This is a genomic window from Psychromonas sp. SA13A (assembly GCF_011378715.1).
Lineage (GTDB): Bacteria > Pseudomonadota > Gammaproteobacteria > Enterobacterales > Psychromonadaceae > Psychromonas.
This window is the reverse complement of sequence record NZ_WTKU01000027.1, coordinates 1-52,330: the sequence shown is the minus strand read 5'-3', so window position 1 is coordinate 52,330 and position 52,330 is coordinate 1. Positions and strand designations below refer to the sequence as shown.

Annotated in this window: 42 protein-coding genes and 1 pseudogene; 29 read left to right on the top strand and 14 right to left on the bottom strand. The window is 37.2% G+C overall.

From position 1 onward, the window contains the following. Window positions 1-74: 74 nt before the first annotated feature. Window positions 75-680, bottom strand: coding sequence for a short chain dehydrogenase (locus GQR44_RS17670; RefSeq protein ID WP_166371663.1), 606 nt, complete (start codon window positions 678-680; stop codon window positions 75-77). 140 nt (window positions 681-820) lie between these two features. Here GQR44_RS17670 and GQR44_RS17665 point away from each other — a divergent pair, with 140 nt between their 5' ends. Next, on the top strand, window positions 821-1,708 hold the full coding sequence (locus tag GQR44_RS17665; RefSeq protein ID WP_166373006.1) for a LysR family transcriptional regulator: 888 nt from the start codon (window positions 821-823) through the stop codon (window positions 1,706-1,708). Between the two features lie 666 nt (window positions 1,709-2,374). Here GQR44_RS17665 and GQR44_RS17660 read toward each other — a convergent pair. Beyond that, a complete protein-coding gene (locus GQR44_RS17660) occupies window positions 2,375-2,620 on the bottom strand; it encodes a hypothetical protein (protein WP_166373005.1) in 246 nt (81 codons plus the stop codon). A gap of 1,221 nt (window positions 2,621-3,841) precedes the next feature. Here GQR44_RS17660 and GQR44_RS17655 point away from each other — a divergent pair. Then, window positions 3,842-8,629: an NAD-glutamate dehydrogenase gene (locus GQR44_RS17655; protein WP_166373004.1), complete on the top strand. Its 4,788-nt coding sequence runs from the start codon at window positions 3,842-3,844 to the stop codon at window positions 8,627-8,629. A 916-nt stretch (window positions 8,630-9,545) separates the two neighbouring features. Here the strand turns inward: GQR44_RS17655 and tcdA are convergent. Further along, window positions 9,546-10,337: a tRNA cyclic N6-threonylcarbamoyladenosine(37) synthase TcdA gene (gene tcdA / locus GQR44_RS17650; protein WP_166373003.1), complete on the bottom strand. Its 792-nt coding sequence runs from the start codon at window positions 10,335-10,337 to the stop codon at window positions 9,546-9,548. A 280-nt stretch (window positions 10,338-10,617) separates the two neighbouring features. On the opposite strand from tcdA, the gene GQR44_RS17645 reads away from it, so the two are divergent. The 6 genes from GQR44_RS17645 (at window position 10,618) to GQR44_RS17620 (ending at window position 16,442) form a co-directional block, all read left to right on the top strand. After that, the gene (locus GQR44_RS17645) at window positions 10,618-11,289 is read left to right on the top strand and encodes a spondin domain-containing protein (protein ID WP_166373002.1); all 672 of its coding nucleotides are present in this window, start codon (window positions 10,618-10,620) and stop codon (window positions 11,287-11,289) included. A 10-nt stretch (window positions 11,290-11,299) separates the two neighbouring features. Next, window positions 11,300-11,989 (top strand): spondin domain-containing protein, encoded by a 690-nt coding sequence (locus GQR44_RS17640; protein ID WP_166373001.1) that lies wholly within the window; start codon window positions 11,300-11,302, stop codon window positions 11,987-11,989. Between the two features lie 72 nt (window positions 11,990-12,061). After that, the gene (locus GQR44_RS17635) at window positions 12,062-12,814 is read left to right on the top strand and encodes a response regulator transcription factor (RefSeq protein WP_166373000.1); all 753 of its coding nucleotides are present in this window, start codon (window positions 12,062-12,064) and stop codon (window positions 12,812-12,814) included. Then, the gene (locus GQR44_RS17630) at window positions 12,814-14,310 is read left to right on the top strand and encodes a HAMP domain-containing sensor histidine kinase (protein WP_166372999.1); all 1,497 of its coding nucleotides are present in this window, start codon (window positions 12,814-12,816) and stop codon (window positions 14,308-14,310) included. Before GQR44_RS17635 ends, GQR44_RS17630 begins: the two co-directional genes overlap by 1 nt. Before the next feature lie 174 nt (window positions 14,311-14,484). Next, entirely contained in the window at window positions 14,485-15,363 is an 879-nt protein-coding gene (locus tag GQR44_RS17625; protein ID WP_166372998.1) for a helix-turn-helix transcriptional regulator, read from the top strand. A 191-nt stretch (window positions 15,364-15,554) separates the two neighbouring features. Then, entirely contained in the window at window positions 15,555-16,442 is an 888-nt protein-coding gene (locus GQR44_RS17620; RefSeq protein ID WP_166372997.1) for a hypothetical protein, read from the top strand. Window positions 16,443-16,596: 154 nt separating this feature from the next. Here the strand turns inward: GQR44_RS17620 and GQR44_RS17615 are convergent, their stop codons facing one another. Beyond that, window positions 16,597-16,854 (bottom strand): DUF2999 family protein, encoded by a 258-nt coding sequence (locus GQR44_RS17615; protein ID WP_166372996.1) that lies wholly within the window; start codon window positions 16,852-16,854, stop codon window positions 16,597-16,599. Between the two features lie 233 nt (window positions 16,855-17,087). On the opposite strand from GQR44_RS17615, the gene GQR44_RS17610 reads away from it, so the two are divergent. Continuing rightward, window positions 17,088-17,699 carry a YhgN family NAAT transporter gene (locus GQR44_RS17610; protein ID WP_166372995.1) on the top strand — a complete coding sequence of 204 codons (612 nt, stop codon included), beginning with the start codon at window positions 17,088-17,090 and terminating at the stop codon, window positions 17,697-17,699. Between the two features lie 498 nt (window positions 17,700-18,197). Here GQR44_RS17610 and ilvC read toward each other — a convergent pair whose 3' ends face one another. Beyond that, window positions 18,198-19,679, bottom strand: coding sequence for a ketol-acid reductoisomerase (ilvC, locus tag GQR44_RS17605; protein WP_028868380.1), 1,482 nt, complete (start codon window positions 19,677-19,679; stop codon window positions 18,198-18,200). Between the two features lie 384 nt (window positions 19,680-20,063). On the opposite strand from ilvC, the gene GQR44_RS17600 reads away from it, so the two are divergent. From GQR44_RS17600 to GQR44_RS17585, 4 genes and pseudogenes are all read left to right on the top strand, one after another. Next, window positions 20,064-20,933, top strand: a complete 870-nt coding sequence (locus GQR44_RS17600; RefSeq protein ID WP_166372994.1) for a sulfurtransferase — start codon at window positions 20,064-20,066, stop codon at window positions 20,931-20,933. Window positions 20,934-21,042: 109 nt separating this feature from the next. Further along, window positions 21,043-21,924 (top strand): HTH-type transcriptional activator IlvY, encoded by an 882-nt coding sequence (gene ilvY / locus GQR44_RS17595; protein WP_166372993.1) that lies wholly within the window; start codon window positions 21,043-21,045, stop codon window positions 21,922-21,924. A gap of 139 nt (window positions 21,925-22,063) precedes the next feature. Next, window positions 22,064-22,309, top strand: a pseudogene (locus GQR44_RS19920) (accessory factor UbiK family protein); the annotation flags it as partial. A 125-nt stretch (window positions 22,310-22,434) separates the two neighbouring features. Further along, on the top strand, window positions 22,435-22,842 hold the full coding sequence (locus tag GQR44_RS17585) for a DUF2750 domain-containing protein (protein WP_166372991.1): 408 nt from the start codon (window positions 22,435-22,437) through the stop codon (window positions 22,840-22,842). Window positions 22,843-22,976: 134 nt separating this feature from the next. Here the strand turns inward: GQR44_RS17585 and rraB are convergent, their stop codons facing one another. The 4 genes from rraB to hemL form a co-directional block, all read right to left on the bottom strand. Next, window positions 22,977-23,342, bottom strand: coding sequence for a ribonuclease E inhibitor RraB (gene rraB / locus GQR44_RS17580; protein WP_166372990.1), 366 nt, complete (start codon window positions 23,340-23,342; stop codon window positions 22,977-22,979). A 70-nt stretch (window positions 23,343-23,412) separates the two neighbouring features. After that, window positions 23,413-24,156, bottom strand: a complete 744-nt coding sequence (locus tag GQR44_RS17575; RefSeq protein ID WP_166372989.1) for a 1-acylglycerol-3-phosphate O-acyltransferase — start codon at window positions 24,154-24,156, stop codon at window positions 23,413-23,415. Between the two features lie 3 nt (window positions 24,157-24,159). Then, complete coding sequence (parC, locus tag GQR44_RS17570) at window positions 24,160-26,439, bottom strand: DNA topoisomerase IV subunit A (protein WP_166372988.1); 2,280 nt, start codon at window positions 26,437-26,439, stop codon at window positions 24,160-24,162. Window positions 26,440-26,835: 396 nt separating this feature from the next. After that, window positions 26,836-28,113, bottom strand: coding sequence for a glutamate-1-semialdehyde 2,1-aminomutase (gene hemL / locus GQR44_RS17565; RefSeq protein WP_166372987.1), 1,278 nt, complete (start codon window positions 28,111-28,113; stop codon window positions 26,836-26,838). A gap of 212 nt (window positions 28,114-28,325) precedes the next feature. Between hemL and clcA the strand changes: the two genes are divergently transcribed. The 8 genes from clcA to GQR44_RS17525 all read left to right on the top strand — a co-directional run bounded on the left by clcA (window position 28,326) and on the right by GQR44_RS17525 (window position 39,285). Beyond that, window positions 28,326-29,738 carry a H(+)/Cl(-) exchange transporter ClcA gene (gene clcA, locus GQR44_RS17560; protein ID WP_166372986.1) on the top strand — a complete coding sequence of 471 codons (1,413 nt, stop codon included), beginning with the start codon at window positions 28,326-28,328 and terminating at the stop codon, window positions 29,736-29,738. 11 nt (window positions 29,739-29,749) lie between these two features. Beyond that, window positions 29,750-30,478, top strand: coding sequence for a DUF6776 family protein (locus GQR44_RS17555; protein WP_166372985.1), 729 nt, complete (start codon window positions 29,750-29,752; stop codon window positions 30,476-30,478). A gap of 79 nt (window positions 30,479-30,557) precedes the next feature. Continuing rightward, complete coding sequence (erpA, locus tag GQR44_RS17550) at window positions 30,558-30,908, top strand: iron-sulfur cluster insertion protein ErpA (protein ID WP_028868371.1); 351 nt, start codon at window positions 30,558-30,560, stop codon at window positions 30,906-30,908. A 353-nt stretch (window positions 30,909-31,261) separates the two neighbouring features. Beyond that, window positions 31,262-32,431: an efflux RND transporter periplasmic adaptor subunit gene (locus tag GQR44_RS17545; protein WP_166372984.1), complete on the top strand. Its 1,170-nt coding sequence runs from the start codon at window positions 31,262-31,264 to the stop codon at window positions 32,429-32,431. A 5-nt stretch (window positions 32,432-32,436) separates the two neighbouring features. Next, a complete protein-coding gene (locus tag GQR44_RS17540) occupies window positions 32,437-35,589 on the top strand; it encodes an efflux RND transporter permease subunit (RefSeq protein ID WP_166372983.1) in 3,153 nt (1,050 codons plus the stop codon). 318 nt (window positions 35,590-35,907) lie between these two features. Beyond that, window positions 35,908-36,534 (top strand): trimeric intracellular cation channel family protein, encoded by a 627-nt coding sequence (locus GQR44_RS17535; RefSeq protein ID WP_166372982.1) that lies wholly within the window; start codon window positions 35,908-35,910, stop codon window positions 36,532-36,534. Window positions 36,535-36,880: 346 nt separating this feature from the next. Further along, entirely contained in the window at window positions 36,881-38,212 is a 1,332-nt protein-coding gene (gene argA / locus GQR44_RS17530) for an amino-acid N-acetyltransferase (RefSeq protein ID WP_166372981.1), read from the top strand. Then, the gene (locus GQR44_RS17525; RefSeq protein ID WP_240923731.1) at window positions 38,209-39,285 is read left to right on the top strand and encodes a TAXI family TRAP transporter solute-binding subunit; all 1,077 of its coding nucleotides are present in this window, start codon (window positions 38,209-38,211) and stop codon (window positions 39,283-39,285) included. Before argA ends, GQR44_RS17525 begins: the two co-directional genes overlap by 4 nt. A 247-nt stretch (window positions 39,286-39,532) precedes the next feature. On the opposite strand, the gene fur is transcribed toward GQR44_RS17525, so the two are convergent. The 5 genes from fur to GQR44_RS17500 all read right to left on the bottom strand — a co-directional run bounded on the left by fur (window position 39,533) and on the right by GQR44_RS17500 (window position 42,195). Beyond that, window positions 39,533-39,961, bottom strand: coding sequence for a ferric iron uptake transcriptional regulator (gene fur, locus GQR44_RS17520; RefSeq protein WP_166372980.1), 429 nt, complete (start codon window positions 39,959-39,961; stop codon window positions 39,533-39,535). A 27-nt stretch (window positions 39,962-39,988) separates the two neighbouring features. Then, window positions 39,989-40,516 carry a flavodoxin FldA gene (gene fldA / locus GQR44_RS17515; RefSeq protein ID WP_166372979.1) on the bottom strand — a complete coding sequence of 176 codons (528 nt, stop codon included), beginning with the start codon at window positions 40,514-40,516 and terminating at the stop codon, window positions 39,989-39,991. Window positions 40,517-40,526: 10 nt separating this feature from the next. Then, window positions 40,527-40,805: a LexA regulated protein gene (gene ybfE / locus GQR44_RS17510; protein ID WP_166372978.1), complete on the bottom strand. Its 279-nt coding sequence runs from the start codon at window positions 40,803-40,805 to the stop codon at window positions 40,527-40,529. 88 nt (window positions 40,806-40,893) lie between these two features. Then, the gene (locus GQR44_RS17505; protein ID WP_166372977.1) at window positions 40,894-41,115 is read right to left on the bottom strand and encodes a DUF2788 domain-containing protein; all 222 of its coding nucleotides are present in this window, start codon (window positions 41,113-41,115) and stop codon (window positions 40,894-40,896) included. A 297-nt stretch (window positions 41,116-41,412) separates the two neighbouring features. Next, window positions 41,413-42,195, bottom strand: a complete 783-nt coding sequence (locus GQR44_RS17500; RefSeq protein ID WP_166372976.1) for an alpha/beta fold hydrolase — start codon at window positions 42,193-42,195, stop codon at window positions 41,413-41,415. A 151-nt stretch (window positions 42,196-42,346) separates the two neighbouring features. Between GQR44_RS17500 and GQR44_RS17495 the strand changes: the two genes are divergently transcribed. The 8 genes from GQR44_RS17495 (at window position 42,347) to GQR44_RS17460 (ending at window position 52,307) form a co-directional block, all read left to right on the top strand. Next, window positions 42,347-42,997, top strand: coding sequence for a replication initiation regulator SeqA (locus tag GQR44_RS17495; protein ID WP_166372975.1), 651 nt, complete (start codon window positions 42,347-42,349; stop codon window positions 42,995-42,997). 33 nt (window positions 42,998-43,030) lie between these two features. Continuing rightward, complete coding sequence (gene pgm, locus GQR44_RS17490; protein WP_166372974.1) at window positions 43,031-44,683, top strand: phosphoglucomutase (alpha-D-glucose-1,6-bisphosphate-dependent); 1,653 nt, start codon at window positions 43,031-43,033, stop codon at window positions 44,681-44,683. A gap of 508 nt (window positions 44,684-45,191) precedes the next feature. Beyond that, window positions 45,192-47,684 (top strand): glycogen/starch/alpha-glucan phosphorylase, encoded by a 2,493-nt coding sequence (locus tag GQR44_RS17485; RefSeq protein WP_166372973.1) that lies wholly within the window; start codon window positions 45,192-45,194, stop codon window positions 47,682-47,684. Between the two features lie 104 nt (window positions 47,685-47,788). Beyond that, window positions 47,789-48,091 (top strand): DUF406 family protein, encoded by a 303-nt coding sequence (locus GQR44_RS17480; protein ID WP_166372972.1) that lies wholly within the window; start codon window positions 47,789-47,791, stop codon window positions 48,089-48,091. 267 nt (window positions 48,092-48,358) lie between these two features. Further along, complete coding sequence (locus tag GQR44_RS17475; RefSeq protein WP_166372971.1) at window positions 48,359-49,693, top strand: DEAD/DEAH box helicase; 1,335 nt, start codon at window positions 48,359-48,361, stop codon at window positions 49,691-49,693. A gap of 315 nt (window positions 49,694-50,008) precedes the next feature. Beyond that, the gene (locus tag GQR44_RS17470; protein ID WP_166372970.1) at window positions 50,009-50,278 is read left to right on the top strand and encodes a DUF3081 family protein; all 270 of its coding nucleotides are present in this window, start codon (window positions 50,009-50,011) and stop codon (window positions 50,276-50,278) included. Window positions 50,279-50,431: 153 nt separating this feature from the next. Further along, window positions 50,432-51,181 (top strand): bifunctional 2-polyprenyl-6-hydroxyphenol methylase/3-demethylubiquinol 3-O-methyltransferase UbiG, encoded by a 750-nt coding sequence (ubiG, locus tag GQR44_RS17465; protein WP_166372969.1) that lies wholly within the window; start codon window positions 50,432-50,434, stop codon window positions 51,179-51,181. A gap of 175 nt (window positions 51,182-51,356) precedes the next feature. Next, entirely contained in the window at window positions 51,357-52,307 is a 951-nt protein-coding gene (locus GQR44_RS17460) for an IS1595 family transposase (protein WP_166372148.1), read from the top strand. The last annotated feature ends 23 nt before the right edge of the window (window positions 52,308-52,330 follow it).

Sequence of the window (52,330 nt, the reverse complement as noted above, 5' to 3'; positions counted from 1 at the left end):
GATAACATAAAAAGCTGAGGATAACGTGATGATTTATAATAAAAAGCGACCCAAATGGATCGCTTTTAACTTATTTAAGCATCAACAACAATGACTTCACCATTAATGAAACCATCAACTGATCGCTCAAACGCTTTACCAACTAACTTCCCTGGTACGGGTTCAAAGCCAGGCATCATTTCTCCGTAGACATCCCATGCTTCAACTAACACAGTTGGATTGACTACATTGATACGTATATTTCTTGGCATTTCTAAAGAAACAATTTTAACGAAAGTATCGATTGCACCACTCGTTGTAGCATCTGCAATAGCGTAAGGGATAGGTTTTTTATTTAAAATACCACTAATTAAAGTAAATGAGCCTGCATCTGAGATGTATTCTTGTCCAATACGTACTAAGTTAATTTGGCCCATCATTTTACTCATCACGGTGGTCATCCATTGTGCCTCAGTCATCTCTGTGAAATTAGCATATTCACAAAAGCCAACAGTATTAACAACCGCGTCAAAAGCACCTACTTTTTCATAAAGCGCTCTAATTGATTGTTCATTCGTTATATCTACAATGTGGTCAACATCGCCAGAGCGACCTGCTGTAATCACATTATGATTGCCTAAACCAGTTAACGCGGCTTGACCCATTTTACCTAGTGCACCAATTAAAATTACTGTTTTCATTTTCTTCTCCGTTGATTTATTTTGATGGGATGATATTAAACAAAAAATTAAACAATTAAAAACAAACCTTTTTTGTTAGTGTTACAGGTATTAATGGTTAAGTGTTATCTTATAAATAACATAACAAGAGAGAGATAAATTTGAGTAAATTAGATAGATTAGATATTAAGCAGCTACGTGTGTTTCAAGCGATAATTCGTGAGCAAAGCGCATCGAAAGCAGCAGCTCAATTGGGGCTTACACAGCAAGCTGTGAGCGAGCACTTAAAAAAATTACGTGATGTTTTTGAAGATAGGTTGTTTCTTCGAAAAACCAGTGGATTTATTGCTACCCCCTTTGCACAAACGCTATCGTTTAGTGTTGATAAACTCCTTAATGATTTTAATGCTTTATTATCACCTACCCACTTTGACCCTAATACTGTAGAAGGGTCATTTGTTATTGCTGCAACCGATTATGCACAGCAAATAGTATTGCCTGCGTTGATTTCAATAATAAGGATACAAGCGCCTAATTTAAAATTGATAGTTAGAGATTTTGAAATTGATAAGCTCAATGAATTGATGGAAAGTGGCAACGTTAACTTAGCGATTGCCTTTCCGGATTATATTCCAGATAGTTATCCTATTTTAAAATTATTTGAAGAACACCATGTTTGTGTCGCTTCACAGGGCGCTTCTATTTTACAAAGTCAGCCCTCGTTAGCTGAGGTTGCTCAATATCCAAGCATTATCGCATCTCCTTCAAGGCCTAACTTTAAAGGCTCTATTGATGATTGGTTCAAAACATTTGGTTTTAAAAGAAATGTAGTGGTTTCTGCACCTTGTTTTTCAATAGTGCCAATGTACCTTGAAACAACGGACTCTATTGCTTTTTTGCCCTCGCGTGCAATTAAAGGATTGGATTTAATTGAAATAAAACTTGAAGAGTCTCCCGATAAATTCGATGTTATCGCTGCTTGGCATCCGCGCTACAGTGAAGATGCGTTGCAACGTTGGGTGATATCAATGCTTCAAGCTGAGCCATAGATATTAATCTTCGTGTGAGCGCTTCAGTGGCAAAGTTGACTCTTTATTTGGAAAAATATAGTTAGGAATTAGGACTTTTTTGAAAAACTGATAAACAGTTATTCATATTAAATTCACTAGTCAATTTATTAAAATTCAATTGGTTAGATTTAGTCGTGAGTTGGTGGGGTATTTAATGCCCCCCATGTGATTAATATAATAAAAACAAGTTGATAAGTTATATATGGGCGGTCAGAATGTAAATTCTGACTGCATAAAAAGTCTACTTCGTCGTTGCTTAATCATTTGTTTAAGAAACACTAAACGTCGCAATCAAGCGCCTTGAATTAAATAATTTCTGCTATCCAGAATGGTTACTGCAAAAAAGCTCATTTCGGTGAGTTTTTTGTGTCTAAATAAGAACTAATTTAGTTGTTTTTCTTTATCTGAATAACAACTAGAGAAACAGAAGGCCATTATTAGCATTACGATAAAAAGTGGTTAAATCGATTTGGACATTATAATTTACAGAGAATTAATCTGCAGACAATTAGGTGTGAAAATAGGTTGATAGTTTCATTGCTCGTTAAAAATTACTTAGGTTTTCTCAAGAATAGTAGTTTTTACAGGAAGGATAAATATAAAACCCGCGTATGGCATACACGGATTATTAAACATTAACTACTTTTACAGTGCATCAAAGGCTTCATCGAAATCTTTTGCTGCTGCGTTGGTAAATTCAAAGTTAGCACGTATATATACTAACGTTGCTTTTTCAGTATCAGTGACACCAGTGCCATCTTTAGCAGAAGTAAAAAGATCAACAACTTCATCTTTTGATAATTTACCTTCACCTTTGCCTGTGGTGTGCTCTTTTGCTAAGTCTAGTAACTCTTTCTCATACTTTTGACCATCAATATTTACGTACGCCATGTTGATTCCTTATTTATAGTTTTTAATTAGTTAATTTAAAACAAGAGAAATTCAATATATGAAAATATCTTGAACAAACATTAACTAGAATTTAATAATTTACAACCTTTAGGTGTATTTTATGATGAGCCTTCGTTGATTTTATAAAAATAATAAATTTTTTCTGTCTTCATGCGTTATTTATCTTTTTTTAAATTTTTAATTAGTTATGTATAACTACCCTCAGTTCAAGATTAAAATCGTAATCTAAGTGAACTAAAAAGACACTGTATAGATTAGAGCTATGTGACCATTATTCCTGAGGTGTTGGTTATGAATAATTTATAGCCTATTTTTTGCCATGTAGATGCTTTCTGCAATAAAGTTAAACCTATTTTTGAATAGCAGTTAATAACTGATGGCATTCGAAAACGTAGAAGAAGCCCTAGAATAAAGGTGATTGGATGCATAACATTCGTTATCGCCTTTCACTAGTCGAACTATAGGGGGCAATAACTTTTACTTAGGATATATCTCAATGTATTAAAAAATATTTTATTAATTGCTTATCTACACATGATTTTTAGAGCTAATAATATGGCATAAAGTATTTGCAGATACAGCAAGCGAGGTAAAAGGGAAATGGTTGTGGGGGACGGCTTTAAGATATATTTATTGGTTAATCATTTGGGTGGAATAATATAGGTAATTATTATACCAAGTAATACAAATGATAGAACGTTAGTCCCCCAGCTTATATAAAATTCTAACGAGGAAAGTTTTGCATATAAAGACTAGACAGGAAATAAGTTAGCTGAAAAAGATATTGTTCTCTTCACTTCGACGGGCTTTTTTAGCTTTGTATTCCATATTAGTTTATGCAGATTTTATTAACGATGAAGTTATTATTGGTAAAACTTTAAAATAGCCAATATAAAATAAAAAGAATCATGAGATTGGAACAATTTATGAGGTCATCACTTAACTACATCATCAATCTTTTCAAGTGTTGATTTTTAGTTTTACACCTCTCAAAGCCTTGCTACTAGTGTGGTTATGATGTTCTTCGATATTTTAAGTTACGGAAAGTGACAAAAGTTTTTTTTGTAAAGGTCTAATGAAGGATTTTTTCATGTTTTTTGTGCTCTGATAAACGCTTATTAACTTATTGTATTGTGTATTTATTTATTTGACATAGCCTTAGCCCTGCAAGCTACTTCACGTCATTAGACAGGTTATATTATGAATATAAAATTGAATCAAAAATCAGATATCCTAGAACAAATATTCTCGCGATTAAAAGCACATTTCCCAACACGCGAACAATCTCTCCTACAAAGTTTTATTAATGCTATTTATCGTGATGTTAGCATTGTTGATTTAGCCACTATCAGCCCAGATGATTTATCTGGCTTAACGGTTTCATTGTGGCGAGAAGTGCATCAATGGAAAGGTGAAACAGCCAAAGTAAAAGTATTCAACCCTGATGTTGAGCAGGACGAGTGGCAATCTAGCCATACCGTTATCAGTGTATTAAGCCGTAATATTCCGTTTGTTATTGATACGGTAAAAATAACATTAAACAAACAGAACACTAAATTACATCGTATTTTTTATAGTGAAATACACAGTGAGCGTGGTGCTTCTGGCAAGTTGAAAAAATTAAATACAGACAATGATACTGAGCTGTTGTTATATATTGAAATTGACCAAACAACGTCATCGACAGAGCGCGCTAAAATTCAAAAAAGCTTGGAGAAGGCATTAGCGAATGTATCGCAAGTGGTTGATGATTATCATCAGATGATCGACAAAGTAAAAGGGGCTATTGCAACCAGTAAAAAAGCTGTCAGCGCTATCGCATCAAAATCTGACTTTACTGAGCAACAAACTTATTTGGATTGGATGGCTGACGACCACTTTACTTTCCTCGCTTGTGATCAATTTACAGTTAAAGATAATGTAATTTCTATTGTTAAAGATAGCCAGTTAGGTTTATTAAAACACAAAGATTTTATGCAAGATAAAGCACAGTTTGACTGTGTACAAGAGTTACAAGATCCTTCTTTATTGCACTTTAGTAAAGCGTCACAACGTGCCATGGTGCATCGTATTGCTTACCCTGATGTTGTATATGTGAAACAGTTTAATAAACAAGGGGTATTAATTGGCGGACTTCGTTTTATAGGCCTTTATACTTCATCTGTTTATAGTGGTAGCCCGTTAGGTATTCCTGTTATACGTCAAAAAATCAGTAATATATTAGCGCAATCGGGATTAAGTCTCGGTGGGCATTATTACAAAGAGTTAACGCAAATATTATCGACCTATGCGGTTGAAGATTTATTGTTATGTGATGAAAAAACGTTACTTCATAATGTTATCGAAGTTTTACATGCGCAGGAAAGAAAACAGCTTAAATTGTTCTTAAGAACTGACGGTAATAAACGCTTTGTTACTGCTTTATTGTATGTTCCTCGTGATGTTTACAATACTGAAGTTAGACTTAAATTTGTCGAGTTATTATCACGTACTATGCCAATCGCTGACAGTGACTTCCAAACCTATTTAAGTGAATCAAACCTTGCACGTTTACGTTTAGTGATCCACTTGGATAAAGCCTATGAAGGTGAGTTAGAAGTTGATGCTATCCAGTTGCGTATGCAACAAATCACTAAAGCGTGGCATGAAGAGTTACAAGATTCATTGTTTGAACAGTATGGTGAAGAAACAGCAGTAAAACTGACTCGTAAATATCAATCTGCTTTCCCAAGTAGTTACCAAGAAAGCTTTAGCTCTCGTGTTGCAGTAGCAGATATTGACCGTATTGAATCGTTATATTTATCACCAGAACGTTCAATGGCTTTGCGTTTCTATCGCTCAATTGAAGCGAATAACAGTGGTCTAAAATTAAAACTTTTCCATCAAGATGGCGCATTATTATTATCGGATCTTATCCCTATTTTAGAAAACTTAGGGTTACAAGTTGCGCAAGAGTACCCTTATCAAGTATGCCCAGTGGGTGAGAATACCTTCTGGTTATATGATTTCACTTTATTGTATGTTGGCGATAATGGTTTTGACCCTGAAAACTTCCGTCATCTATTTTCCGATGCTTTTTTAGCTGTTTGGTATTCAAAAGCAGATAACGACCCATTTAATAAATTGATTTTAGGTGCCGGTATTGATTGGCGTGATATCGCTATGTTACGTGCCTATGCAAAATACTTAAAACAAATTCGTTTCGGTTTTAGTCATTTTGCAATGGCAAAAACATTGCTTGAACATAGCGGTTATGTAAAACAAATCGTGAGCTTATTTCATGCTCGTTTTAATCCTGAGCTTAAAGTTAGCATCGAAAAACAAGCACAATTAGAAAACGATATTTTAGAATCTTTAAACGAGGTTAGTAACCTTAATGATGACAGGGTACTTCGTAAGTTTGTTGAGTTGATTATGGCGACCATTCGTAGTAATTATTTTCAACAAGAAGGTGGGCAATTTAAAGATTACATCAGCTTTAAATTCGACCATAAAAAAATCAGTGAAATTCCATTACCACGCTTAAGTTATGAAGTGTTTGTCTATTCACCTCGCTTTGAAGGTGTACATTTACGTGGGGGTAGTGTTGCACGTGGTGGATTACGTTGGTCTGACCGTGGAGAAGACTACCGTACTGAAGTTTTAGGCCTGGTAAAAGCACAGCAAGTTAAAAACTCTGTGATAGTACCGGTTGGCGCAAAAGGTGGCTTTGTTGCTAAGTATTTAACGCCTGCCATGGATCGCGATACATTTATGCAAGAAGGTATTGCGTGTTACAAGATGTTCATTAGCGCGTTACTGGATATTACGGATAACCTTGAAGCGGGTAATTTAATCCCACCACAACAAGTGGTGCGCTACGATAATGATGACCCTTATTTAGTGGTCGCTGCTGACAAAGGAACTGCAACTTTCTCTGATATTGCTAATGAGTTAGCAACCGATAGAAACTTCTGGCTAAACGATGCTTTTGCATCGGGTGGCAGTAACGGGTATGACCATAAAAAAATGGGGATCACTGCAAAAGGTGCTTGGATTAGTGTGCAACGTCATTTCAGAGAGTTAGGGATTAACGTTCAAGAACAACCTATTACCGCGATTGGTATTGGCGATATGGCTGGCGATGTATTTGGTAATGGCATGCTATGTTCTAAGAAGATTAAATTATTAGCGGCCTTTAACCATTTACACATCTTTATTGACCCGAACCCTAAAGATTTAGATGCGAGCTTTGAAGAGCGCCAACGTTTATTTGATACACCAAGAACGAGCTGGGCAGATTATAACGCTAAGCTGATTTCTGCTGGTGGTGGCATTTTTGAACGTTCAGCTAAATCTATTACAGTTACACCTGAAATGGCTAAAGCCTTTGCTATTAAAGCCGGCAAAGTAACACCGACGGAATTGATTTCGTTATTGCTTAAAGCGTCTGTTGACCTGTTATGGAATGGCGGTATCGGTACGTATGTTAAGAGTAAGCAAGAAAGCCACGCTGATGTAGGCGATAAAGCGAATGATAATCTACGTGTTAATGGTGCAGAATTACGCTGTAAAGTGATTGGGGAAGGTGGCAACTTAGGCATGACACAAAGTGCGCGTATTGAGTATTCGTTAAACGGTGGGCAGTGCTTTACCGATGCGATTGATAATGCGGCAGGGGTTAACTGTTCGGATTTAGAAGTTAACATTAAAATCTTATTGGATAAATTAGTATCAAAAGGCGATTTAACCGTTAAGCAGCGTAATGTTTGGTTACAAAATATGACTGGGCAAGTTTCTGAATTGGTATTGCATAATAATTACCGTCAAGCACAAAGCATTAGCCTGTCTTATAAAAATGGGGATAAATGTATTGAAGAGTACCGCGGTTTAATTGATAGCCAAGAAGAAAAGGGTAAATTAAATAGAGCGTTAGAGGTTATCCCAAGTGATGAAACTATCACTGAACGTAAAAATGCCGGTCTTGGTTTAATGCGTCCATGTATTTCAGTTTTATTGTCCTATGCAAAAAATGAAATGAAAGAGCAACTGGCTAAGGCTCGAATTGCAGAAGATGGTTATTTAGCAAAAGAAGCAGAGAAAATATTCCCAGCTGAATTAGTTAAATCCTATAAGAATGAAATACATGAGCATCCGCTATTGTCTGAAATTGTTGCTACTCAAGTCAGTAATGATTTGTTTAATGTGATGGGAGCAACGTTTGCTCATCGTATTATGGCTAGCACCGGTTGTTCGTTCTTAGAGCTTGCAAAATCTTGGGTTATTGCGCGTGATATTTTCAATCTACCTGAATTATTGGAAGAGATTGAATCACTTGATAATCAAATTGATAATGCCGTTCAAGCGAAACTTAGCAATCGATTAATGCGTATGGTACGCCATGCTTCACGTTGGATTGTGAGACGACATAGAGATCAACTTGATTGTGCATGCTTGATTAAAAAGTATAAATCTTCATTACATGCCGTTAAAGCTAACTTACCTCAGTTACTGAGTGAGCGTGGTTTACAGCAGCGTCAACGAGAATTGGATAGTGTTACAAAAGAAGGTGTACCAGCTGCATTGGCGGAGAAGTTATCTAATACTGAACAGTCATATGCACTGTTAAATATTATTGATGTTGCGAATAAATTGAAAATTGATCCTCAATTAGCTGCACATGTTTTCTTCCATTCTGAAGAGAAGTTAAAGCTAGCTGATATCTCTTCGCAGTTGAACTTGTTACCGGTTGATAGTCATTGGCAGTCACTAGCAAGAGAAGCGATGCGTGATGATTTAGAGTGGCAACAAAAGCGTATCACCAGAGCGATTTTATTGACCTTAGAAGGGAAAAATGTTGAAAAAGCTTATGTTGATTGGGAGTCACAACATCAGAGCTTAGCGACTCGCTGGCACAAAATGGCCGAAGCATTATCGGCGGTAAGCATGCCTGAGTTTAGTATGTGTCAGGTTGCGTTAAGGGAGTTATTAGATTTATCTAAAAGCTAACCTTTATTGTTGAGCGCTATGTGTTCAGGCTTTTATAGTTCAGTTAATACAGCTCAACTTATCTTATATAGTTATGATTATAGTTATAGTTATAGTTAATAGGGTTAAAGCTAAAAAGCGATGTGAATAATCACATCGCTTTTTTTATAGGTGTTTTTCGCTAGGGCTTGTTGTATAAGATCAAAAGCTTATTAACCACGAAGGCATGGTTTAGCGAAACCTGATTAAACTCGAAGATATAAATCGGTAAAGATCAAAAGCGGTTTAACCACGAAGTCACGAAGATTAGAGAAGATAAGGCCAAAAAACGCCTTAAACACGAAAGGGCTAAGGAATTTAAGGTCAAAAGCTGTTTAGCCTCGAAGATTGGAGAAGGTAAGGTCAAAAACAGGTTAAACACAAAGCAGAAAAAGGTAGAAGCCAAAAACAAGTGAAATAGTCGAGTTTGTTGGTTTTTAAACCTCCCATTTTTTTACTTCATATCCTTCGTGAAGCGCAGCGCTTCGTGGTGATTATCTTTAAAGTCAAAAGCTGTTTAACCACGAAGGCACGAAGAATAGAGAAGGAAAGATCAAAAATAGGTTAAGCAAAAGCAAAGCAGAAAAAGATAAGAACCAAAATAAATAAAATGACTAGTTTTATTAGCTTTTAAACTTCCTATTTTTCTTACTTCGTGTCCTTCGTGAAGCGAAGCGCTTCGTGGTGATTATCTTTAAAGTCAAAAGCTGTTTAACCACGAAGGCACGAAGAGTAGAGAAGGTGAGGTCAAAAACAGGTTAAAGACATAGCAGAAAAAGGTAGAAGCCAAAAACAAGTGAAATAGTCGAGTTTGTTGGTTTTTAAACTTCCCATTTTTCTTACTTCGTGTTCTTCGTGAAGCGGAGCGCTTCGTGGTTAAATGCTTTTATTTTGTGCTTTATTCACTTTTAGCTTTTTCAGCTATTTTCTTAAGGATAAACGCGCTACCCACAAAAGCGAAGCTTGCTGTGACCATGGTTGATGCGCCAAAACCACTGGCACAATCCATCTTCATATTACCGTCTGACTCTGCTTTTTCTTTGCATACTTCCCCATTCATATCTGGGTAACTTAATTGCTCCGTTGAGAAGACACAGTTGATACGAAATTTACGTTTGGGGTTGGTGGTAAAGTTGAAGTGTCGACGTAACTCTGAGCGCACTTTTGCCGCCAGCGGATCTTGGATTGTCCTGGCTAAATCGGTTACTTGGATTTGTGTTGGATCTAACTGGCCACCGGCACCGCCACAGGTGAGCAAAGGATATTTATTACGTTTGCAATGCGCCACCAAAGCGACTTTGGCATGAATACTATCAATGGCATCAAAGATGTAATCCATGTCCTTAGACAAATATTCAAAACAGTTTTCTTTATCAATAAAGTCATCAATACAATTAACAATAATATCTGGATTAATTTGTTTGCAGCGCGCTGCCATCACTTCAATTTTTTGCTGGCCAACGGTTTCCGCCAATGCATGTACTTGGCGATTAGTATTCGTGACACACAGGTCATCCATATCGATTAATGTGATTTTTCCAATACCTGAACGGGCTAATGATTCAACAACCCAAGAGCCAACGCCACCAATTCCAATCACACAGATATGACTGTTTTGGAATTTTTGTAGTGCAGTGGTGCCATATAGACGTTTTATCCCACCAAAGCGGTTCTCGTATTGTTCGTTCATGGTTCGCTCTTATTGATTTTTGAAAGGCGGATTATACGTACTGTTAATGAATATGCAAAAAAACACGCGTCATTATTTAACCATTAACCTCGACAATAGTTGTAATAACAATGCGAACAATTCAACACTAAATAGTGAAGCCTTCGTGATAACCGCGTGATATCTCATGGGCATACTCTCTCCATCAACCCAGTAAACAATATTCAAAACAATATTCAAAACAATATTCAAAACATATTTAAATATAAATAATTCATTTACGATTAAAGGGAGTTTTTTCATGTCAAACAAGCATCTTATTGCCGCAGGCTTTGCAGGTTTATTTAGTGTAGCAAGCCAAGCGCAAGACTTAACTATCACACTGGTTAATTTAACCCAAGGTATTAGCTTTACACCTGTTATTGCCGCAGCACATGATTCACAAGCTGCTATTTTTCATTCAGCTGAAGCTGCCTCTGATGAACTACAAGCATTAGCTGAGGGCGGAAGTATCGACGGAGTGAACGTATTATTAAGTGGTTACGGTGCGGATATTGTTACTAATCCCGCTGGTGGTTTATTAGGATCGGGTGCTAACACTGAGTTCACTTTAACTAATAGTGACGGTAATGATTACCTTTCTTTAGCGGCCATGATGCTGCCAACTAATGATGGTTTTGTTGGTTTAGATAGCTGGAAGATACCCACTCAAGCGGGTACTTATACTGTGCTATTAAATGCCTACGACGCAGGCACAGAAGCAAATGATGAAATTATTAGTAATGTACCCAATCCTATTGGGATAACGTCAACGGGCGCATCGGGTGTGACCGCTGAAATAGGTAATAGCAATGTCCATATCCATCCTGGAGTGATTGGTGATTCTGACTCTGATGCCGGTATCAGTGACTTTGACAGCCGTGTACATCGTTGGTTAAATCCTGTCGCAAAGTTGACCGTTGTTGTCGAATAAGGAGGCTTTAATGATTAAATTGACTAAAGTCGCGTTGGCGACAACGGCCGCTCTCATATTAGTGGCCTGTGATGACAATACGAATTCCGCTACAGTAACTACAACGCCTGTAACGTATCAAGTAACCCTAAGTAATTTAACCAATGGTCAGCCTATTTCACCACCAGCGTTGATCTTACATAATAGCGGTGAACTATGGCGTGTTGGAGAGACCGCTTCCGATGCCTTAGAACTATTGGCTGAATCGGGCGATAGTAGCCAGTTACAAAGTAGCAGCATAGTCACAAGCTCTGCACAGAGTACTGGACCTGTATTACCCGGCGAGACAACAACGGTAACTGTTTCTTATACTAACACGGTGAGTTATTTGTCATTTGCGAGTATGTTAGGTAATTCAAATGATGCGTTTACAGGTCTTAATAAAATAGCGTTAGAAAGCTTTGCTGTTAATGATTCAGTGACTTATCGCACATTGGCTTACGACGCTGGCACAGAAGCGAACAGCGAAAGTGCAGAAACTGTTCCTGGCCCCGCAGCTGGTGGGGAGGCTTATAATCCTGATCGCGATGATAGAAACAACTTTGTAGCGATGCATGCTGGTATTATCAGTGGTGATGATGGTTTGAGTACCTCCGCTCTCACTTATCAGCAGAAGTTCGATAACCCTGTGATGTCTGTTACTATTACACGCATTAAATAAACCATTAAAGCCTATTTGTTGTAGCTAAGTTGTTAGGATAGTGAATAGGCAAAATTGATAGTGAGATGAATCATGGCAGATAGCATTTTAATCGTTGAAGATGACCAAGATATCGCGGAATTGGTTAAAGTGCATATGCAAGATTTAGGTTTACAAGTTACTCACTGTGATAATGGTGAAGAGGCGATTATACAAGCCTTAAATAATGATTTCTCTATCTTGATACTAGACATCACTTTACCTGGTTGTAGTGGTTTAGATGTGTGTAGAAAAATCAGAGAAGTAAAGCAAGAGCAAGCAATTTTAATGTTAACTGCACGTACCTCTGAAATTGATAGAGTCGTTGGCCTTGAATTAGGGGCCGATGATTACATGTCTAAACCATTTAGTGTTAGAGAGTTGCAAGCACGGGTGCATGCGCTTTTGCGTCGAGTGCATTTATTGCAAAATAACCAAGCTCAGACCACCCACACATCTACTGATGGTGAACAAAATAGCATCATTTGCCATGGTGAATTAATGATTAATCGTCGCACACATGAAGTCGTTCTGCGTGAAACAAGCATTGATTTGACCTCAACAGAATTTGACCTACTGTGTTTCATGGCGCAACACCCTAGCCAAGTTTTTTCTCGTGCTCAGCTATTAGATAAAGTATGGGGCTATCAACATAGTGGTTATGAACATACGGTTAATTCACATATTAATCGCCTACGTAATAAATTAGTGATAGGGCAACCTGAAGTGACTAATAAGACAATGCCAGCGATCATTCAAACCGTTTTTGGCGTGGGTTATAAGTTTAGCCCTGAAGGTGTTGCTTGATGATACTTTCTCTTTATCAGCGCATTACTATTGCGTTAGTACTCCTTTTTATTGCTATTGCCTGCACATTTGCATGGTGGTCTGCAAAACTTGAAGTCAGCTCTCGTCATGAAGCTGAGCAACGTTTGCACCTTCAATTAGCCGAGCACTTAGGCAACGATAACCCTTTATTAAAAGAAGGCGTTTATGATTATCGTGAATTAAAAAACCTGTTCCATAGTTTAATGATCCTTGGACCAAGCTTTGAGTTTTATTTTATTGCCCCGAGTGGCAGTATTCTCAGTTATTCAGCTGAGCCAGGTAAAGTAAAGCGTGAACAAGTTAGCATTACACCTTTAGTTGATTTTATAGCTCATAAAAAACCTTTACCTATCTATGGAGACGATCCGCGGAATCAATGTACGGGTGGAAGTTGTGCGCAAAAAATATTCTCAGCGGCACCTATTTATAATGGTGATAATTTACAAGGTTATCTATATATCATCATTGGTGGTGAAAAGTATGATTCGATTTTTGCCGACGTTTTGTCAGAACAACATCTCTCACAATCGTTGGTTTTTTTATTTAGTGTGATGGTTTTCTTTTTTTTAGTATTGATGGCGTTATTGCGTTTTTTGACTCATCCCTTAAAAAAGTTGACCGAAAACATTCGTGCCTTTAAACAAGCTGGATTTGAAAAAAACAAGGTCATATTACAGCAATGGCCAGCGGCTAAGCATAATGAAATTCATGAGCTAGGCAGTGCGTTTAATGAAATGGCTGAGCAAATTAATTATCAATTTGTGCAATTACAGGCAAACGACAAAAAACGACGAGAGATGTTAACGGATCTCTCTCATGACTTACGTACACCGCTTGCTGCTTTACAGGGATACCTTGAAACGATTCAATTAAAAGGGGCTCAACTCAGTAGCGAACAACATCAGCGATTTATCGATATTGCTTTTAAAAATGCGAATCAACTAAAAAAACTAGTAGATCAAATTTTTGAATTAGCACATCTAGATGGTGGACAAGTCACTTTAGATTTAGAGACCTTTCCTTTGGCTGAGTTATTACATGACATTGCCGCTAAATTTCAACATCGCTTACAAGAAAAAGGGTTAACCCTGAATATATCTCCCGAGCAATGTGAGTTTTTGGTTTATACAGATATCGGTAAATTAGAAAGGATATTAAGTAACTTAATTGATAATGCGATTAGGCATACCGCAACAGGTGGAAAAATTACAATACAGGTTGATGAAAAGACAAATAACCAACTTAATCTATCGGTTATCGATAATGGTACTGGAATTAATGAAAATGAATTAGCGTATATTTTTGATGCTCGTTACCGTGCTAGTAATGCTATTTGTGACAGTAAAGAACACGGTGGTTTGGGATTGGCTATCACACAAAAGTTATTACGTTTATTGCATTCTGAAATTAGTGTTGAAAGCCAAATAGGTAAAGGGACAAGTTTCAATTTTTGTTTGACTAAAATAAGATCATGATACGGTATTAATTTTGTTTATTCGTTACCAATAAAAATGGTAATTATCATAAGCCAAATATGTCATTATTAGCACTCTATACATAAGATGGTTAGTATTCCTTTAGCCTGTAATACTACTTATACCTAAACTTGATACCCTTTAGATAATTGACCGCATTTGCATTGAGCTAACATGAATATTCCACATATAAGTTTTAATCATAATAAAAGTGAACAAGCTGAGTTGGAGGTTATTCCTTTAAGTCGCTTATATTTGACAGACATTAATTCACACAATCCCCAGCTACCGCATCGTGTTTCTTTTTTTATATTAATTTGTATCGATCAAGGGGAGGGGAAGCATATGGTTGACTTTAAAACGGTTAATTTCTCTCCTGGTTCGCTTATCTTTGTACAACCAGAACAAGTGCATGCCTTTGACTTTAGTGCTCAGCCACAAGGGCATATAGTTTTATTTACACAAAAATTTTTAGACCGTGTACATGCCAATATGCGCCTACCTAATTACACACCTACACATTTAAATCAGCAACATACTGCACTGCTTATGCTTGATACTGAAAATCACTCTCGTATCAACACGTTTATAAATGAAATGTGCCACGAAATTAAGCATGCAGCATCTGATCCGTTGATCGTCATGTATTTATTTTCTACATTAGCACTGATGCTACACAGACTACGCCCGCAATCGCGTCACGATAACCTAAGTACAGGGCAAAGTATTAAACTGGGGGATTTTTTTAGTTTGTTGCAAGCACATTTTTTAACAACGCGTGATGCAAACTGGTATGCAAATAAGCTCAATATTACTTATAAAACACTTAACATTATTTGTAAACTTAGTACCGGTTTAACCGCTAAGAATATGATTGATGCTTTCACGCTAATTGAGATGAAACGTCGTTTAGTCATTGCTAACTTAAGCACTCAAAAATTAGCTTATGACTTTGGTTTTGATGATGTTAGTAATTTTGTAAAATATTTTAAGAAACATGTAGGCTCGACACCGAGTCAATTTCAGAAGCAGTATAAAATACCTGTCCTATAGGTTTTAATTGCACATTCTATTTTGGGTATAGGTTCGATTTTTACCATTTAAAAGCTCACCTACACTCTATTGCCTTTTCACCATCCCCCTTAGAATGTTGTCATATTCAGTATCACCAACAAATATAACCAACAAGCATTATTCATTAGTAGTGAATAATTTAAAGCATTGACCACAAAAGGGCGTTCATAATGACTATGCTAAACAATAATAAAATTTCAATACTTTCACGCGGCATATTAGCCGCTGCAGTACTTAGCTTAAGTGCCTGTGCAGCAGTAAATAATTCGCTTGATACAGACGCGACACTGAGCAATAAAGAAAAAGCCATTGCGGTTATTTCAAGTATAGAAACTGGCGATGTCAAAGCGATTAATTACATTAATCCTAATAAATATGTTCAACATAACTTAGCGGTAAAAGATGGCTTAGCAGGTTTTGGTGAAGTGCTTCATCAATTGCCTAAAGGCAGTGCAAAAGCACAAGTTAAACGTGCATTTACCGATGGTGCTTACACCGTCACACATACCGAATATGATTTTTTTGGTCCTAAAGTTGGATTTGATATATTCAAATTTGAAGATGGAAAAATTACCGAGCATTGGGATAACTTACAAGCCATTGCTCCTGTCAACCCTAGTGGTCGATCTCAACTTGATGGACCCACTAAAGTAACTGATATAGATAAAACAGCAGAAAATAAAGCGCTAGTGAGTAATTTTGTTAATGCAATTTTAATTAATGGTGATATGGCTAAAATTGGTGATTTTATTAGCCCTAAAAAAGGGGGATATATTCAACATAACCCTGCAATAGCTGATGATTTAAGTGGGCTAGGTAAGGCGTTAGGCGAACTTGCGAAAATGAATATGCCAATGATTGTGACTAAAAATCATCTGATTTTAGGGGAAGGTAACTTTGTTCTATCGATCAATGAAGGTACTTTTATGAATAAGCACGTTTCATTCTATGATTTATTTCGTGTAGAAAACGGTAAAATTGTAGAGCATTGGGATACCATTGAAAATATCCCTGCTGAATCAGAATGGAAAAATAATAACGGAAAATTCGGTTTTTAATTTACTTGCGAGTTTACCCTCTTAATTATTTCAGGGTCTTATTTAATGCCGCTCACACAAGTTGAACGGCATTTTTTAGCTTTTAAGTAACAATGCTTTGAAACACTCTAATGACAGGCGCCTATCTTTTAGCTGATAATTAAACTGGATTAAATTAAACTGGATTATTTAATTTGTCTTTTGCTTCTTGTACTTTTGCAAAGTCTAAACCTAGTTCATCTGTTGCTTCTTTAATTAAATGAGGTTGAGTCATTATTGTCCCCATCAACTGCTTTAATTGTTCAGGAGGAATACCTAGTTCCTGCACAAGGCTGAGTGCCATCATAGGATTTTGAGTTAATGCTTCAAAAAGTGATTTTACTTTTTCATCACTTACGTTGTGCTCTTTTAAAATTGCAATAATTGGATTCATTGATAACCTTGTATTTTACATTATGGGTAAGCGTATTGATTAAATTATATGGCTTGTATGCGCTATTAACAATACATAATGCGAAGGCTCATTACTTGGTTTACTTATTTACTGATGATTAGTTAATTGCTTATTGACTAGTAAGCACTATAAACACATTGCTCTCTATATTTAACCCCCTACAATAACCAGCATTTAATTCTCTCATTTATTAATGCATAAGGTGCTTTTCTATGGAAAATTCATTTCCGATTTTTTCTACAGCTATTTTATTATTTTTTATACTCGATCCCTTAGGCAATGTACCTTTATTATTAAGTATTTTAAAAAATATAGATAAGAAAAGGCATGCAACAATAATTGTTAGAGAGATGGTGATTGGTTTAATTATATTACTTATTTTTCTATTTTTTGGAGAGCATTTTTTAAGTTTATTTCACCTTCAAACTGAGGCAATAACGATTGCTGGTGGAATTATTTTCTTTGTTATTGCTTTGAAAATGATTTTTCCTAATTCCGATGGCTCAGATCTATTTGCTACGACAAAAGGAGATGAACCATTAGTCGTTCCGATTGCAATGCCAATGATTGCCGGACCTGCCGCATTAGCAACATTGTTAGTATTAGCTAAAACTAATGCAGAGCATACCAGTGAATTATTTGCTTCATTATTATTAGCTTGGTTGTTATCGGCCATGGTTTTATTATTCTCGACACAACTTTATAAGATTCTAAAAACCAAAGGCCTAAAAGCGTTAGAAAGGTTAATGGGCATGTTACTACTGATCATGTCAGTACAGATGTTTATTGATGGTATACGCTCATTATTACCGACATTCGTATAAAACATCCTCGTTTCTTTTTAAGACGTAACGAATTTAAATGTTAAAAATATTCTACGATTGTTTTCATGTGTTTCGTGTTTTCATAACGCCACGTAGTTTCTTACTTTTCAGAAGACATAAAAAAGCCAAGCAAATGCTTGGCTTAAATAGAAAACTTATTTAGTTAATTCTTAACTAATTATTACCTCACAATTAAGGGAAGCTTCTACGACAGTTTTCATGTGTTTCGTGTTTTCATAACGCCACGTAGTTTCTTACTTTTCAGAAGACATAAAAAAGCCAAGCAAATGCTTGGCTTAAATAGAAAACTTAATTAGTTAATTCTTAACTAATTATCACCTCACAATTAAGAGAAGCTTCTACGATAGTTTTCATGTCTTTCATGTCTTTCGTGTTTTCATAACGCCACGTAGTTTCTTACTTTTCAGAAGACATAAAAAAGCCAAGCAAATGCTTGGCTTAAATAGAAAACTTATTTAGTTAATTCTTAACTAATAATTAAGAAGCTTCAACGATTGTTTTCATGTCTTTCATGTAACCACGTAGTTTCTTACCTACGATTTCTACTGGATGGCTACGAATTTCTTCATTGATTTCGATTAAACGCGCGTTATCAACAGAGTTAGACTTAACTTCAAGTGCTGAACCTAGGTATTGTGGGCTCATTGCTTTAACGAAGTCTGCAAGTAGTGGTTTTGCAGCGTGATCAAACAGGTAACAACCGTATTCCGCTGTATCAGAGATAACAACGTTCATTTCGTAAAGTTTCTTACGAGCGATAGTGTTAGCAATAAGTGGTGTTTCATGTAGAGACTCGTAGTATGCAGACTCTTCGATGATACCTGATGCAGTCATCGCTTCAAATGCTAGCTCAACACCTGCTTTGATCATTGCAACTAAGAAGATACCATGGTCGTAGAACTCTTGCTCACCGATTTCCATGTCACCAGCTGGTTGTTTTTCGAAACCAGTTTCAGCTGTTGCTGCACGCCATTTAAGTAGATTAACGTCATCGTTAGCCCAGTCAGCCATCATAGTTGCAGAGAATTCGCCTTCAATGATGTCATCCATGTGCTTGTTGAATAGTGGACGTAGGATATCTTTAAGTTGTAAAGACATATCAAACGCTTTGATTTTAGCTGGGTTAGATAGGCGATCCATCATGTTAGTGATGCCGCCGTATTTAAGGCCTTCAGTTACTGTTTCCCAACCGTATTGAATTAGTTTAGAAGCGTATGCTGGCTCAAGACCGTCAGCAACCATTTTTTCGTAACCTAAGATTGCGCCAGTTTGTAACATACCACAAAGGATAGTTTGCTCACCCATCAGGTCAGATTTAACTTCAGCAACAAAAGAAGACATAAGAACACCAGCACGATCACCACCTGTAGCAGATGCGTATGCTTTAGCCCATGCAAGGCCGTGACCCTGTGGATCATTTGCTGGGTGAACAGCGATTAGTGTTGGAACACCGAAACCACGTTTGTATTCTTCACGTACTTCAGAACCAGGACATTTAGGTGCACACATGATGACAGTGATATCTTCACGTACTTGCATACCTTCTTCAACAATATTAAAACCGTGTGAGTAAGCTAGTGTAGCGCCTTCTTTCATAAGAGGCATAACCGCACCGACTACCGCTGTATGCTGTTTGTCAGGTGTTAAGTTACATAGCAAGTCAGCTTGTGGAATTAGTTCTTCGTAAGTACCTACTGTGAAACCATTTTCCGTAGCATTTTTCCATGATTGACGTTTTTCAGCGATAGCTGCAGCACGTAAAGTGTAAGAAACGTCAAGGCCTGAATCACGCATGTTTAAACCTTGGTTTAAACCTTGTGCACCACAACCGATGATAACTACTTTTTTGCCTTTTAATGCTTCACTTCCTTCAGCAAATTCGCTGCGATCCATAAAACGACATTGACCTAGTTGATGTAACTTCTCACGTAGAGGAAGAGTGTTAAAGTAGTTAGCCATTTAGCTGAGCTCCAAAATAAATTAATAGGGGTAAATTAATTGTAATCTTTAAGTGTTCTATTTTTACTGAAAACTTAGATCTAATACTTAATACAATTATATATAACGTTTAATATTGAACGTTGTTTACATTTCGGTGGTCACTATAACGTATAAGTAATATTGCGCAAAATGATATATTAGCAATGTCATGTTGCAATAAATGAAATATCCAGCCGTTATTATTGCATTTATAGGAAAAGCATTACTTTTTTATCACACCCAATTTAACAATACTGTATGTTGAACCCTTGTAGGGTTATTGTTGATTTGTATAGGTTGCTTTATAATTAGTAATTGTTAACGTTTACACTTTCTTATCTTGTTGTCTTAAAAGGAATTTTTATGTCTTCACTGGTATTGCCGAGTGATTTGGTATCGATCGAATGGTTGGCTCAACACTTGCACCATACAAACTTGATTTTGTTAGATGCAAGCTGGCATATGCCGATGACAATGCGCAACGGTTATCAAGAGTGGTTGACTGAACGTATTGATAATTCTCGTTTTTTCGATTTTGACCGCGAAGTGTGTGATAAAAAAAGTGCATTACCTCATATGATGCCGACTGCACAGCATTTTGAATTGTCAGCACAATTATTGGGTATTAATAATGACCATGCGATTGTGGTGTATGACAGTGTTGGTATTTTCTCCAGTCCAAGAGTGTGGTGGATGTTTAAAGCGATGGGGTTTAATAATATTGCTGTATTAGATGGTGGTTTGCCAGCTTGGAAAGAAGCAGGATTGACCGTAGATACTCAACCTCCTTGTACTGATGGGTATCAACAAGGTGATTTTAAAGCAATCTATCAACCTGAATTAATCAGCAATAAAGAACAGGTACATGATGCTATTGATAAACAAGGGGTATCGATTATTGATGCCAGACCTAAAGCCCGCTTTTTAGGCGAAGAGCTTGAATTTAGACCTGGATTACGTTCAGGGCATATGCCATCAGCGATAAATTTACCGATTGAAGAAATATTGAATAATAAAACCATGAAAAGTGCTTACCAATTGGCACAAGTATTTGAGGCTTTAATGCCGCAAAAACAACGCTTGGTATTCAGTTGTGGCTCCGGTGTGACTGCTTGTATTCTTGCTTTAGCCGCTAAAATTGCAGGTTATGATGCATTAAGTGTTTATGACGGATCATGGAGTGAGTGGGGCGCAAATGACAATTTACCTGTTGTGCAAAAAGTGACGGATTAGCTTTTTTAAAAAGTCACGCAACAGAGTAAAACCATAATATGAAGACCATAGTGTGAAGATCATAATACCAAATAAAAGAATGTTAAATAAAATAAATGGGGCACGTTAAATGGATATTAAGTCATTGCAAACGTTTGTCCATTTAAGTCAAAGCTTACATTTTTCAAAAACCGCGTTAGCCATGCACGTGAGTCCGTCTACTTTAAGCCGACTTATTCAACGTTTGGAAGACGAACTTGGTTGTAGCTTGTTAATACGCGATAATCGATCAGTGTTATTAACTGAAGCGGGCGTGGCTTTTAAACAGTTTGCCACTCAACAAATAGAGCAATGGGAACTGCTTAAGCATTCAATCACTAAAGGTACGAATGAATTAGAAGGTGAAATTAATTTATACTGCTCGGTTACCGCTGCCTATAGCCATCTTCCTCCTATTCTAGAACGATTTAGGCGTATTCATCCTAATGTCGATATTAAACTATCTACGGGTGATAGTGCCGTCGCGATTGAGCAAGTAATGCAGCACCAAGTCGATTTTGCTATCACGGCTTTTCCAGATAACTTTCCCGCTCGTTTACATTTTAGCCAATTAGCTGAAATTCCTTTATCGATTGTCGCTCCGACCATACCTTGCGCAGTGACTCAAATGATCAAACAATTACCGATGGACTGGAAAAATATCCCCTTTATTTTACCTGAGCATGGCCCAATACGTCGTCGTTTCGATACTTGGTTCCGATCACTAAAATCAGGTAAACCACAAATATATGCAAAAGTAGCAGGCCATGAAGCCTTGATCAGCATGGTGGCTTTAGGTTGTGGAGTGGGAATTGTCCCGGATGTTGTTGTGGAAAATAGTCCTGTCCGATACCGTGTACAAAGCTTGTCTGGGATTGGGGAAATCGCGTCTTTTAATTTGGGTGTTTGCTGTTACAAAACTCGTTTATCTGAACCCTTGATTGATGCTTTTTTGAATTGTGTTGAAAGTTAAACAGAGAGCATCAAATTTATAGATTGTGGCAATTGATTATTGCTCCTCTACTTGTCAAAAAATAAGCAATGCCGGATATTCCCATAGAAATTAAATGGACTGGGGTTTACAATAGCGGTTAAATATTAAGGAGCTTTTTATGTTTAATCCACAGAAATTAGAAGAAATAGCAAAGCAAGTCAGTGATGCAATGCCTGAAGGTGTAAAAAGCTTTGGTAATGAAATTGACCGAAAAGTGAAGCAAGTATTACAAGCTCAACTAGGCAAGTTAGACATGGTTAGCCGCGAAGAGTTTGATGTGCAAACACATGTACTATTGCGCACTCGTGAAAAACTCAACCAAATGGAAGAGAAATTTGCACAATTAGAAGCTAAGTTAGAGCAGAATAAAGCACCTAATGCAGCTCAAAGTCAGCCACAAAGCGAAACAGAAAGTCAGTCAGAAAAGAATTCAACAAACCTTTCAAAAAATGTTTCACAAAACAACGAACAAGCGTAAGTAGGAATCAAATGAAAGAACAATATTTAAAACGTGCAGAACTATTTGTAGAACAAGTCGCTGCAAACAATGAATTATTTGGTTTATTTGATGAAACGCTAGGCTGGGCAAATTGCCATGCACATGACAACAAAGATGCCACTGCTGTTTATTTATTTTGGTCTGATGCCGCTTTGGCTGAGAAGTTAAAATCAGAAGAGTGGGCAAACTACAAAGTTGAACCTATTGCTTTAGAGGTTTTCTTTGAATCATGGTTAGACGGCATGCAAAAACAGCAAGTTTTTGCGGGCGTTAACTGGGATGAAGAGTTGTGTGGTTTAGAGATTGAAGCAATGGTCTTAAAAAATGCATTAATTGAAAAATTTCAAGTTGATGATGCAGACGTTGAAGTAGAACCTGAAGCAACAGAAGCAGTTTGATTTTGACAACGATTGTTTCTTTGTGAAGTGACAGTCTTTTGTAAAATGATTGTTTTTTGAAATAAATGACTAAAATATAAAAAACCAAGCTCGTCGCTTGGTTTTTTTATCAATTTTAATAAGGTAGTTAAACCTTATTCTTCAGGGTAAGTGCCCCAACCATCATAATCAATATCAAATGACTCAGCTAATGCGACTAGTTTTTCTACGTCTTCAAAAATAGCTTCTTCATCTAAATTCATTTCAACAACCACATCAAAGCTAAGAATAATTGAGCCATCTTCTAACTCTAGCTCCTCAGGGTCAGTTACCTCATAACCTTTTTTGAAACAAGCAATGGCTGCTTTTTCTAATACGTCAAAGTTATCACAAGATAAGTGATGTTCTATCATATAAACAGCATCAGGGTTACTGCCATCTTCTAAAATAGCTTCAACAATGTCTGCTGTTTCTTCAGCTAATTCTGCTAATAATTCTTCGTGTGTAAGTTCTTCTGACATTTTTATCTCTTCTATATCAAGGTTTACAACCTCTATTCATGGTGCTTTTCAATGAATAGAGACAGTTTAATTAATCACAACAGTTACTATTAGAATCTGGACGATTCACTTCTTTATTAAGTTGTTTGTATTTTGCTAACATGATGTCGTATGAATCATTCATGAGACGACGAATTTCACGCTTTTTGTATTGGGTAATATCAATCGGCTCTAACATTTCAACAATCACTTCGCCATTATCCCAACGATTTAAGTTAACTTGTTGATGTGTATTAGAGACAACCGTTGGTACTACATTTACACCGGCTTGTAACGCCGTATGGAATGCCCCCATTTTAAATGGCATTAAACCACGGCCACGACTACGAGTGCCTTCTGGAAAAATCCAAACGCCTAAATTTTTATCGCGCATTTGATCTACTACATCAGTGATCGTATTTTTAGATTTATCCTTATTGTCACGGTCAATTAAGATATTACCTGTTAACCAATAAATAATGCCAAAGAATGGAATCAATACCAGACTTTTTTTACCGATGGTTACAGATCCAGGTTGTACTGCGCCTGTTGTTGTCACCATATCGTAATTATTTTGATGATTTGCAATATACACAACCGAACCATTATTTTTAGCACTTTCAGGCACACGAATAGTCACTTTTAATCCGACTAAACGTGACATTTTGCTAAATAACATTGCAAAATGATAGGTGTTTTTAGGATTGCGTGGACTCAAAATACAATAAAAGAGTGAGTACACACTCATTAAAATAACGGCAACAATAATTAAAATTGCTCTGATAATAAATAACATAGTTTATTGGTTCTCTTCTTGTTCAACTTCAGATGTAATGACTTCAACATTATCAACGCGTTGCAGACCTCGTGGTAATTTATTACCACGACGACCACGTTCACCTTGATAATGCGCTAAATCGTTTGGCTTTAAAGTAAGCTTACGTTTACCTGCGTGCAAGGTGACTGCACTTTCTGGCGAGATAATTTTCAGCATAGTAACAAACTCTTCTCGTTTAGTCGCTTTAGCTGTCATGATGTTTATCATCTTGTTACCTTTACCCTTACTCAAGCTTGGTAAGCTTGCAACTGGGAAAATTAACATGCGACCTTCATTACTGATGGTTAAGCATAAATCGAGTTTGTTATTTGATAATTTCTGTGGCGCAAGTAAATGAGCATTAGTAGTTAAGTTGATTAATGCTTTACCGTTTTTATTACGGCTATTAATATCACTTAAATTAGCGACAAATCCATAACCATGGTCACTGCTGATAATATAACGGTCGGAATCATCTCCCATTAATACACAGGCAAAAGGCACGTTTTCATTTTGATTAAAACGCCCCGTTAATGGTTCACCCTGAGATCGAGCTGACGGTAATGAGTGCGCATCTAAAGAGTAAACTCGCCCTGTGGTATCAATGAATAAACAGCTTTGATTACTTTTACCCTGACAACTTGTTAAATATTCGTCACCGGCTTTGAAACTTAGGGCTTGCGGATCAACATCATGTCCTTTTGCACTGCGTACCCAACCCTGTGTTGATAATACAACTGTGACAGATTCACTTGGCATTAATTCTTTTTCAGTTAATGCTTTTGCTTCTAGCCTTTCAACCATTGGTGAGCGTCGATCATCACCGTATTTCTCTGCATCGGCTTTGATCTCTTTTTTCACTAGCGTATTTAAACGTCTGTCTGAGCTAAGTAGTTGCTCTAATTTCTTTTGCTCTTCAGATAGCTCGGCCATTTCAGCGCGAATTTGAATCTCTTCAAGTTTGGCTAGTTGGCGTAATTTAATTTCTAAAATAGCATGCGCTTGTGTGTCCGATAATTGGTATCGAGACATTAACTCAGCTTTGGCATCATCATAGGTACGAATAATTTCAATCACTTCATCAATATTAAGATAAGCAATTAATAAACCTTCTAATATATGCACACGCGCAAGTATTTTATCTAAACGGTGTTGTAAGCGACGACGAACCGTATTGCGACGATACACTAACCATTCACTTAAAATCGTGACTAAGCCTTTAACACTTGGGCGTTGGTTTAATCCAAGCATGTTAAGGTTTACTTTGTGGCTGACCTCTAAATCCGTAGAAGCAAAAAGATGATTCATTAAGGCTTCAATATCGATTCTATTGGAGCGCGGAATGATCACTAAGCGCGTTGGATTTTCATGGTCTGATTCATCGCGTAAATCAGCGACCATTGGTAGCTTTTTATCCTGCATCTGTTTAGCGATGTCTTTTAATATTTTTCCGCCGGATACTCGGTGCGGTAAAGCAGTGACTACTATTTCACCACTTTCTACTACGTACACAGCTCGGCTTTTAAAACTGCCTCGTCCTGTTTTATAAATATTAACGATTTCACTGCGCGGTGTAATGATTTCTGCTTCAGTAGGATAATCAGGGCCTTGCACAAATTGCATTAGATCTTCTAAAGACGCTTTAGGATTATCAATCAGATGTAAACAAGCATCGGCGACTTCTCGTGCATTATGCGGCGGAATGTCTGTCGCCATACCGACGGCAATACCTGTGATGCCATTTAATAGAATATGCGGTAAACGAGCGGGTAATAACTCTGGCTCTTTTAAGGTGCCATCAAAGTTAGGTTTCCAATCGGTAGTACCTTGGCCTATCTCTGATAGTAATAACTCAGAAAAAGCAGACAAACGGGATTCGGTATAACGCATTGCCGCAAATGATTTAGGGTCGTCGGGTGCTCCCCAGTTACCTTGGCCATCAATTAGTGGATAACGATAAGAGAAGGGTTGCGCCATTAATACCATCGCTTCATAACAAGCACTATCACCATGGGGATGATACTTACCTAATACGTCACCGACGGTACGAGCTGATTTTTTATATTTTGCTAAAGCCGATAAACCTAATTCAGACATCGCGAAAACAATACGACGTTGTACGGGTTTTAAACCATCGCTGATATGCGGAAGTGCACGATCCATGATCACATACATGGAATAGTTGAGATAAGCATCTTCAGTAAATTTAGCGAGCGATAATTGCTCCACGCCTTCTAAACTCATGTCTAACACATCACTCATATTGTACGGTCCTATCATTGATATTGAATAAATAAAGCGAGAGTATACAGCACTTGCATTCTAAGACTGAAATAGAAATGAATTTGTGCGAATTAAGTGGGAAAAAATTGCGCTTATAGGGCTAAATTACAATCAGTTAGCTTTAATGGTTTGTTTTGGTACTAAAAATAAAGATTAAGCTTCAGGAAAGTTGTGCTGTGATTTGATAAAGGTTCGGTGTAGCAGGATACATATAACAAGGGCAATATCAAAAGGTGTATGCATTAAAATAAAAGCGAAACAAGATAAAGCGAAATAAGTTAAAAGCTAAACAATCACTCTCACAGTGACTATTTAGCTTGCAATCTTATGCCGGTAATCCACTTCAACCTTCTCTTTTGCAGAAGGTAATAATGTTTACATTTGTGAAAATGCTTTTTTAGCCGCTAATATCGTATTGTTAATATCTTGCTCAGTATGCGCTAATGATAAAAATCCTGCTTCAAATGCAGAAGGTGCAAGGTAAATACCTTGATCTAACATCAAGTGGAAGAATTTTTTGAATTTTTCAATATCACATGCACAAGCTTGTTGGAAATTAGTTACTTTAGGCTCATCTGTAAAGAATAAACCATACATACCACCAACATAGTTGATACTAAGTGCAACACCTTCTTCATCCGCCGCTTGCTTTATGCCTTCTGCAAGTTGCTTAGTTTTAATGGCTAATTGATCGTATTCAGGAGTATCTAAAGCCGTTAATGACGCTAAACCTGCATGCATTGCTATTGGGTTGCCTGATAATGTACCCGCTTGGTAAACAGGGCCAGTAGGTGCGATAAATTGCATCACTTCACGGCTACCACCAAATGCGCCGACAGGCATGCCGCCGCCAATCACTTTACCTAAGGTTGTTAAATCTGGTTTGATGTTATAAAGCGCTTGAGCACCACCTAAAGCAACACGGAAGCCGGTCATCACTTCATCAAAAATCAACAATGCTTTGTGCTGGTCACAAATATCTCGTAACCCTTGTAAGAAACCTGGTACTGGTGGAATACAGTTCATGTTACCTGCAACTGGCTCAACGATAATACAAGATATTTGATCTTTATATTCTGCAAATAATGCTTCCACAGAAGCGAGATCATTAAAGGTAGCCGTTAAAGTATGTTTAGCAAAGTCAGCTGGAATGCCAGGAGAGCTTGGTTGACCTAAAGTTAATGCACCAGAGCCGGCTTTGACTAATAAAGAATCAGCATGGCCGTGATAACAACCCTCAAATTTTAATATTTTATCTCGGCCTGTAAATCCGCGAGCTAAACGAATTGCACTCATCGTCGCTTCAGTACCTGAACTTACCATGCGAACTTGTTGCATAGATGGTACTAGCTGCTGTACTTTTTCTGCCATGGTGATTTCTATTTCAGTTGGCGCGCCAAAACTAAGTCCATTTTCAGCGGCATCAATCACGGCTTTTTTAATCGCAGGGTGGTTATGTCCTAGAATCATTGGACCCCATGAACCCACGTAATCGATATATTGTTTGTCATCTACATCATAGATGTAAGCATCTTGTGCTTTTTGTATGAATAACGGGCCGCCACCAACGCCATTAAATGCGCGAACTGGTGAATTAACGCCACCAGGAATAATAGATTGTGCACGGTTAAATAGTTCTGTTGATTTGCTCATAAGCATCCCATTAATTATTTTTAAGTTGAGAGAAACTGCAATATACCCATCATAAATGAAGATGCAACTGGCAAAGCAGAGTAGATAATGATTTTTAACAGAGGTTTATCGGCTAAATGTTTGTTAACATGATACCAATCAAGTAATTTTAATCATTATTTTTTATTATATTAGTTTTCCTTCACTTTATCGTTTTAGGTTGTACTGCATTTATGAAAATAGCATTGCCCTCGTTGTTTATTAATGGCTTAAAAAGTTTTATTGACCGTTTTTTCACTAGAAAAAGCAGCGCTCTATTAATTTGGCTTTCTATTTTTATTGGGATCCTAGCGGGGACTGTCTCTGCATTGTTTGACCATGGTATTGTTTGGGTGTCAGAAATGCGTCTTGAGTTCATTCATACCTATGGTGACAGTGGTCTGCCATTATGGTTGATTGCTATTCCTGTCTCATCTTTAATGGCTGGAACTGCCTTTTACATCACACATCGTTTTGCACCTGAAGCGGGCGGTAGTGGTATTCCTGAAATTGAAGGGGCGATGGAAGGGATGCGACCAGTACGTTGGAAGCGTGTTATCCCTGTTAAATTTTTCGGCGGTTTGCTGGCCTTAGGTAGTGGCATGGCATTAGGACGCGAAGGACCTTCTGTTCAGCTTGGTGCTAATGTAGGTCGAATGATTTCAGATTTATTCAAAGTGGATAAAGTGGATGCTCAAGCTTTATTAGCTGCCGGTGCTGCCGGTGGTTTAGCCGCCGCGTTTAATGCCCCCTTAGCAGGCATCATGTTTGTTATTGAAGAGATGCGGTCACAATTCAATTACAGTCTAACTTCTACTAAGAGTGTATTCATGAGTGCGGTTATGGCGACTATTGTGATGCGCTTGTTCACTGATCAAGATGCCGTTGTAACGGTTACTCAATACTCTCACCCTGATTTATATACACTAGGTTTTTACCTTATTTTAGGTTTTTGTTTTGGTGTCATTGGTATCTTTTTTAATAAAATGATCTTAGCGACACAGGATATGTTTTTATCTATTCATAAAAGTCAGCGTTGGCGTTTTGTGGCGATTGGTTTGTTTTTAGGTGCATTATTTGGTGCGTTATCAGTAGTTGAACCTGATATTGCATTCAGCGGTCTTGAATTAATTCCGCATGTTGAAGGCGGGCAATACCTTGCTGGTGGATTGTTGATTTTATTTATTTTACGTACATTTACCACCCTAATCAGTTTTGGATCAGGTGCTCCCGGCGGCGTGTTTGCACCAACGCTTGCGTTAGGTACTTTATTTGGCATGTTATTTGGCGTTATTGCACAGGCATTATTTCCTGACTTGATAACTGACCCTGGCGCTTTTGCAATTGCAGGAATGGGCGGGTTATTTGCGGCAACAGTACGTGCGCCGATCACTGGCATTTTATTGGTAATAGAAATGACCAGTAATTATGAAATGATTTTACCATTAATTGTTACTTGTTTAGGTGCCACTATGGTTGCTCAAACGTTAGGGGGACGTCCTATTTATACTCAATTATTAGAAAGAACATTGAAATTATCAATGCGTGCCAAACGTCAACAAACAACGGATAAAGCGATGTTCCGTATTAATGACAAATATAAGTAAGAAGGACGTGTATGCGCGGTTATAGAAAGAGCTTTTTTAAATGGTTAATTATCAGCTTATTGTTTGCATATTTTGGTTTTATGGTCGGCAAATTTAAACAAGATATTTTATACAATAGTATTCATTTATTAGAGTTAGATGCCGCCAGCCTAAATGCAGAAAATCAAGAGCTAACCCAACAGTTAAGTTTAATTCAAGCCGATTTTATCGCTGAAAAGCAAGTTAATGAAACATTAGTTGTTGAAAATAAAACGCTGAACCAAGCGCTAGATGCGAGTAATAATAAGTTATATTTTTATGAGCAAGTGGTTGCACCTGGTCTTTCTGTAAGCGGATTAAATGTCTATTCATTTACCGTCACTCAGGCTGCAGAAAAAAATCATTGGTCATATGAGTTAGTGTTAATGCAAACTCAAACTGGGCGACATGTTTTAACGGGAAATGTAGATATTACTTTTGCTGGCGCCGATGACAGTGAGGGAACTGCAAAACCAATTAAGTTGAGCGAGCTTGATAAAGATTTTAGTGGTGCATTTAAGTTTAAATATTTCCAAACGCTAAAAGGCGAATTTGTGTTACCTAAAAAGGCAAAAGTGGAGCAAATATTTGTATCTGCTGATGCCAAAGGTTCTCGTTGGAGTCGCTCTCAACGTGTAGAAAAAATTTATGACTGGAAAGATTTTATCGAAAATGGTGGTTCATCGCTTAAAGAATTAGAAACTCAAGAAGAGAGTGAATAAATCATTCCGCTTATACTTGAACAAATTAGTCAGGTATTAGATAATAGGTTCGGGCAAACTAATAGGACTAAAAATTATAATGACAAGCGAAGTGGAAATAGCGTTACCGATTTATTTCAGTGATAACGCAGCAAATCGAGTTAAAACGTTGATTGCAGAAGAGGAAAATCCTGATCTGAAATTACGTGTTTATGTCACAGGCGGCGGTTGTTCTGGTTTTTCATATGGTTTCACTTTTGATGAAAAAGTAAATGATGACGATACTTTAATTGAGAATAGTGGTGTTACTTTATCTGTTGACCCTATGAGCTTGCAATATCTTGTTGGTGGTACAGTGGATTTTGTTGATGGTTTAGAAGGTTCTCGTTTTTTAGTTAATAACCCGAATGCTACAGCAACTTGTGGTTGTGGATCTTCATTCTCTATCTAAATTCTTTACGGGTCTACTATTCGGTGCCAAGCGCTACCGTTGAAAATGCCAATGCTCACTTTATTGTTATTTGTGGGCATTAAATCCTTTTATTGTTATTAGTGAACATTAATATCTCTATATAAACTCCCAACTCTAGATCAACCCCTCAACTTCTTAGACCAATCCTCTATACGTCATTCTTTATTAAATTCTGTGTATTGTAATTGTTGTGTACAAGCTCAGACTATTTAATCAAAGTAAGTGCTAAAGTCTTATTTTTATTGGACTCATTGCTGATGACTTAAATCTACTGCGTAAATATAATGCCTTGGCGATAACCTAATACGGTCATTTATTTTTTAGGGCAACTTATGTTCTCACGCATTATTACTTTTATTACCTTAAGACCCTACCTGATTGCGCTAGCGATTGTATTGATATTGTTAGTTTGGATGCTACTGCCTGCTTATACAAAAACTGAAGATAGCGAAGATCATGCCCCTATCAGCAATCAAGCCACGGTTGATGAGCAAGAAAAAAACCTGCCTAAAGTGCAAACAACACATTTTAAGACTAAAAAAATCACTAAATTCCTGACGCTTTATGGAAAAAGCGAAGCTAATAGTGGTGCTATTATTCGCGCTGAAGTCGCGGGTAAAATAATCAGAATGAACAGCCGTAAAGGTGATTATGTAGACCGTAATAAAAGTATTGTTAATATTGAACAGAGTGAGTTACCGGCAAAATTAAAACAAGCTAAAGCGAGTTTGATTGAACGAGAACTCACCTATAAAGCGGTAAAATCATTAAATGACAAAGGCTTGCAAGGGCGTGTTCGCCTTGCGGAAGAAAATAGTCTGTTTTTATCTGCGCAAACGGACCTCGCACAATTACAGTTATCATTGAAACGTACCAATGTAGTCGCTCCCTTTAACGGTATTTTGCAACAACAATTTTCTGATTTAGGTGATTATTTACAAGTAGGTGACCCAATATTTCGCCTTGAAAATGTGGATCCGATTGTGATTAGAGGTGATGCCACTGAGCATCATATGAATGATTTAAAGTTAGGGAAAACAGTGACGGCAACCTTATTGTCTGGTGAGATAATAGAAGGGGAAATTTCCTTTATTGCCGCTATGGCAGATAGTAATAGTAGTACCTTTAGAGTAGAAATTGAATTCCCTAATCCAGAACAAAAAATACTGTCGGGTATTAGTGCTAAGTTAGCCATTCCTTTATATCAAGTTGAGGCAATCTATGTTTCTCCTTCCGCATTGGCGTTAGATGAACAAGGTAACCTTGGTGTAAAACTGGTGCAAGATGGTGTAGTTAGATTTCAAGGTATTACTTTAGTTGAAACTGATAACGATGGTGTTTGGTTATCAGGCTTTAAGGGCGACGTTGATATTATTACCTTAGGACAAGGTTTTGTTAAAGTTGGCGATCAGGTTGATGCGGTGGATCAAGCTGAATTTGAGACAAATAAGTCAGAAAGTAAATCTTCGCTCGAGAATACGTCTATTAGCAGTCAGGAGTAATCACCATGAAAACAATTATTCACGGTGCATTATCTAGAAAACGTGCGGTATTAATGTTGCTTGTATTCTTACTGATATCCGGGCTTTATGCTTATATTAATATTCCCAAAGAAGCTGATCCCGACGTTAAAATCCCTGTTATATATGTTTCCATTACGCATGAAGGAATTTCCCCTGAGGATGGTGAACGCCTTATTTTAAGACCTCTAGAGCAAGAGTTACGGAGTTTAGAAGGTGTTAAAGAAATGAAATCAACCGCCAGCTCGGGGCATGCTTCCGTTGTACTTGAGTTTTATATCGATATTGATATAAAAGCGGCGTTGATAGATGTGCGCGAAAAAGTTGATCAAGCAAAGGGAAAACTACCGCAGGAAAGTGAAGAGCCGATTATTAAGCAAGTAACGCTTGCAACAGAAAATCCGGCATTAACGGTTTTACTCTCGGGGAGTGTGCCTGAAAGGGCATTAATAAATATTGCTCGGTTAATGCAAGACAAGCTGGAAGGCTTTGTTGAAATTTTAGAAGTGAATATTGGTGGTGACCGAGAAGACATGGTGGAAATTCTTATTGATCCACTGTTAATGGAAAGCTACCAGCTTAATATGAACGACATTTATAATTTAGTTTCACGCAATAATCGTTTAGTTGCAGCGGGAGTGCTGGATACAGGGAAAGGGCGCTTTCCTATAAAAGTACCTTCTGTATTTTCGACCATAAAAGATGTCATGTCGATGCCAATAAAAGTGACGGGTGATAGTGTGATCACGTTTGCCGATGTCGCTAAAATCCGCCGTACCTTTAAAGACCCAAGTTCATTTGTGCGAGTGAATGGTTTACCTACTGTTTCGTTAGAGGTTATTAAAAGACCTGGCGAAAATATTATTGAAACGGTTGAGAAAGTAAAACAAACGATGGCTGAGAGCCAAGAGCTGTTACCTAATAATATTCATGTCAGTTATGCCGGAGACAGTTCTAAAGATGTAAAAATAATGCTCAATGACTTACAAAATAATGTACTCAGTGCTGTACTTCTAGTGGTTATAGTAATTATTGCGGTACTTGGTATTCGCAGCGCTGCACTAGTTGGGATTGCTATTCCCGGGTCATTTTTAACCGGTATCTTAGTGTTATGGGTGTCAGGCATTACCGTTAATATTGTGGTGCTTTTTGCTTTGATCATGGCTGTCGGTATGTTGGTTGACGGTGCGATAGTGGTCACTGAATTTGCGGATCGTGAAATGAGTGCTGGAGTGGCTAAGCATAAAGCGTATCTTGATGCCGCACAACGTATGGCATGGCCAATTATAGCTTCCACTGCCACCACTTTAGCCGCTTTTGCACCCTTATTATTCTGGCCTGGTGTGACTGGTGAATTCATGATGTATTTGCCATTAACCTTGATGGCAACATTAACCGCATCGTTATTGATGGCTCTTATTTTTATTCCGGTATTAGGCAGCGTTTTTGGTAAAACTCGGCTATTAACGGCAAAAGAAAAGCATAATGCAAAAATGGCAGAAGAAGGCGAACTATTAAAGCTTTCTGGATTCACTGGACGTTATGTTAAGACATTAAACCAAGCACTTCATTTTCCTTGGTTAGTCTTATTGGCGGCAATATTAATTGCGTCATCGGGCATTTTTTTATTCCAGCAATCTAATTTAGGCGTTGAGTTTTTTCCTCAAGTTGAACCCAATGGTATCAATGTCAAAGTTCGCTCCTATGGTGATTTTTCAATTGATGAACAAGATCAAATTATGCAGCGTATTGAACAGCGTATTCTGCCGCTAGCTGATGAAATAGAAACGTTATATGTGAAAACGGGAGATTCAACGGAGGGAATCGTTGGCAGCATGCGTATTAACTTAAAGGATTGGCAAGACAGGCGTGCAGCTAATCAAATTATAAGTGATATTGAAAACCGAACTGAGGATTTACCGGGAGTAGAGATCGAGTTAAAGAAAGATCAAGCGGGACCGCCTTCAAGTAAAGATTTACAAATCGAAATTAGTTCTCGCTTTCCTGAGTTGTTACAGCAAGCTGCAGACAAAATTCACGATGCGTTATTACAAAAATCATATTTAGTAAATATCGAAGACGACAGTGCCAAGCCTGGCGTGGAATGGCAGTTTCAGATTAATCGAGCTGATGCCGCACGTTATGGTGCAGATGCGACATTATTAGGTAGTAGTGTGCAGTTTTTAACTAATGGTTTAATGCTTGGTTCTTATCGCCCCGATGATGTTGATGATGAATTAGATATTCGAGTGCGTTACCCTGAACAGGAGCGTAGTTTAGGAAAACTCGCCGATTTACGTCTACAAACCCCTTTGGGTCATATACCAGTGAGCCATTTTGTTGCCTTAACGCCAGTCGCTAAAAAGTCCGCGATACAAAAAGTAGATAGTCGTATTGTGATGACGGTAGGTGCAGATATGGCAGCAGGTTATAACTTGAGCTTACTCTTACCTGAATTAGAAAAACAACTCCCTAGCTTACAACTCGATCCTCGTATTTCACTTAAAATACGAGGGCAAAATGAAGATGAAGAAGAAGCGGCTGCTTTTCTAAAAAATGCATTTATGGTTGCTCTGGCAGCAATGGCATTAATTTTGATATTACAATTCAACTCCTTCTATCAAGCCTTTTTAATTTTAAGTGCGGTTATTTTTTCCACTGCAGGTGTGTTTATTGGTTTGTTTATTAGTCAAAGTGCCTTTGGCATTGTTATGTCAGGGATCGGTGTGATCGCCCTAGCTGGGATTGTGGTAAATAACAATATTGTTTTGATTGACACTTACAACGTATTAAAAGCACAAGGTATTGCGACTAAACAAGCTATTTTAATGACTGGCGCGCAGCGTATACGTCCTGTTTTATTAACGACATTTACGACTATCTTAGGGTTAATGCCGATGGTGATGAAAGTAAACTTAGACTTTTTTAATCAAACCATTGAATTTGGCGCCCCATCAACACAATGGTGGGCACAATTGGCGACTGCTATTGCGGGTGGCTTAACCTTTGCAACGGTATTAACTTTAATTCTAACGCCTTGTTTATTAATGCTCGGTGCAAACGTTGGCGTTTGGTGGAGAAAATGCTTACAAGGTAAAGATAAAAGCACTGCTGACAACACTTGCAACTCTGCTGAATGATGTTTAACATGCGCTGAAATTAAAGGTATGCTTTTATTTATGCTGTTTATTGAATGATAAAAAGTAACGCCGAAGACGCATTTTATGACCTTTTTTCCTCTTGATATTAAAGAGTTAGTACTTAATCAAATAGTATTATTGTCAGTTTTGAGGACGATGGGTAACTTCTCTACAGATATAAACTGTTCACTACAGAGGTTCAGTTAGATATTTCTATATTGGAATTAACTCAAAAGTTAACATTATTTAATGCCTGTTATTTTTATAAAGTGTGACACCAAAATATAGCTTAAAGCCTAATAAGGAATGGTTAATCAGATGTTAGATAGTTTTATTTATGTTTCAGATATGATTGGTGTGATCACCTGTGCTATTTCTGGTGTATTAGTTGCTACTCGGTTACGTATGGACCCCTTTGGTATTACCGTATTAGCTGGCGTGACTGGTATTGGCGGCGGCACCTTGCGAGATATGATGATGGGGGCTACACCGGTTTTTTGGATTGTGGATAACACTTATATCTACGTTATTGTCGTTACTGCGATATTAAGCCTTATATGGTTACAGCGAATCCACCGTTTTCCTGCTTATTTGCTACCCATCTTTGATGCTTTTGGTCTCGCTATTTTTACTATTATCGGTGCACAAAAAGCCTTGATGTTAGGCTTTAGTGGTCCTGTTGCTATTGTGATGGGATGTATTACCGGAGTCGTGGGCGGCATGATCCGTGACATATTAAGCGGGCAAATACCTTTTGTGTTACAAAAAGAGATTTATGCAACAGCTTCTATGTTGGGCGCAACCCTATATGTGTTGTGTGATTATATTGAACTAGGCCCTATTTTCTCTATGGCTGTGGCAATGTTAGGTACCTTATCATTGCGTTTATGCGCTATTTATTACCACCTTTCTTTACCTGTATTTAGTAACGATCGAGAAGCATAACCAGCGATCTTGTCATTTAAAGGCAATACTTAATCACTAAAGAGCGTTGATTTAACATTGTTTAAACAATTGTTTTGCCAACACAAACATGTACTTGGTAGACTCCCTATACTAGGGGCGGTTGATCTTTACTATTTAAATCTGTTCACCATAAGGTATCTTGTGGTGAAATCAAAGGGTAACGTGTACTGACTATTTATACTGTTTTTTTGCTTATTTATGCGGAATAATTCTGCTTTATAAGCTTAGCCTTATATAAAGAGCCAGCAGTTCGTTGCACAATTAAATTTGAAAGATCAACTCGGCCTAAATGTTTAGTGGATTATTGTGAGCAATAGGTAGGCAAATGGAAGCAGTAACAAATTCAACACAATTGATAAATTGGTTTCGTAATTCAGCCCCATATATCAATGCACATCGACATAAAACCTTTGTTTTAATGATTGGTGGCGAAGCATTAGAAACAGATAATTTTCAACATATCATTAATGATATTGCGTTACTTAACAGTCTTGGTGTGAAGTTGATTTTAGTACATGGAGTACGTCCTCAAATTCAAAAACAACTTGATATGCACGGTCATAGTAGTCAATTTCACGATGATCTTAGGATCACAGATGATCGTAGTTTGACTCTCATCAAGCAAGCTGTCGGTGCGGTACAAATCGAATTACAAGCTGGGCTATCGATGGGCTTAGCAAACTCTCCAATGCAAGGTGCGGCAATTCGTACGGTGATCAGTAACGTTGTCACTGCTCAACCGATTGGTGTCAAAGACGGCGTAGATTTTTGTCATGCTGGCAAGGTTCGCCGTATTGATGTTGATGGCATTAAAGCTCAGCTCTCTTCTGGAGCGATCCCAATTATTTCTCCGATTGGTTATTCAGTAACGGGTGAAGTATTTAATCTACTTGCAGAAGAAGTTGCAACCCAAGTTGCGATTGATATGAAAGCAGATAAGTTAATAGGCTTTTGTTCTCATCAAGGTGTGTTAGATGAAAATGGCGAAGTGATTTCAGAGTTATTACCTGAGGAAGCTCAAGCCCATATTGATGCAATGGAAAAAGAATCAGAGCATGCATCGGGTACATTACGTCTTCTACGTGCTGCTGTAGCAGCTTGCCAAGCCGATGTAACACGTTGTCACCTCATTAGTTATCATCAAGATGGTGCATTATTAAAAGAGCTATTCACGCGCGATGGTACTGGTTCGCAGATTGTAAAAGAAAGTTATGAAAAAATTCGAACAGCTACTATCGATGATATTGGTGGTTTATTACAATTAATTGAACCACTTGAAAAACAAGGTATTTTAGTTAAACGTTCTCGTGAATTGTTAGAGAATGAAATTGAACACTTTTTGATTGTAGAACGAGACGGCATGGTTATTGGTTGTGCGGCTTTATATCCATTTATGGATGATAATATGGGCGAATTAGCTTGTTTAGTAAGCCATCCTAAATATCGTAGAGCAGCACGTGCTGATAATCTTGTTGCACACGTTGAGCGTAAAGCCAGACAGTTAGGATTAGAGTCGATTTTTGTGTTAACAACACAAAGTATTCATTGGTTTAGAGAGAGGGGATTTGCATTTGCAGAAATTAACCAATTGCCCGCTGCTAAAAAAGAGATGTATAACTTAAAGCGTAACTCAAAGGTATTAATAAAAAAAATATGAATAAAATAAGAGAAGTTTTTAAGCAAGTAATTTTAAACTGCCATTTAGCGATTGCCAACGCTAATCCTATGCGCGGTTTAAATTTACCTATACGCTCTCTTATTGTTGCGCTTTGTACGGTCTTTTTACATGCTAATGTGAGTGCGAAAGTAGACTATGTGTCCATTGGTACCGGTGGCATCAGTGGTGTTTATTATCCAACCGGCGGTGCGATTTGTTTTTTAGTTAATCAGTTAAAAGGTATCGATAGTATTCGCTGTGAAATTAAAAGTACACCGGGTTCTATCTATAACTTGAATGCATTAAAAGACCATAAACTTGATATCGCAGTAGTACAATCTGATTGGCAATATCATGTTTATAACGGCACTTCTATCTTTAAAGACGAGGGGAAGTTTGCTCAGTTAAGATCTTTATTTTCAGTGCACTCTGAACCCTTTACTGTGTTAGCAAGGAAAGATGCTAAAATTACTAGCTTTGAACAGCTAAAAGGTAAGCGCGTCAACATAGGTGCTCCCAATTCAGGCCAACGTGGCACTATGGAAATGCTGTTAGATATCTACGGTTGGCAAGAATCTGATTTTGCAGAAGCGACATCATTACCACCTAGCGAACAAGCACAGGCGCTATGCGATAATAAAATAGACGCGATTGTATATGTTGTTGGCCACCCTAATAGCTCGATTAAAGAAGCGAGTAGTGCTTGCCAAACTAACTTAGTGAATGTTAAAGGTGAAAAAGTATCGCAACTGATAGCGACACATAGTTATTACGATAAGGCATCAATATCTGCCAAAATGTATCGTGGCAGCCCTAAAAAAACGACTACATTTGGCGTTGGGGCTACGGTAGTGACCACAACAGATTTACCGGAAAAAATCGCCTATAAAATAGTTAAAGCGGTCTTTGAAAACCATACCGATTTTGTACAGTTACATCCGTCTTTTGAATTTCTTACTAAGCATGCAATGGTTACTCAATATTTATCTGCTCCGTTACACCCTGGCGCATTACGGTATTATAAAGAGGTTGGATTAATTCAAGATGATTCGAGTACGGTAGTGCAAAACTAATCTGCCTAAAAATCTGACTAAGTAAACCTAACTAAGCAAACCCAAACCAAGCAACATAAAGCAATCTTAAGCTTACCTTCACAATACTTTATTGGCGATTATTGGCTGCGATTATCGCCATAACAATTAAACTCATATTTATCATTCGCTATAAGCAAAAAACAGGCACAAAAAAGCCCGTTATTAAACAGGCTGTTTTTATAGTATTAGCATCGTAAATATATGTTTAACAAGCAGCATAAGTTACTTAAGTATTATGCTTACACTCACCATCAACAGGTTCACCGTAAAGGTACAAACTGTGGTTGGTTAATTTAATGCCATATTTTGCAGCGATAAGTTTTTGCTGCTCTTCAATAAGTGGATCATTAAATTCAATTACTTCACCACATTTTAAACAAACTAAATGATCATGATGTTCTTGATGGGTTAATTCAAAAACTGATTTGCCGCCTTCAAAATGATGACGAGTAACAATACCAGCATCATCAAATTGGTTTAATACACGGTAAACCGTTGCTACACCAACTTCATCGCCTTGTTCAAGCAATTTCTTATAAAGATCTTCAGCACTTAAGTGTTGATTCTCTGGCAGCTGTAATAAGCTTAAAATTTTCAAACGTGGTGATGTTACTTTTAAACCCGCTTCTTTAAGGGCTAAATTTTCATTACTCATGTTATTTCCTAACTGCTGTAATTGGATTTAGTCGGCTAATTCCGCTAAACACATTTCATTATAAATTTGCTCAGACCAAGCTTTAACACGTGATGCAGTCAATTCAGGCTGACGATCTTCATCAATCCCTAAACCAATGAACGTTTTATCATCAATTGAAGCTTTTGAAGCTTCAAAGTCATAGCTTTCAGATGACCAATTACCAACAATAATAGCACCTTTACTTTCAACTATATCGCCTAACTGTCCCATTGCATCTAAAAAGTATTCTGCATAATCTTCTTGATCGCCACAGCCAAAAATAGCAACTAATTTATCAGTGAAATCAATCTCTTCTAAATCTGGGAAAAAATCATCCCAATCACATTGCGCTTCACCGTAGTACCAGGTAGGAATACCAAATAAAATAAGGCTAAATTCAGCGATATCTTCTTTGCTGCTTTTAGCGATATCTTTTACTTCAACTAGTTTTTTACCTAATTCTTTTTGTATCATTTTTGCTACAGCTTCAGTGTTACCTGTATCGCTACCAAAGAAAATACCTACGCTTGACATACTCTATACCTTAATTTATTTGATTTAACTGTGCATGTAGCAGTTTATTAATTAACTCTGCACGACTTATTGATAGTGTGTCAGATAGCTTATTTAATTGTTCAAATAATTCGCTATCTACTTTTAATTCGATTCGTTTTAAACCGTTTTGCTTATCTCTTAACGTCTGTTTTTGCTTATTTATTTTTAGCTGAACTTGACGCGAATGAGGATTGCTTTTAGGTCTGCCTCGGCGTACCTCGTTTGCAAATAGATCGCTAGTAATGCGATCAAATGATTCCTTTGCCATTTTGTTACCTAACAATACTTACCTAATAATTCTTGCCTAGCAACCTGACCGAGTAACATTACTTAGCCATCATTACCGAGAGAATTATTTAACCAATACCTGAATTAACCCATACAATTTCTATAACTGCTTTTGAGATGAAACCGATGCAACCAAAAAATAATACTGCCCATACAACTTGACGTCCAAATTTTGGTACATTACCTTTTTTTAGTACGTCTTGAATGGCTAAACCGATGAATAAAAAAAGTAAAAGGTAAAAACCATATAAACCAATTGTTTCAATTTGCTCAGTATATTCTTGCAGCATATTTTAGCTTCTTTTAAAAAAGGGAATATAGCATATAGATGCTATCGAAAATAGGCAAATATGTTTGTAAAAGCCTAGTCTCTATTAATCTTTTGTGTTCATTTGTATTGTTATTTATTCACCTTTTGTAACAAGGTGATGCCTATTATGTCTGGCTATTCTAATTAAATAGGCGATTTTGTACATAATAGTAAGTAAAATACAAACCGTCGACCTTGTCTAAATACTCTGTACAGCATGACACCGGTTTTAATTACTCACTTGTGCTTTCAAATGACGATGTTTCACTACTCACATCTAAGCAAAAAAGTTAACGACTAACCGGTTAAAGGTTTTTGCTTTCTCTGCATGCAGCCAATGACCAGTATCATTAATGATTTTAAGCCGCGCATTGGGAAATAATGTCATCACTGATTCCATACTTTTTTCATTAATATAATCAGAGCGTTCACCTTTAATGAATAAGGCTGAGTCTGTGTATTCACCCTCAATCGTTGGCCATCCACTGATCAAGTGATAATTGTGGTGTAAATTGCCAACATTATAAACGAAGTCAAAACCATCATCACCACGTTGATAAGACTTTAATAAAAATTGTCTTACTTCCGGTGTTTCTACGTAACCTGCTAATATTTTTTCAGCTTCCGTACGGTTTTTTGCCTGCAATAAACTGACTGATTGTAAACCAGTAAATACGTCGCTGTGCCTATCGCCGTAAGCAACCGGAGCAATATCTGCAACTACTAAGTTTTTAATGCGTTGTGGTTGTAGTAGGGCACAAGTCATCGCGATTTTTCCGCCCATGGAATGACCAACAACCGAAAATTTTTCAATGCCCAATGAGTCCGCTAGTTCAAATATATCTTCTGCCATTTCAGGGTAAGTCATGCTTCGACTACGTGGACTTTGTCCATGATTACGAACGTCCACTAAAATGACATCAAAATTAGCTTGCAACTCTTTTGCTAAGCCGGAAAGGTTAGATAAACTACCAAATAAACCGTGAATGATAAAAATAATCTCATTTTTATTAGCTGGTTCATGTTTAGCGGTTTGTTTTAGTTGGTAATTTAGTAGCATAAAAGCTCATTTTAAGTGAGAATAAATAAAGTTAAAAATAATAACAAATTATGCATTAAAGCTGAAAGTATTTACACCTCCATATTAATGGTTATGTGATTTTACTGTATTCCATTCAGCTAGTACAAATAAGTAAGGTAATGGGGAAATAATGAAAACGATCGAAATAGAAGATGATCTATATAAATATATTTTGAATAATATTGAAGCCTTCGGTGAAACACCCTCCCAAATTCTTCGTCGTTTACTGGCATTGTCTGAAGATAATACGGTCGAGAAAACCACTCCTGAGAAAAAAGTTAGTGTTGAAAATAAGTCTTCTACTCGAACTCATTCGACGCAACAACTTGCTCAACCCAATAAAAATAGAACAGAAAGCAATGTAACCGACCATAACCTAAGTGAAAATAGCGTAACCGAAAAAAATGAACATTTTCATCAAGGAGTGAAACAGCTATTCACCGACCCTGCTTTTACTTCTGAATCGGTGATAACTAATAAGTTCATGATGATGCTAACAACTATGTATTTTGAGAAAAAAGATGCATTTATTGAGGCGGCCGAAACAACTAAAGGTCGAACTCGTGCCTATTTAGGTACTGATTTACAGGATTTATTGAATTCCGATAACGAAGAAGAACTGGCTCAATTTAAAGCAAGTAAACCTAGAATGATTCCACAAACGCCTTATTGGGTGATCACCAACGCAAATACTGGGCGTAAAAGAATTATTTTAACGCAAATGATGGCTTCAATGGGTTACCCGCATCATTTAATCGAACGCATTAAAGAAGAAATTTAATTTTATTTATTTTCATCACAATCTGAGGTACTTATGGCAATTCATCCACGCGCAGGCCAACCTGCACAAGCAAGTGATTTAGTTGATATTCCAAAATTAGTCTCTGCATACTATGTTAATCTCCCTGACGTTGAAGTGGCAGAGCAGCAAGTTGCATTTGGCACTTCGGGGCACCGAGGTAGTTCTTTTAAATATGCATTTACTGAATTACATATCCTTGCCATTACCCAAGCATTGGCCGAGTATCGTAAGGAAAAGGGGTATACTGGCCCTGTGTTTATTGGTAAAGATACACACGCATTATCTGAACCCGCTTTTATTTCAGCAGTACAAGTGCTGGTAGAAAATGGCATTAAAGTAGTGGTACAAAAAGGTGGCGGTTATACACCAACACCTGTTATTTCCCATGCAATCCTACAATACAATAAAGCGCATCCTGATTCTCTTGCCGATGGTATCGTTATTACACCTTCGCATAATCCACCTGAAGATGGTGGATTCAAATACAATCCACCTAATGGCGGTCCTGCAGATAGTGATGTTACTAAAATTATTCAAGATCGTGCCAATGAAATCTTAAATGATAATTATGATGATATTTTACAAGCTGACTTTGATGAAGCGATGCAGTCTGACTTAGTAGAAGAGTACGATTATATTCAACCTTATGTTGATGACTTAAAAAATGTTTTAGACTTAGAAGCCATTGCAAAAGCGGGTGTTAAAATTGGTGTGGATACACTAGGTGGCTCAGGTGTTGCTTACTGGCCTGTGATTGCTAAAACCTATGGTCTTGATATTGAAGTTGTTAATGACCGTGTCGACCCTACTTTTTCGTTTATGACACTAGATAAAGATGGCAAGATCCGTATGGATTGTTCATCACCTTATGCCATGGCAGGTTTGATCAAACTGAAAGACCATTTTGATGTAGCGATAGCTAATGACCCTGATTATGATCGTCATGGTATTGTGACTAAATCTTCTGGGTTGTTAAATCCAAATCATTACCTTGCGGTTGCTATCAATTACCTATTTACGCATCGAACTGGATGGTCGGATAAAGCGATTGTAGGTAAAACCCTAGTATCAAGTTCAATGATTGACCGTGTTGTAAATCAATTAGGTCGCGAAATGTCTGAAGTACCTGTTGGCTTCAAATGGTTTGTAGATGGACTTTTTGAAGGTAAGTTTGGTTTCGGTGGTGAAGAAAGTGCAGGGGCTTCTTTTTTACGTAAAGACGGTACCGTTTGGAGCACAGATAAAGACGGTATTATTTTGGCATTATTAGCCGCTGAAATTATTGCCGTGACCAAAAAAGATCCGGGCGAACACTACGCTGAATTTGCTGCAAAATTTGGCGCACCAGTTTACCAGCGTTTTGATGCGCCTGCTTCACCTGAACAAAAACAAGTATTAGCAAACTTAACGCCTGAAATGGTGGAAGCTGAAACACTTGCCGGTGAAAAAATAACTGCTAAATTAACCCATGCACCGGGTAATGGTGCCGCTATTGGTGGGTTAAAAGTAACCACTGAAAATGGTTGGTTTGCAGCACGTCCATCGGGTACTGAGAATATTTATAAAATATATTCTGAATCCTTTTTAGGTGAAGATCATATCGCTTTAATTCAAAAAGAAGCACAAGAGATAGTGGCTCAAGCTTTTGCTAAAGCTGGTCTTTAATTAAAAATATAAATATATTTTAGGAATTGATAAAATAATTTAGATTCAAATAAAAAAAGGCAAAGTGTTTACTTTGCCTTTTTTATGTCCCTTCAATAATTAGCTTCTTGATTAAAAAAATAATGCCTACAGATTTTATTTTAATTAGAACAATTAGTTACCTTGATTAGTTACATATCCCCTTTAATTTACAAAAATTTTAATTTCGCATTTAACAATCAAATCAAGTCAAAAAATGGGGGCTGTTAGTTTTTTAGGCTAAATTTTAAAATAAAATTTATTTTTACATGATCATTTATTGTGATATATATCACAATGTTTATCTTGAATCTTGGCTTCAATAGCAATTCATAAAACTTGCGACCCAAACTGAGGGGGAGCACTTTCTAAAGCATTACTTTAGAGGGCTGTTAAGGTATTATTTTAAATAGTAGTACTTTCCCAATCACATTTACAAAGAGTTTTATATGGAATAGAACTTTATCCTCACTTAACTAATAGGTATAACATGGCGACTAAAAAATCTAAAAAATCGGCAGCAAAGGATTCTGTAGCAGTGCCTACGGTTAGCAGTGCTGAAATGCAAAAAGCAATCATCGACCGCCTACATAAAGGCCTTGGGACTGATGAACATAAAGCAAATAATAAAGCGTGGTGGAATGCAACCTGTCAAGCTGTCAACGAATTAGTTTTTGAGAAACTGACAAAAACACAACAAACTCACTCAGAGCATGACACTCGCGCAGTGAACTATTTGTCCCTTGAGTTTTTAATGGGACGTTTGTTGTCTAATAACCTACAAAACTTACAAGTTTTCCAAGTTACTGAAGAAGCGTTAAAAGGTCTAGGTAAAGACCTATATGAAATATGCGATGAAGAGCCGGATATGGCATTAGGTAATGGTGGTTTAGGCCGTCTTGCTGCATGTTTTATTGATTCACTAGCAACACTTGGTTACCCTGCGATTGGCTACGGTATCCATTATGAACACGGACTATTTAAACAAGAATTCCAAGATGGTCGTCAAATTGAGCGTCCTGATACATGGCGTGAATACGGCAACCCATGGGAGATTTGCCGTCCTGAATCTATTCAACATATTCCTTTATATGGTTATGTTGAAACTGTGTTTGATCAAAAAGAAGGTTCTCGTAAAGTTTGGCATGCGGGACAAAAATTAAAAGGTGTTCCTTGGGATATTCCCATCGTAGGATACGGTGCTAAAACGGTTAATATTTTACGTTTATGGGAAAGTCGTGCCCATGAAGCTTTTGACTGGGATGTATTTAATGCCGGTGGTTATGTCGACTCACAAGTTGAAAAATCAAAAGCTGAAACTGTCTCTAAAGTGCTTTATCCAAATGATTCAACAGATGCAGGTAAAGAGTTACGTTTAATTCAACAATACTTCTTCTGTGCTTGTTCAGTAAAAGATATCTTGCGTCGTTTTAAACGTGCAAATAAAGATTTATCGTTATTACCTGAAAAAGTGGCAATTCAATTAAATGACACTCACCCAACGATTGCTATTCCTGAATTAATGCGCATTTTAATTGATGAAGAGGGATTAGATTGGGATTCTGCATGGAAAATATGTCAAGAAACATTTGCTTACACCAACCATACTTTATTACCAGAAGCATTAGAGAAATGGTCTGTTGCACTGTTTGAAAAAGTATTACCGCGCCACTTAGAGATAATTTATGAAATTAACTCGCAATTCTTAGCGAATGTTGTTGAGAAAAAATGGCCTGGAGATGACCAGAAAAAAGAAAAACTATCTGTCATTGAAGAGTCGCAACATCGCATGGTACGCATGGCTAACCTTTGTGTTATCACTGCGTATAAAGTCAACGGTGTTGCAGCCGTTCACTCAGAACTTGTTAAAACAGATTTATTCCCTGAGTTCCATGAATTGTTCCCAGGTAAATTAGTCAATGTAACGAATGGTGTAACGCCACGTCGTTGGTTGAAAGCTTGTAATGAAGGTTTAGCGACGTTATTAGATGAAACAATTGGTGATGATTGGGTGCTTAACTTAGATAAATTGAAAGGCATTCTGCCAAAAGCCAAAGATGTTGCATTCCAAAAACGCTTTATGGACATTAAAAAAGAAAATAAAGTAGAGCTAGCTAAAATCATCAAAGATACAACCGGTGTGGAAGTTTCTGTTGATGCTATTTTTGATGTGCAAATCAAGCGTCTACACGAGTACAAACGTCAACAGTTAAACTTGATCCATATTTTAACGCTATACAGACGTTTACTTGAAAATCCTGATTATGACATGGTGCCTCGTGTATTCCTATTTGGCGCTAAAGCCGCTCCTGGTTACCACATGGCCAAAGAAATTATTTTTGCATTGAATAAAATTGCAGACAAAGTGAATAACGATGAGCGTATTCAAGGCAAATTAAAAGTTGTCTTCTTACCAAACTATCGTATTTCATTGGCAGAAAAAATGTTCCCAGCAGCAGATATTTCTGAGCAAATTTCAACAGCCGGCCTAGAAGCATCAGGTACAGGTAACATGAAGTTCGCATTAAACGGTGCGTTAACTGTCGGTACCATGGATGGTGCAAATATCGAGATGGCTGAAGAGATTGGTGCTGAACATATGTTTATCTTCGGTTTAAGCGTTGATGAAGTAAAAGCATTAAAAGCAAATGGTTACAACCCATACGATTATTACTACAAAAATCCAGAGTTAAAAGCAGTACTTGATTGGTTAGATACTGACTTCTTTACACCTGGGCATGCTGGCTTATTGTCTGATATTAAACGTAGTTTATTGGAATGGGGCGATGAATATTTATGTCTTGCGGATTACGCATCTTATGTTGCTGCTCATCAAGATATCGATACACTTTATCGTGACCAGTCAGCTTGGGCTGAAAAGGCTATTCTGAATGCAGGCGCAATGGGTAAATTTAACTCTGACCGCTCAATTGAAGATTATGCAAGCAAAATTTGGAAATTAGAAAAATTTCCTGCAGCTTAATGATTTAAATCATTAAAAGGTAAAAGGCGACATTTTATATGTCGCCTTTTTTGTTTAAAGCGAGCTACAATCTGACCACTTGTATAATAAACACAGAGGTAAATATGTCTGACAATATCCAAACTCAAGAAAACGATGTATGCGAAGCATGTGGTACTATTGTTGAGCTAGGCAGTGTTATCGCAGAAAATGACACACTACTTGTGTTGCCTTTTAGCGGACCAGATCAAGCCAGTGTTGAACAGTTAGCAGATAAATATATTAAAGCGGCAAAAGCACGTTTTGCAACAGTAAAAGTAGACGTGGATTTTCAACAAACTAATGACAGTGTTGAAAGCAAAGTATCACTACAGTTTGAATGTACCGCTGAAAAACTTATTTTTGAAATGGGTTTAAGTGCAATCTAGCTATTTCGGAAAACCAAGATAAGTAGGGCGAATGAAGTACAGAACCTTGTAAATAATTCCTTCCAACTTTCCTCTTAAACTTCATTACCGAATTAGCCTTTATTATCCCAATTTAAGAGAGGAATAAGCGTTTGCTTGTTCCTTTTTTTATTTAATCCTTAAATTAATGGATTTTTTTACCCGCTATTACAAACTTCATTTCTTGTTTTTCCGCTTAATCGTTATACTACGCACTTATTTTCTATTTTTATTTCCTTGGAGCATACATTGCTAATTAAAGATTTACCCATTGATCAGCGTTTGATCACTTCTGTTTCACATTTAGGTTTTACTGAAACAACACAAATTCAAGCTGAAGCTGTGCCGATTGCTGTATCTGGGAAAGATCTTTTAGCATCATCTAAAACGGGCTCAGGTAAAACGCTAGCTTATTTATTACCGGCAATGCAGCGTGTATTAAAAACACGAGCTTTAACTCGTCGAGATCCTCGTGTACTTATCCTGACACCAACCCGCGAACTTGCAAAACAAGTTTATTCGCAGTTGCGTTTGTTAGTCTCTAATACCAGTATTAAGTCTATTCTAGTGTTGGGTGGGGAAAACTTTAACGATCAAGTGAAAGCGATTGATAAACACCCTCACTTTATTGTTGGTACACCGGGACGTATTGTTGATCACCTTAAAAAAGGGTTATTACATTTACCTGGCTTAGAGTTACTGATCTTAGATGAAGCGGATCGCATGCTTGACTTAGGTTTTGCAGAGCAATTAACTGCGATTAATGAAGCTGCAAATCATCGTCTACGCCAAACGTTGATGTTTTCTGCAACCCTCGGTCATGGTGAAGTGAATGAATTTGCAGGACATTTATTAAAGTCACCAATTCGTATCGCAGTGGGTGAAGAAAACCAGCAGCACAGTGAAATTACGCAACGCTTTTATTTGGCTGATAACCTAAACCAAAAAGAAAAGTTATTGTTTCACTTTCTGAAAGAAGAAAAAATCGATCAAGCAATTATCTTTACGGCTACGCGTGCTGATACTGAACGTCTAAGTGCTATTTTAATAGAGAAAGGTATGCTTGCGGCCGCTTTACATGGGGATCTTACCCAGAGTAATCGTAACCAAATAATGGATGCTTTCTCACGCGGTAAAAATAAAATATTAGTGACTACGGATATCGCTTCACGTGGGTTAGATTTAATCCATGTTAGCCACGTTTTTAACTTTGATATTCCAAAGCATACTGAAGAATATATACACCGTATTGGCCGAACTGGACGTGCAGGTGAATTAGGTGATGCTATTTCGATCATTGGTCCTAAAGATTGGGACAACTTTAAAAAAGTAGAAAGCTTTGTTGCACAAACTATCACTTTTGACAAAGTAGAGGGTATTAACCCAAAATTTAAAGGTTTAAAACCAGTACAGAAGAAAGTAGTTAAAGCTAAAAAAGTGCTTGAAGATAAGAAAAAACCAATGGCTAAAAAAGCCAAAGTAAGTACTAAAAAGCAAGAACATGTTTTTCATGAGTCTATCGATGTGGGTGCTGCACCAATGCGTCGTAAGAAAAGAATTATTGTTGATGATTCCGAAGACTAATATACGTAAGTATTAATTTATATAAGAATTGATTTGTATAAGTTTTGAATGAACGATTTATATCGAAGCAATAGCATTTAATAAATGCCTTAATGAGCGATCATTGAGGCATTTTTTTTGCGTATAAAGTTTCAATTTAACTCGCTGATCTTTTTCTTTGTTGATTCGTATTAATTACGATAGTGCTTAATTAACTCAAATATGTTTATTATGTTAGTTAGATAAGGCTAGAAAAGTTAATAAACTTACTAATATTAAGGCCTTTATAGCTGAACTAAATAATGTCGGTATTCAATAACCATAGGGGCACGAGTTGTGGACGTAAATAAATTAAAAAAACGAGACTTACTACAGGCTTTTGATTTAGTCACCACTAAGGGAATAAAGACAGACGGAGTGTATGAGCTATCAGGTGTAAAAGCATCTCAGGATTTTGATGGTTATACATGCTGGTTATCATTTAAAGATTTAACGGTGACTTTATTATTCCATGGTGCTTTTGATATGGATTATGAGGACGAAGACACACAGAAAGCATTTTTTAAAAAAATATCTAATATGTTAGCTGATAAAGACAGTTTCTGATTATCTCAACGATTTAATTAACAATCTAACTAACAATCTAACTAACAATCTAAGAAAAAATCTAAAAAAATAGATGTGAAGATTAAATTTATCAATACATTCTTTAATTCGCTTTAAATTTAACCACTAAACCTTTCTATTATAGGGCATAGCATGAGTAAATTAACATCCAACAATACGATTGATGCATCGGAAGTTGTTAAGTTTGAAGCAATGGCTGAAGAGTGGTGGGATCCAAAAGGAAAGTTTAAACCGTTGCATATGCTCAACCCTTTACGAGTGCAATATATCGTTGGGCAGATTGCTACACAGTTTAATCGAGACTTAAATAGCTTAATGCCTTTCAAAGGCTTACGACTATTAGATATTGGGTGTGGCGGCGGTTTGTTAAGTGAACCCATGGCCCGTTTAGGCGCTGAAGTGATAGGAGCAGATGTTGCACCCAAAAATATTCCAGTTGCCCAAGCTCACGCCAAACAATCAGGTTTAACAATAGACTATCGTAATACGGTGGCTGAAGCGTTGGTTGATGAAGGCGAACTGTTTGATGTGATCCTCAATATGGAAGTCATCGAGCATGTTGCACAACCACAAATGCTAATTAATGCTTGTGCAGCCTTGTTGAAAAAGGATGGGATAATGCTTTGCTCTACTATCAACCGCACTCCCAAGAGCTATATAGTCGCTATTATTGGAGCAGAAAGAGTGATGCGTTGGCTACCTATCGGCACACATCAATGGAATAAGTTTATTAAACCACCAGAGCTTGCAGATATGTTTAAAGTGGCAAGTCTGTCATTGAATGATAAGAGTGGATTTGTTTTTAACCCGGTATTATGGCGTTGGTCACTATCAAGCTCAGATTTATCTGTTAATTATGTTATGGCGGTGACTAAATCTTAATAACTAAACCTTAATAACCAAACCTTAATAACTAGCTATCAATAACTAAGTTTCAGTAACTCAGCCAAAATAAGCTACAACATAGTTAAGGTTTAACTCACGTGTTTTTTGGCTCTGTTCCTGTTAATTGTTGTCTATACTTATAAGTGATCATAACGTATTAAAGGTAAAGACTATGAATACTAAATCGTTCGTTCAAAACCTTAACCAAATAACTGCAGCACTTATATCCATGACACCAGCGCAAAGAGAGGTAGTTCATCAATCAATTCGAGAATCTCAAGTCGAATTACCCACCAATGAACTATTTCAACCTATTTTTGATACCTCTTCTTCTTGCCCTCATTGCACTTCAACACATTTAAGAAAATGGGGGAAGTCAGGAGAAACACAAAGATATCGATGTAATCATTGTGCTAAGACCTTTAATATTAAGACAAAAACACCGTTAGCTAGATTAAGAAAATGTCATCTATGGGAAGAGTATGCACGCTGTATGGAGCTAAAGTTAACACTTCGTCAAGCAGCTTCTATTTGTCACATTAATCTAAAAACTGCTTTCTTATGGCGACATCGCTTTTTAATGGCTAATACAGCTAAAACACAAGATAAATTATCAGGAATAATTGAAGTTGATGAATTCTTTATGGCGTATTCTGAAAAAGGCTCTAAAAAGCTAACCAGAGGGCGAAAAGCGAGGAAACGCGGAGGTGATGCAGATAAAAGAACAAAGGATGATCAAGTTGCGATATTACTTTCAATTGATCGCAGTAAACATATAGTTAATAAGGTGTTAGCAGCGGATACAGCTTCAGAAATAGAAGCGAATTTCGAACCACATATCCTAAGTAACTCCGTACTTTGTAGTGATGGTGCATGGCCTTATGTGAATATTGCAGAGCACAAGAATTGTGTTCATAAACGATTAATCAATGGGAAAAATAGAGTAATAGAAAACATTTACCACATCCAAACCGTTAATGGTGCAATCACTCACTTTAAGAGTTGGGTGGTAGGCAAAATGAAAGGGGTGGCGACTAAGTATTTACCGCATTATCTAACTTGGTTTAGAGAAAGTAGCGCAAAGTATGATTTTCAACAAATTTTACTCGCCGCTTATAGGTGACAACAGTGTAATGGAACAGAGCC

Excerpts from the sequence above, each read along its gene's own strand:
- pgm (WP_166372974.1), top strand. The coding sequence starts at position 43,031 with ATGGCAATTCATCCACGCGCAGGCCAACCTGCACAAGCAAGTGATTTA.
- GQR44_RS17525 (WP_240923731.1), top strand. The coding sequence starts at position 38,209 with ATGAATAAAATAAGAGAAGTTTTTAAGCAAGTAATTTTAAACTGCCAT.
- GQR44_RS17640 (WP_166373001.1), top strand. The coding sequence starts at position 11,300 with ATGATTAAATTGACTAAAGTCGCGTTGGCGACAACGGCCGCTCTCATA.
- clcA (WP_166372986.1), top strand. The coding sequence starts at position 28,326 with ATGAAAATAGCATTGCCCTCGTTGTTTATTAATGGCTTAAAAAGTTTT.
- tcdA (WP_166373003.1), bottom strand. The coding sequence starts at position 10,337 with ATGAACGAACAATACGAGAACCGCTTTGGTGGGATAAAACGTCTATAT.
- GQR44_RS17485 (WP_166372973.1), top strand. The coding sequence starts at position 45,192 with ATGGCGACTAAAAAATCTAAAAAATCGGCAGCAAAGGATTCTGTAGCA.
- GQR44_RS17460 (WP_166372148.1), top strand. The coding sequence starts at position 51,357 with ATGAATACTAAATCGTTCGTTCAAAACCTTAACCAAATAACTGCAGCA.
- GQR44_RS17670 (WP_166371663.1), bottom strand. The coding sequence starts at position 680 with ATGAAAACAGTAATTTTAATTGGTGCACTAGGTAAAATGGGTCAAGCC.
- GQR44_RS17555 (WP_166372985.1), top strand. The coding sequence starts at position 29,750 with ATGCGCGGTTATAGAAAGAGCTTTTTTAAATGGTTAATTATCAGCTTA.
- GQR44_RS17480 (WP_166372972.1), top strand. The coding sequence starts at position 47,789 with ATGTCTGACAATATCCAAACTCAAGAAAACGATGTATGCGAAGCATGT.
- parC (WP_166372988.1), bottom strand. The coding sequence starts at position 26,439 with ATGAGTGATGTGTTAGACATGAGTTTAGAAGGCGTGGAGCAATTATCG.
- fldA (WP_166372979.1), bottom strand. The coding sequence starts at position 40,516 with ATGTCAAGCGTAGGTATTTTCTTTGGTAGCGATACAGGTAACACTGAA.
- GQR44_RS17655 (WP_166373004.1), top strand. The coding sequence starts at position 3,842 with ATGAATATAAAATTGAATCAAAAATCAGATATCCTAGAACAAATATTC.
- GQR44_RS17585 (WP_166372991.1), top strand. The coding sequence starts at position 22,435 with ATGAAAGAACAATATTTAAAACGTGCAGAACTATTTGTAGAACAAGTC.
- ilvC (WP_028868380.1), bottom strand. The coding sequence starts at position 19,679 with ATGGCTAACTACTTTAACACTCTTCCTCTACGTGAGAAGTTACATCAA.
- GQR44_RS17535 (WP_166372982.1), top strand. The coding sequence starts at position 35,908 with ATGTTAGATAGTTTTATTTATGTTTCAGATATGATTGGTGTGATCACC.
- rraB (WP_166372990.1), bottom strand. The coding sequence starts at position 23,342 with ATGTCAGAAGAACTTACACACGAAGAATTATTAGCAGAATTAGCTGAA.
- GQR44_RS17505 (WP_166372977.1), bottom strand. The coding sequence starts at position 41,115 with ATGCTGCAAGAATATACTGAGCAAATTGAAACAATTGGTTTATATGGT.
- GQR44_RS17500 (WP_166372976.1), bottom strand. The coding sequence starts at position 42,195 with ATGCTACTAAATTACCAACTAAAACAAACCGCTAAACATGAACCAGCT.
- GQR44_RS17600 (WP_166372994.1), top strand. The coding sequence starts at position 20,064 with ATGTCTTCACTGGTATTGCCGAGTGATTTGGTATCGATCGAATGGTTG.
- GQR44_RS17635 (WP_166373000.1), top strand. The coding sequence starts at position 12,062 with ATGGCAGATAGCATTTTAATCGTTGAAGATGACCAAGATATCGCGGAA.
- ilvY (WP_166372993.1), top strand. The coding sequence starts at position 21,043 with ATGGATATTAAGTCATTGCAAACGTTTGTCCATTTAAGTCAAAGCTTA.
- GQR44_RS17630 (WP_166372999.1), top strand. The coding sequence starts at position 12,814 with ATGATACTTTCTCTTTATCAGCGCATTACTATTGCGTTAGTACTCCTT.
- ubiG (WP_166372969.1), top strand. The coding sequence starts at position 50,432 with ATGAGTAAATTAACATCCAACAATACGATTGATGCATCGGAAGTTGTT.
- argA (WP_166372981.1), top strand. The coding sequence starts at position 36,881 with ATGGAAGCAGTAACAAATTCAACACAATTGATAAATTGGTTTCGTAAT.
- GQR44_RS17620 (WP_166372997.1), top strand. The coding sequence starts at position 15,555 with ATGACTATGCTAAACAATAATAAAATTTCAATACTTTCACGCGGCATA.
- fur (WP_166372980.1), bottom strand. The coding sequence starts at position 39,961 with ATGAGTAATGAAAATTTAGCCCTTAAAGAAGCGGGTTTAAAAGTAACA.
- GQR44_RS17575 (WP_166372989.1), bottom strand. The coding sequence starts at position 24,156 with ATGTTATTTATTATCAGAGCAATTTTAATTATTGTTGCCGTTATTTTA.
- GQR44_RS17610 (WP_166372995.1), top strand. The coding sequence starts at position 17,088 with ATGGAAAATTCATTTCCGATTTTTTCTACAGCTATTTTATTATTTTTT.
- GQR44_RS17615 (WP_166372996.1), bottom strand. The coding sequence starts at position 16,854 with ATGAATCCAATTATTGCAATTTTAAAAGAGCACAACGTAAGTGATGAA.
- hemL (WP_166372987.1), bottom strand. The coding sequence starts at position 28,113 with ATGAGCAAATCAACAGAACTATTTAACCGTGCACAATCTATTATTCCT.
- GQR44_RS17645 (WP_166373002.1), top strand. The coding sequence starts at position 10,618 with ATGTCAAACAAGCATCTTATTGCCGCAGGCTTTGCAGGTTTATTTAGT.
- GQR44_RS17625 (WP_166372998.1), top strand. The coding sequence starts at position 14,485 with ATGAATATTCCACATATAAGTTTTAATCATAATAAAAGTGAACAAGCT.
- GQR44_RS17660 (WP_166373005.1), bottom strand. The coding sequence starts at position 2,620 with ATGGCGTACGTAAATATTGATGGTCAAAAGTATGAGAAAGAGTTACTA.
- GQR44_RS17545 (WP_166372984.1), top strand. The coding sequence starts at position 31,262 with ATGTTCTCACGCATTATTACTTTTATTACCTTAAGACCCTACCTGATT.
- GQR44_RS17495 (WP_166372975.1), top strand. The coding sequence starts at position 42,347 with ATGAAAACGATCGAAATAGAAGATGATCTATATAAATATATTTTGAAT.
- ybfE (WP_166372978.1), bottom strand. The coding sequence starts at position 40,805 with ATGGCAAAGGAATCATTTGATCGCATTACTAGCGATCTATTTGCAAAC.
- GQR44_RS17540 (WP_166372983.1), top strand. The coding sequence starts at position 32,437 with ATGAAAACAATTATTCACGGTGCATTATCTAGAAAACGTGCGGTATTA.
- erpA (WP_028868371.1), top strand. The coding sequence starts at position 30,558 with ATGACAAGCGAAGTGGAAATAGCGTTACCGATTTATTTCAGTGATAAC.